We start from the raw sequence: 54192 nt of genomic DNA on the forward strand, positions 1-54192 counted from the left end.
TCGGTTTTCTCCTCGACGTCGCGAATCATTCCCTCGATTTCGGCGGCACGCTCCTGAGAGTCCTCCGCGAGGGACTTCACCTCGTTCGCGACGACGGCGAAGCCGTTGCCGTCGGCGTCCGCGTGGGCCGCTTCGATCGAGGCGTTGAGCGCGAGCAGGTTCGTCTGATCGGCGATGTCGTTGATTACCTCGACGATCTCGTCGATCTCCGCGACACTCTGTTGAATCGCGGTGACATCGTCGGTGACTTCCGTCGCCGTCTCCTGAATTTCTTCCATAGCGGTGCCGACCTCGGTCGCGGACTCCTGGCCGGACTCGGCGAGTTCCCGTGCCGTCTCACCTGCCGCTGCGACTTCCTCGGAGGAGGAGGCGATCTCCTCGACCGACGCCGAGAGACTCGAGGTTTCGTCGGCGACCTCCATGATCGCGTCGTACTGGTCGTTTGCCTCGTCGTGGATCTCGTCGATCCGATCGCTAATCTCGACCGTGCTGTCACCCAACTCGGCGAGTGAGTCCTGAATGTCCGTGATCTCGTCTCGGTCGTAGTCGTCCGTCGTCTCGAGGGCGTCGACATCGGCAGTCTCGATATCAGTGTCGACATCCGCGGACACCTGATTGGGTTGGTCTTCGCGGTCAGGGTCCCTATCGAAGGACACTGCAGATCACCTCCCCAACTGTCCCGCCCGGAACTATTCGGTTCTGTACGACAGAAAGTGGGCCGTCGACACGTCGTCGTTGTTCCATTCAGCCCCTAGTTATCGAGGATAGTATATAAAACGTGATTCCCAATTACGTTGGGGTGTCCGCGACCGGCGCGACAACAAGTGCCGTGTTAGTGTCCTAATACCGGCGAATACAACGAGATGTTACTACCATCTTTCGTATTAATTGGTGGTTGGCTCGTCGACCGCGATCGAAGCCACTCGATACTGCAGCCGGGCCTGCGTTGTCGCCTACTCGAGTTCGTCGGTGAGTAACCGACGCAAGACGAGATGGAGGACGCCGCCGTTCTCGACGTATTCGACCGCCATCGGCGTGTCGACCTGGGCGGTCACGTCGAACGTGGTCGTATTGCCCGCGTCGTCTTCGGCTGTGACGGTCAGCGCCGCGTTGGGTTCTAAGCCGTCCTCGAGTCCCTCGATCTGGAAGTACTCGTCGCCCTCGAGGCCGAGTTCTTCCCAGCCCTCGCCATCGGCGAACTGCAGGGGCAGGACGCCCATGCCGATGAGGTTGTCGCGGTAGATGCGCTCGTAGCTCTTGCCGATGGTCGCGCGGATGCCGAGCAGATCGGTCCCCTTCGCGGCCCAGTCGCGACTCGAGCCGGTGCCGAGTTCCTCGCCCGCCATGACGATCAGCGGCGTGTCCGCCTCGCGGTAGCGCTCGGAGGCCTCGAACACAGAGGTTTCATCACCAGTTGGGTGGTGGACCGTGTAGCCGCCTTCCTTCCCGTCGAGTAGCTCGTTCTCGATGCGGACGTTCGCGAAGGTACCCCGCATCATGACCTCGTGGTTCCCGCGCCGGGAGCCGTAGGTGTTGAACTCGTGTGGCGGGACGTCACGCTCGGTGAGCCACTGGCCGGCGGGCAGGTCCTCGCCGAACAGGCCCGCAGGGCTGATGTGGTCGGTCGTGACCGTGTCGCCGAGGGTCAGCAGCGCGCGAGCGTCGTCGACGTTATCCACGCCAGGAGCCTCGAGCGGGAACTCCTGGAAGAACGGCGGCTCGCGGATGTAGGTGGACTCGTCGTCCCAATCGTAGACGTCGCCCGCGGGCGCGTCGAGGGATTCCCAGCGCTCGTCGCCGTCGTAGACGCTTGCGTACTTCTCTGCGAACATCTCGGGGGAGACGCTCTCGTGAATCGTCTCGCGGATCTCCTCGGTGTCCGGCCAGACGTCCTCGAGGTAGACCGCCTCGCCGTCCTCGTTCGTGCCGATCGGTTCGTTCTCGAGGTCGATGTCCATTCGGCCCGCGAGGCCGTACGCCACTACGAGGGGCGGGGACGCGAGGTAGTTCGCCTGGATCTTCGGGTGGATGCGCGCCTCGAAGTTGCGGTTGCCCGAGAGGACGCTCGTCGTCCAGAGGTCGTGTTCGTCGATCGCCTTCTCGATCGGCTCTGGAAGCGGCCCCGAGTTGCCGATACAGGTCGTACAGCCGTAGCCGACGACGTGGTAGCCCAGTTCTTCGAGGTCCTCGAGCAGGCCCGATCGCTCGAGATACTCCGTGACGACGCGGCTGCCGGGTGCGAGGCTCGTCTTGACGTAGTCGGGCACCTCGAGTCCGGCTTCGGCGGCGTTACGGGCGAGCAAGCCGGCACCGACCATCACGGACGGGTTCGAGGTGTTCGTACAGGACGTGATCGCGCTGACGAGGACGTCCCCGTGGCCGATTTCGACCTCGCGGCCGTCCTCGAGTTCGATGGGGACTTTCTCGTCGAGTGCGAGGCCGGGACCGGCCTCGCCCGAGTCGGCTGCGACGCCGCCGCCGTCACCGATTGCGGGTTCGCCGCCCGGACCGAGGACCCCCTGTTCCTCGAGCAGACTCGGGAAGTGCTCGTCGAGATCGCCCATCGGGATGCGGGCGTGGGGTTTCTTGTGGCCGGCGAGGCTCGGTTCGACCTCGCCGAGGTCAAACTCGACGGTCTCGGTGAATTCGGGGTCTTGCTCGCCGAACAGGCCCTGTTCCTCGAGGTACGCGCGAACGAGGTCGATGTGGTCGGGATCGCGACCCGTCAGCTCGAGGTACTCGAGGGTCTTCTCGTCGACGGGGAACATGCTGATCGTCGAGCCCTGTTCGGGGGCCATGTTCGAGATGGTCGCCCGGTCCGCGACCGACAGCTGGGAGACGCCGGGCCCGTAGAACTCGACGAACTTGTCGACGACGCCGACCTCGCGCAGTTTCTCGGTGATGTGCAACACGAGGTCGGTCGCAGTCGCACCCTCGGGGAGCTCCCCTGAGAGACGGACGCCGACGACTTCCGGCAGGGACATGTTGATCGGCTGGCCGAGCAACGCTGCTTCGGCCTCGATGCCGCCGACACCCCAGCCGACGACGCCGATACCGCCGATCATCGGGGTGTGGCTGTCGGTGCCGACGAGCGTGTCGGGGACGAGCCACTGGTCGCCGTCGATCTCGCGCTCGTGGACGACGCGCCCGAGGTGTTCCAAGTTGACCTGGTGGACGATTCCCGTTCCCGGGGGCACGACCTCGAAGTCCTCGAAGGCCTGCTGTGCCCACTTGATCGCGCGATATCGCTCCTCGTTGCGCTCGTACTCGATCTCGACGTTCTTCTCGTAGGCGTCGTCGGAGCCGAAGTGGTCGACCTGGACGCTGTGGTCGATCACGAGGTCACAGGGGACTTCGGGTTCGACGACCGTCGGATCGACGCCTTTGCGGTCTGCAGCGGAGCGAAGCGCCGCGAGGTCGACGACCGCCGGAACGCCCGTGAGGTCCTGCAGGACGACCCGCGAGACCGTAAAGGGGACTTCTGCGTCCGGCACGTTGGGTTCCCAGGATGCCGCGGCGCGAATCGAATCGGCATCGATCTGTTCGCCGTCGGCGTTTCGAAGCACCGACTCGAGCAGGATCCGGATGCTTACCGGCAGTGTCTCGAGGTCACAGAGACCCTGCTCCTCGAGGACCGTCAGGTCGGCCATCGTGTACGTCTCGCCGTCGTGTTCGAACTCCCGGATGGCATCCGAGAACGCGTCGGTTGACATTGGACCGCCCTTGGCGATCCTTCCATTTGAAACTGCCGAGATCGAGGAGTAGAGTGTATATATGCCCCGCATTTGTCGGGGTCGGGATAAGCAAATACCACGATCGATGACGGGGTCTCGGCACCTCAACGGACGTACTCGACGAAGGCGAAGCCGTCGCGTGGCTTGCGCGCGACCTCCTCGAAGGCCGATCGATCCCACTCGGGAAACCGCGTGTCACCCTCTGGTTCCTCGTGAACTTCGGTGACGAGCAGCCGATCCAGCGCCGGCAAGAACTGTTCGTAGACGGTTCTCCCGCCCGCGACGAAGATCCGGCCTACGTCGTCGTGGCGCTGCCGGGCGGCCCGTTCGGCCACCTCGAGTGCAGCCTCGAGATCGTTCGCGACGACGGCTCCATCGGGCGTCTCGAGGTCCCGACTCGTCAACACGACCGTCGTCCGTCCGGGCAACGGCTCGCCGAGCGTCTCGAGGATTCCCTCGTAGGTCACCCGACCCATGACGACCGGATGGCCCATCGTCGCCTCCTTGAAGTGTTCGAGGTCCGCGGGGATGTGCCAGGGCATCTCGCCGTCCGCGCCGATGACACCGTTGTCCGCGACGGCGACGATACCGACCAATTCGCGGTCGGCCTCGAGGCACGGATCGGCCCTCGTAGACGCCTCGGCCGTGTCGTAGCCGGTCATTCTGCGACCGCGAACTCGATCCCGTCGTGGGATTCGTAGTCACGAAGCGTGATGTCGTCGTCGCTCAAGTCGTCGATCGACGTGTCGGCGACCTCGAGCGTCGAGCGCTCGAGTGGCTCCCGGGAGAGTTGCTCGAGCAGGCCGGGGACGTGATCGAGCCGTTCGTCGCCCTCGGCCTCGGGCGGCGCGTCGGTCTCGAGCCACTCGCGGATGTCGAGATAGTCCGCGCGGTTCTCGACGGCTCGCAGGCGAGACTGCAGGGCCTCGAGGTTGTCGGCGTACCACGCACCCCGAGCGCCGCGGCCGCAGTAGACGTGGGCGTCGACGACGGTGTGAGCGAAGGTGCCGGGTTCGAATCCGGTCTGCTGAGCAATGACTTTCGTCAGGAGCGCGTAGGCCGCGATGTTGAATGGCACGCCGAGTGCGATGTCACCCGAACGCTGGGTCAGATGGCAGTTCAGCCGGTCACCCTGGACGTTGAAGACGAACGAGTAGTGACAGGGCGGCAGCGTCGAGACCGCGGCGTTGGCCGGATGCCAGGCGTTGACGACCAGTCGACGGGAGTTTGGGGACTCGGAGAGCGTGTCGATCACGTACTGGAGTTGATCGAAGGTTCGGCGGCCGTCTGCTTCCTCGGTCACCCACCGATGGGAGTCGTCGGGCCAGGACTCGCCCTCGAGGTGGGCCTCGTGCGCTGGAACCGGATATCGACGCCAGAAGCGGCCGTAGGCGGTGTCCAGTCGCCCGTCGTCGTCGGCCCAGGCGTCCCAGATCTTCGTTTCCTCGCGGAGGTTTCGGATGTGCTCCTCGCCGGAGAGATACCAGCACACCTCGTGGAGCATCGAGTTCCAGCGATAGCCGTCCATCTCCTTGGTCGTCAACAGCGGATACCCCGCCTGCAGGTCGACCTCGTAGTGCTCGCTGAACGCGGAAATCGTGTCGACGCCGGTCCGATTGGGCTTGTACGTGCCCTCCGAGAGCGCGGCGTCGACCAGCTCGAGGTACTGTCGCATTGGCACCTCGTTTGGAGCGGGGCTACAAATCAGGTGCGGTCGGTCTCGGCGTGTCATAGGGATTCTCGTAAACGTTCATAGTTTCCCGCTGGAGAACCGAGACACAGCGTCGAACGCCCGGTTTCGAGACCGTCGGTAGGCTACGATAATCCCTATCAGTTCGGGTCGTACTCGCGGTCCCGGTCGGTGGCGTTCCGGCGTCCGTCTGCTGGCGTCTCAGTTTCCAGCAGTCTAGCCGCCTTCCGCTCGAACTCCGCGTCGGTCAGCTCGCCGCGAGCGTAGCGCTCTCGAAGCGTCTCGAGCGAGCTGTCGGCGCCACCACAGTGGTGCTCGGTGTCCGCGTAACGGGACGACTCGCTCGAACGAGGGGACGTCCTACTCGAGTGCCGCGGTGTCTCGCTCGAGGGAGCGCCGGCCGATCCCGATGTCTCCTGTCTCGTCGCGATCCAGTTCGCAGCGAGGAAGGTGACCGCGATCGACCCCACGAGCGCAAGGGTGGCCAGCGCACTCGTGAGGCCGGCGAACAGTCCGGCGAAGAGGATCATCGGTGCGCCGAGTAGCAGGGCAAACAGGGCGGCTGCGACGCCGTCGTCCATATCGTCACCCTCACCGTCGGGGCTGGTAGTTGTTTCGCCGACACGATATCGGGGCCTCGCAGTCGGTTCGTCGAGACGGCCTCGGGGTCCTGCAGTCGGTCCGATACCACGAGTCCGTCGCTGCCGAAAGTCCCAGGGGCGTGCCCTCCGTTCGAGATGTCACAGCCGATTTGACTGTCTCGAGACCGTGACGCGCACGGTATATCTGTTCCGACACCTCGAAACGAACGTGACATCCGAGGAGTCGAAACCGAAACTTGCAGCCGCCTGCGTTTCCTGCGGCTGGGTCTGTGCGGCAGCGAAGCGCTCGGACGGAACGGTCGTACCGATCGGGAGACCACAGGGCTGTGACTGCGGCTCGTCGTCGTTTATCTCCGTAGACGAGTAGCAGCGATTCCCGCTCACTTCTGTGCGAGATCCGCCGCCTTCTCGAGTTCGCTGCGCAGCCGCGTCGAGTCGAACTCGTGGTCGGGACGCATCCTGACGAAATCGAGAAATCGTCGCGCCGAGAGCAACGTTTCCGGCTCGTAGACCGCCGTGGCGGCGTCGACGGCTGCCCGCGGGCCGATCCGAGGCTCGAGGACGGCGAGTGCACACGCCAGATCGTAGGCCGTCGTCTCGTCGACCCGATCCTCGTGGACGCTGGTCGCGTCGATGAAGTAGAGGTCGTCGTCACACAGCAGGATGTTTTCGGCGCGCAGATCGCCGTGGGCGAGGCCGTGATCGTGCAAGGTCGCGAGCATCTCGAACAGCGCCGTGGCCTGCTTGGCGACGACCTCGTCGGATGCAGCCTCGAGGGACTGAAATTCGGGCAGATACTCGAGGACGAGCACGCCGAGGCCGTTGACCTCGAAAGCCTCGATCGGTCGCGGCGCGTTGAGACCGATCCCCCGCATCCGCTGGGTCGCCTCGTACTCGTGTTCGACCATCTCGAGGGGCGTATCGAATCGATCGAAAAAGCCGCCGGTGCCCGCAGAGACCGCACCGACGTTGCGCCCGGTCGTCAACAGCGCGTGGACCAACGAGTTCTGTCTGGAGACGATCTTGACGAAAAATTCGTCGTCGATGACACACGGCGTCGAGAGCCAGTTATCCGCCTCGAGGAATTCGACCCGAACCGTCTCACGGTCGTAGCGATCCGCCAGCGTCCGCACGACGCGCTCGATGCGCTCCCACTCGACGCTGCCGCGAGCGAGCTGGCGGATATCCATACACAGGGGGAGACGGGGGTCGGGGTTAAATGCGTCTCGAAATGTCGCGGCCACGACGTATCCTCGAGTCGGGTTTCCGAGTCAGAGAACAGAACAGTATTATTATCACTGTCGCATCACTACTGTTGCATACTATGGACGCTGTCGACGACCTCAGTGACGCGATCGACGTGACGCGGAACCTGTTGGTTCCAGTGGAGCCGTGGCTGTGGCTCAAACTCGCGATTGTCGTCTTCTTTCTCGGAAGTATGACGCTCGGCGGGGGCTTTCAGGGCGATCCCTCGATGATCGCACAGGATCCGACCATCGAAGATCAGCCAGCCCCCGAGGATCAGCAGGCCCTCGAAGAGGAGCTCGGCGAGATTCCTGACGAACTCATCCAGAACCTCATCCTCGCCGCGATAATCATCGGTGTCTCGCTGCTCGTCCTTTGGTTCGTGTTCCGGCTCATCGGCGGGATCATGGAGTTCGTCTTCATCGAATCGTTACGATCGAACGAGGTCCACGTGAGACGCTACTTCACGGCGAATATCGGCCGCGGGATTCGTCTGTTCGTCTTCCGGCTGCTCGTCTTCGTGCTGGCCGCAGCGATCGTCGCCGTCCCGCTGGTGTATGTTTTCCTTACCGCCTCGAGCTTCGAGGCGATGGCCGGCAGCATCCTGTTGCTCATGCTCGTCGGCGTCGGCGTCGCTCTCGTGCAAGCGACCGTGATGCGGTTTACCTCCGAGTTCGTCGCCCCGATTATGCTGCTCGAGGGTCGTGGCGTCCTCAGTGGGTGGAAACGACTCTGGCCGACGCTGACGGCCAACTGGTCGGAGTACGTCGTCTATCTCCTACTCGTCTGGATCCTGCAATTCGTGATCAATATCGCCGCCGGGATCATCATGCTGTTCGGCGTGATCCTCGTCGCGATTCCGTTCGTGATCGTCGGCGCGATACTCGTGGCGACACTCGGCGAGATCGGCATCTGGCTCGCGATCCTCGTCGCAGCGGTTGCCGTCCTCGCGATACTGCTGGTCGTTGCACTCGTCGAGATGCCGATTCGCACCTACTTCCAGTACTACGCGCTGTTGTTGCTCGGCGATACGAACGACGAACTCGACCTCATTCCCGACCAGCGCGAACTCGTCCGCGACGGTGGTCCTGCAGCCGACGAAGGCGGACCCGACGATCGCGGCGACCATCCGGACGGCCAGTGGAGCGGCGACGACACCGCGGCTGACCGCAACGACACGGACGACACGCCAGTCTGGGACGACGACGATACCGATCCGTGGGACGACAGAGACAACTGGGGAGAATCGAGTCGGGACGACTCGAGCGACGACCGGAACGTCGACGACCGAGACGGCGACGACGACCGCGAGGAGTCGGACGACGGCCGCGGCTGGTAACGGGCCGAGTTTCGTCGCGCAGCTCTCGCCGGTGCGTTTATTCGATCGCCCGGACAGTATTGCGTATGGAGTTCGACCTTCCCGACGAACACCGGATGATTCGGGAGACCGTCCGGGATTTCTGCGAGACGGAGATCGAACCGATCGCCCAGGAGATCGAGGACGACCATCGGTTCCCCGCCGAGGTGTTCGACGAACTGGCCGATCTGGATATGATGGGTGTCCCGATCGCCGAAGAGTACGGCGGTCTTGGGGGGGATACGCTGATGTACGCGCTGGTCGCCGAGGAACTCGGCCGGGTTTCGGGGGCGATCGGGCTCTCCTACGTCGCCCACACCTCCCTGGCCTCGAAACCGATCGAACTGTTCGGCACCGAGGCCCAGAAAGAACGCTGGCTGCGACCGCTCGCCGAGGGCGAGTACGTCGGCGGCTGGGCATTGACCGAACCCGAGAGCGGTTCGGACGCTTCTGATATGGATACAACTGCCGTCCGTGATGGCGATGAGTGGGTCGTAGACGGCACCAAACAGTTCATTACCAACGCTTCGGAAGCCGGCTCGATCATCGTCAAGGCCGTTACCGACCCCGACGCGGGTTACGACGGCATCTCGACGTTCATCGTCGACCCCCGCGAGGACGACGGCTTCGAGGTGACGACCATCTGGGACAAGATGGGTCTCAACGCCTCGCCGACCTGTGAGATCCACCTCGAGGACGTTCGCCTCCCGGAAGACCGACTGCTGGGCGAGGAAGGCGAGGGCTGGGACCAGACGAAAAAGACCTTAGACGGCGGTCGGATCTCGATCGCCGCCCTTTCGACGGGGCTGGCCCAGGGGGCCTACGACCACGCGAAGGCCTACAGCACGGAGCGCGAGCAGTTCGACCAGCCGATCTCGAAATTCGACGCTATCCGGGACACGATCGTCGATATGCACCGCAAGACCGAACGCGCACGGCTGCTCACCTACAGGGCGGCTCGCACGTACGATGCCGGCGAGCCCGTCACCCGCGAATCCGCCCTGGCGAAACTCGACGCGAGCGAGGCGGCGCGCGAGGTCGCCGAAGACGCCGTCCAGGTGCTTGGCGGCTACGGTTACACGACCGATTTCGCGCCACAGCGGTTCTACCGGGACGCAAAGCTCATGGAAATCGGCGAGGGAACCAGTGAAATTCAACACCTCGTGATCGGTCGAGAGCTCGGTCTGTAATTCAGTGTGTCGGCCCCTCGCGTCGGACGAACCCGATCGTCGCCGGCTCGAAGTAGTACGTCGACCCGCAGTTCTCACAGGCCGTCTCGAGCAAGGTGCTGTGTCGATGGAGTTTCCAGAGTTTGGTCTGGCTGCGTTCGATCTCGAGTTGCACGGGATGTGAACAGTCCGGGACGGTACAGGGAAACTGGACGTACCAGTTCGGCACGGACAACGCACCGAGCGGCGCCAAAATACTTCGCAGGCGACTGAGGATGTTGAAGATCGTTACGGCCGGATCCGTTCGATCGACGGAGACGCCCTCGACATCGGTGATGAACCCCGTCCGATGGCTCGCATCGTCGTACACTGGAACCACGGGAATTCCCTTTGCCTGCGCGTAGCCGATTTCCTGGTTGATCCACGGCGAGTCCATCGACCGCTCGGTCAACACCGGAACGGCGACGTCGCTGTTTGCCAATCGCCCCTCGAGTCGCTTTCGGGACTGCCGTGACTCGACCTCTTCGAGCGCGATGTGGACGTCGAACGGGAAGTTCTTGACCGTCGAGAAGAGCTTCTGAACGAGCGTCAGATCGGCAGTGGCGTGCGATACGTAGATACGTTCTCCTGACATTCCACCCCTCGGGAATGATACGCACGGCGGTGGTATGAATGTAACTACTCGAGATCGTTGATTTGTGACGATCGCTCGGCAAGCGCGGTCTCATCCGATTACTGTCGTCTTTCCCATCGGTTGCCAGGACGGGGCAGCGATCGCGGGAATCGTTACAGTAATCCGTCTCAGAGGGGAGCGACGAGATCCTCGAGCGCGGCCGTCGGATCGTCGGCTTTCGCGACGCCGCTTGCGAGCAAGACGCCCTCGGTACCCAGCTCGCCAGCCGCGACGACGTCGTCGCCGGTACTGATACCGGCGCCACAGAGGACGGACACGTCGTCGGCGACGGTTTCGGCTGCCGCGACGGCATCCTCGACGATGTCGGGGTCGGCCTGACTGACCGGCGTTCCGGTCCCGATCAATTCGGGCGGCTCGACGGCGACGGCGTCGGGCTCGAGCGCCGCAGCCGCGCCGATCTGGGCCGGGTTGTTGGCACAGACGACCGTCTCGAGGTCGGCTCGGTCGGCCGCTCGAATCGCGCCGTCGATGTCGGCGAGTTTCTCGCGGCGCTCGGAGTGATTGATGAGCGTGCCGACTGCACCCGCGTCGGCGACCGATTCCGCGAGCGTGTGGCCGGTGTTGCTCCCGTGCTCGATCGGATCGACGTGTTGGCCCCACGTCTCGGCACCCGTCTCGGCGACGCGTTCGAGGTGAGCGGCTTGCGGTGCAACGGCCAGACGCGCGTCGGTCCGTTCGTTGACATCGGAAACGGCCTCCGCGATGGCGACCGGATCACACGGATACGTCTTCAGGTTGACGAGGACGAACATAGCACCAACGCCCGTCGCGGACAAGAAATAGCTTGCGTGTCGCCATCGGCGTCCGAGATCGAGATCAGTTCAATCCTTGCGTTTGACCACGTCACCGAGCGTGTAACTGCCCGAGGAGTCGCCACCCGACCACTCCGAGTCCTCGCCTGTGGCCCCTTCGGCGTTCAGGTCGACCTCGAGGAACCGCTCGAGTTTCGACTGGACGCGGTCGCTGGGGAGGGTATCGCCGCGTTCGATCTTGCGAATGAGACTCGCCTTCTCGTTGAGTTCGTTCGCGAGGTCGGACTGGCTGAGGCTCTTCTCCTCGCGGGCCGATCGGACGCGCTCGTCGTAATCCGTCGCGAGTTCGTCCATGTCGTCGAACATGTCCGAGCGCGGCTGGCTCGAGCCGCCCGAGCTACTCGTCGAGGCGCTGCTCGAACTCGACGACTGCCCGCTGCTACTGCTGGAAGAAGACGACCCGCCGCTCGAGCCAGTCGAGTACTTCGTGGACGAACTCGAGCTCGAAGACTGTGTGACTGCGGTGCCGAAGTCGGTACAGTCCGAACACACGTCGAGTTTCGCACCTTCGACTTTGATGGTCTTCGGGGACGACGTCTCGGCGCCACACATCTCACACTGAACCATGCAGACACCTATAGCGTGGCACGTGATAAACCATGCGGCGTTTCTTACTCTATCTGCTCGTCGTCGGTTCGGTCCCCCGTTCGATCGGCATCGATCGCCGCCGGGAGCCCTTCCTCAATGACGCCGACGGCGTCGGTGTCGCCGTCGAGATCGATCGTCATCACGGCCATCGGTGCCGAGCGGACGACCCGTTCGGCGACGCTGCCGAGTAGGTATCGTTCGTATCCGGTTCGGCCGTTCGTCCCCATCACGATCAGGTCGACATCGTTTTCGACGGCGTAACTGACGATGACGTGAGCCGGCGGTCCTGTTCTGACCTCACGGACGACGTCGACACCGCTGTCAATGGCGTGTTTGGCGACCTGACGCGTTGCATCTTCCCCGTCCTCGCGAAGGCGCTCACGGACGACGTCACGAGCCTCCTCGGGGATCGAGGCGTACGCAGCGTCGTCGACTGCGTGGAGGGCGTGAACCGTCCCATTACAGAGTGCAGCGAGCGAGACGGCGTCCTCGATTACACGTGGCATTCGTCGGTTACCGTCGGTCGGAACGAGTACACTCTCGTACATAGTTACATGTTAGCATGGAACAATAGTAAACCCGTCGACCGAATTCGGTGTCATCGCTCGGCAACGACTATCGACGACTGCGAGATCTACGGGCTTCAGGGTGCTAACCGTACCTCTCGCGTTTCGACGGCACCACAGGATGGGCATGCGAACTGATACTGGACGCGACTCCCCGAGGTCGTCACGCGCCAGCCACCCTCGAGATCGAGGTAGCCACACGACCGACACTCGAGGTCAGCGTCGTCGAACTTCTGGCGAAGGCGTTCGAACGGAGATCGGTAGACGGACATACATATGGATAAACCATGTGGGATAATAACATTCGTGGTTTGTTAGCAGACACCAATGATTGGATACCATATGAGAATGGTGAGCAGATGTATTCAATAGGATATGTGCGATCCAGACAGTCATCGAAAATGGTCGGTAGACGGGACATAGGCCGAGAAACGGCGGATAACGGTGGCCGAGGTTTATGTGTCGGATCGTGGTAGCTCGGGATATGCTCGAGTTCGTACAGCCACTGCAGTTCGGCGGCGGTGAGTTCCTGACCTGGGCGATCGTCTTTTTCGTCCTGGCGATCCTGGCAGCAGCCGTCGGCGCCCGCGGGGTCGCCGGTATCTCCATGGAGATCGCACGGATCTTCGTGTTGATCTTCATCGTGCTCGCAATAGTGGCGTTGCTCCTGTAGCGGGCTCGACCGCTATTGGGGGGAACGGACGGGGACCGTTCATTCGCTCGGCACTACCCGTAACCACATTCGGTTTTCGGTAGTTGCCAACAACTAACACGGATCGTGTCTTATACTAGTGGGAGGAGTTACCATGACAACGATTGGTGGTTTTCAGGACCGCGTGGCTCGTATCGATCTCTCCGAGGGCGCGGTCGAGTACGAGTCGATCGACGACGAGGATGCACGAAAGTATATCGGCGCGCGGGGTCTCGGGGTCAAGTACGTCTTCGAGCAGGGGCCCGAGGTCGATCCACTCGGGCCCGAGAACCTGCTCGCGTTCATGAACGGCCCGCTGTCGGGCACCCAGACGACGATGAGTGGCCGGATCGCCGTCTGTACGAAATCCCCACTTACGGGCACCGTTACGGACAGCCACCACGGCGGCTGGTCCGGCGCGCGACTCAAGTGGGCCGGCTTCGACGGACTGCTGTTCGAGGGCGAGGCCGACGACCCTGTCTATGCTTACGTCGAAGACGGCGAGGTCGAACTCCGGGATGCCTCCCACCTCTGGGGCAGCGGCTTCCACGATACGCGCGATACGATCGAGGAGGAAATCGAGGGGGCCTACGGCAAGAACCTCTCGATCATGGGGATCGGTCCGGGCGGCGAGAACGAGGTCAAGTACGCCTGCATCATGAACGAGGACGACCGGGCCTCGGGCCGGGGCGGAACGGGCTGTGTCATGGGCTCGAAGAACCTCAAGGCGGTCGTCGTCAAGTCGACGACGAAGATGCCCCAGCCGGCCGATCCCGAGACCTTTCAGGAAGGCCACCAACAGGCGGTGCAGGCGATCACCGAGTCCGACGTCACCGCGCCAAACGAGGGCGGGCTCTCGATGTACGGGACGAACGTCCTGATGAACATCGGTGAGGAGATGGATGGGTTGCCGACGAAGAACGGCCGCTATACCTCGACCGAAGCCATGCGCGACGCTGAGGGCGCCGATCTGGACGCCGAACAAGTGTCGGGCGAGAACGTCCGCGAGAACATCCTCGTCGACGAACCCACCTGTCACTCCTGTCCCGTCGCCTGCAAGAAGGAAGTCGAGGTGACGGCGATGCACAAGGGCGAGGAGATGAACGTCCGCACCGAGTCCTACGAGTACGAATCCGCCTACGCGCTCGGCCCGAACTCGGGCCACACCGACCGCGACGCCGTCGCGCTCATGCTCGAGCGCTGTAACGATATGGGCGTCGACACCATCGACACCGGCAACATGATGGCGATGGCCATGGAGATGACCGAGGAGGGCAAACTCGAGGGCGTCGGTGAGTTAGAGTGGGGGGACTCCGAGACCATGATCGACATGATCGAGGCGATCGCCCACCGCGAGAGCGAGCTCGCCGACCTGCTGGCCGAGGGCCCGCGCCGCGTCGCCGAAGCGCGCGACGCTGCGGACAACTCACTCGCGGTCAAAGGCCAGACGATCGCGGCCTACGATCCCCGCTGCATGAAGGGGATGGGCATCGGCTACGCCACGTCGAATCGCGGCGCCTGTCACCTGCGGGGCTACACCCCGGCCGCCGAAATTCTCGGCATCCCCGAGAAGGTCGATCCCTACGAGTATGACGGAAAAGGCCAACTCACAGCCGAGTTTCAGGATCTCCACGCCATCAGCGACTCGTTCGACATCTGCAAGTTCAACGCCTTCGCCGAAGGCATCGAGGAGTACGTCCTCCAGTACAACGGGATGACTGGTCTCGAGGTGAGCGAAGAGAAGTTGCTCAAGGCCGGCGAACGGATCTACAACCTCGAACGCTACTACAACAACCTCGCCGGCTTCGACGGCGAGGACGACTCACTGCCCGCACGTTTCCTCGACGGTGAGGACGGCATCCCCGGACAGGGCGCAAGCGAGGGCGAGGTCTGCGAACTCGAGGCGATGAAAGACGAGTACTACGACCACCGCGGTTGGATCGACGGCGTCGTCCCCGACGAGAAACTCGAGACGCTCGAGATCGAAATCGGACCCGGTACTGGCGTCTCGAGCGGCGCTGGCGCCGTCTCGGGCGACGACTGATCGATAGATTCTGTCCGGGCGTCGTGTTCGTCTGTCCGGCCGTCGTGTTCGTCTGTCCGGGCGCATACTCGTCTCATCCCAGTCACTGTTTTACTCCGAAACTGTATTATAATCCTCCTTTGAGGCTGTTGTATGAGCCTCTCGAAACAATGGAAAGGAGTCGCTGGCTACATGATTCGCAAGCCGGACGTCTTCTTCAGTGAGTATGGGGAACGCCATGGAATCGGCTATCCGTTACAGTTCTTGCTCGTCACGGTCGCGGTTTCGATCGTCCCACTGCTTGGTGTCGCCGTCGTCCTGAACAGCACGTCGCCACTGAGCGCGGTGTTTGCCGCCGCCTTCGTCGTCGGTATCGGATTCGGTCTGTGGGTCGGGATCGTCCTCGAAGGACTGCTCGCTCACGCGATCGCATCGCTGTTCGGCGCTAGTGGTGCGACCCAGACGCTCGAGGCCTACGCCTTCCCGTCGCTCGTTCGATACGGTCTGTGGTGGTTTCCGATCGTCAATATCGTTCTCGGCTGCTATGGGCTCTACCTTCAGATCAAGGGCCTCTCGGCGTTTCACGACATTTCGATGGGGAACGCTGCGATCGCGGCGGTGGTTGCGATGGTGCTGGTCTTCGGTGTTCTCGCACTCGTTATGCCGCTAGTAGCCGCCGTCCTCGCCGCCTTCGTCCTGGATATGGGTGCACAAACCTAATCGTTGGTTACCGTCTCATCGGTCACCGACGATCGTCAACTCGCCTCGAGAGGACTCCGACGAAGCTATATCGCCGTCGGCCGTCACCTCGAGACGACGATGATGGCGACGACACACGTCTTCGTCGGCCTGCTGCTGGCAGGAGGCGTGGCGATGCTCGCACCCGATTATGCAGGTGTCGCCGCCGCCGGCGCGATTCTGGGCGGACTGGTGCCCGATTTCGACGTGGTCGGTGCCCACCGCAAGACGCTGCATTTTCCCGTCTACTACTGGCTCCCCGCGATTGGGGCGACAGTCCTCGCGTTCATGGTGCCAACGCCCACGACGGTGTTTCTCGCGGTGTGTCTGCTGGCGGCTGCCGTCCACTGTCTCACCGACGTCATCGGCGGGAGCCACGAACTACGACCGTGGGAAGGGAACCGTGACCGGGCCGTCTACAGCCACTACCACGGCCGCTGGCTCGAGCCGCGGCGATGGATCGCCTACGATGGATCGCCCGGCGATCTCGCGTTCGCAGCTGTGCTGGCCGTTCCGCTGTTGTTCGTCTTCGAGACGGCGGTCCAGTTCGTGGTCATCGGGATGCTCCTCGTCTCGATTAGCTACGCACTCCTCCGGAAACCGCTGGCGTCGGGTGCTGGCTGGCTACTCGATCGAAATTGAGGGCGTTCGACAGGTGGCAAAACAGCGTCATACGAGCCGTCCGTCTGCCGATCGACGAGCGTGCCGTCCGCTACGACGCCCTCGAGTCCAGCAATATAGTAGCCACTGTACGTCGATGCATACTCGATCGCACGACGGATGTACGATCGGTGTGTCCATCGTTGCAGTCGTTATATAGCGTCGCGTCCGGACTGTCGTCCGTCATACGGTTTACTGGAAGTCAGTTCCAGCCCAGCCGCAACCCGGGCGCGGCTGGGCCGGTAGATCGGTACAGTAATCCGTATCAGTGGTGGCATGGCGGGCGCTCTGTGGCCGGGCCGGTGCGTCGATACGATAGACCGTATTAGTCGTCCGCGACGGCGTAGGATGAGTCGGCATCGGTTTCGGCTCTCGTCGTCAGTTCGATGTCGATGTGACCTTCGTCGGCGACCGACACGACCACATCGTCGAAACATTTGTGATATTCAGTCGCATGCTTCCCGGAGGTGTTGATCCGAACCTGCTCCTCGACGAGTTCGGCTTCGGCGAGTTTTTCGACCTTCCGGTAGGCCGTCGACGTCGGAATCTCACACTGCTCGGACAGTTCCGTCGCAGTCAGCGACTCGTCGGTCGTCGCCTCGAGGATGTGTCGGCACGCGTCGTCTTCCAGTGCTGTAAGCACGGTCTGGACGTCGGGCTCGTCGTTTTCCGTCGGCCATCCTCGCGTCGAATCTGCGTTCGTAGCGGACATCGTTCACTCATACGTAGTAACCGACCCTCCTCCAAATGACTCCCACTAAATACAGGGCTGTTTATATGGGGTCGACTATCTGTGGGCGTGGACACAGCGTTTAGGTAGCCAGAGACCCCAACCGGAAACGATGCCTTCGGGAATTCGTGCGGAGGTCGCTATCGACGACCCACCCGACTGCGTCGTTTCGAATGCCGGCGCAGCCGCCGACGGTGAGGTCCACTCGGTCTCGAAGAGTGTCAACCCCGAGACGCCCGATCGCGTCGCCGAGGAGTTTCTGCTCGAGGCCGACGATCTCCCCGCGAGCTTCGAAATGGACGCCGATCCAACCCCAATTTTCGCGTACGGCTCGAGTTCGATCTACCGGTTCGAGCGCGATCTCGGCTGTGGCTGTCCGTGCGAGATTATCGAGCGCCACGACAACCCCGTTAGCGACGTTCGAACCCGTGGCTCGTCGTTGTTCCTCACGTTTCATGTCCCCGATATGGAGAGGTTACAGGCGGTCATCGGCGATCTGACGAGCCGGTACACCGTCGACGTCAAACGACTGTTGCAGTCCCAACAAGACCACTCCGAACAGAACCTCGTCTTCGTCGATCGCTCTCGGCTCACCGACCGCCAACTCGAGGTCCTCGAGACGGCCCACCGGATGGGGTACTTCGAACATCCCAAACGAGCAAACGCTGGCGATGTCGCCACGGAACTCGGTATCACCGGAGCGACGTTTGCCGAACACCTCGCAGCAGCACAGACGAAGTTACTCGATGCAATTCTCGAGTTCGAGCGTGGATGACCATTCAAGAATGCTTCGGGAACTGTGGGTCGGCGGTAGCGAACCACAACCCTATATATACGTGACGTGCAGTTAATCTCGTAGTTAGGTACGCCCGACGCGAGGACTCTCCGACATGAGTAGATACGCATTCACGTGCCCGGATTGCGGGCAAGAGATCGAAGTCAACGAATCGATGCGCGAGGCGACACTCGCCCACGGCTGTCCGGTGTGTGGCTCCGACGTGACAGCGGATGCCTTCGTCGCCGAACAGACGAACTGACGCTCAGCCCTCGCGATCGACGCTGGTACGACGACCGTCGAGCGACTCGGGCGTCAGACAGTAGAGTTCGATGTCGAGTTCGTCTTTCCCCTGTGCCCAGATTTCGAACAGCGGCCGCTTTGCCTGCCCGTACTGGGCGATCTGGTCGGGTGTCAGATCGTCCGGCTGAATACTTTCGAGAGTCCCCGTGGCGATGATGCTCCGGTAAACGTCTCCATCTTCCTCGTAGACCACCAGGCGAGCCGCGGGCGTCGACTCGAGAAACGCCCGTTTTTCGCTCTCCGGTGTCGAGACCAGTCGTATGTAGAATTGCTGATTCGCCTCGTCGTAGCCGTACGATATCGGGATCGCATACGGATCGTCCGTCCGCGCAAGCGATAGCACCCCCGTCTCCTGTCGACCGAGGAAATCGTCGATTTCCGCGTCGGTCATATCGACCTCCTGTTTGATAGACATCGTCTCAGTGCATGCCAAAAGGACAAACACTACCTTTATAGTTGCCATCCTTCCACGCAGCGCCCGATCGATGTTACGGACTGCTGTCATGCAGCTCCGACGTGTTCTAACCGATCTGCGGTGACACCGGAACACAGGTACGCCAGTCCGTCCCGACGTTCACACGTGGGCTCGGCGCTCGGGACGGGATTACCCGCCGGCCCGCATCGCCTTCTGGGCGAATCGATCGACGAGCGCTCCAAGCGTCGCCGACTCTCCTTCGAAGACGACCGTTACCTCGGTCAGCGTGAGACTGGGACCGATTTCGACCGTCGACGACGAGACCGTCGCCTCCCAGTCGTCGCCTCCAACGGTCGACTCGTCGATTCGTTCGCCACCCAGATTCTCCAGGTACCGAAACGCGAGCCGCTCGGAGATGCCCCGAAACGACCGCTCGAGACGCTGTCCCATAGCACCGCTTTGACGGGCGAACGGATAAACGCTCATACGGATTACTGTCCGTCAGTTCCGGCCCAGCCGCGATCCGGGCGGCGGCTGGGCCGGGACATCGGTACAGGAATCCGTATTAGAGCACCGCGCGCAACGCCACGATACCGCCGACGCCGGCACACAGCGCCAGCAGGATGCTTTCGGTACGCCACATCACGAGGAGGACCAGTCCCGCGGCGCCCCACTCGGCCGGTCCGCCGGCGGCGAGTTCCGGCCCGAGAACGGCGATCACGATCGCACCCGGTAACACCGAGAAGCCGGCCTCGAGTCGATCGCTCAACTCGACGTGGCGTACGAGCCAGATACCACCGACTTTCGTCAGGACCGTGATCGCGGCCATCGCGAGGATGACGGCGACCACGAACGAATCGAGTGCGAAGGCGTCGGCCGGCAGTTCGAAGACGGTCAGGACCGTCGACGGTGGGTTCGGTTCAGCCATCGTACCGGATCACCTCGACGGACGCTGCAGCTAAACCACCGAGCAGGATGTACCAACGGCCGGGAACGAGGGTCGCGGCGACGACCGAGACGGCCAGCGCGACGAGCCACGGGACGAGCGACGAGCGCCCCTCCCAGAGCTCCGCCGCGAGGGCGACGAAGACGGCTGCGAGGATAAAGTCGAAGCCATACTGGGTTGGATCACCGACCGTCTCCCCCGCGAGCGCGCCGACGATCGTCGAACCCACCCAGAAGAGCCACATCGCGATACCGCTGCCGAGCAGGAACGCGCCGCGGCCGCTGCCGGACGTCAGCTCTCGCATCGTCAGCGCCCAGTTCTCGTCGGCCATGAAGAACAGGCTGCCGTAGACCCGACTCGAGCGGAGATGGCGAAACCACGGCTGTAACGCGGCGCCCATCAGCGAGTACCGAAGGTTGATCGCAAAGACGGTGACGAGAATCGCCGCGACGGGCAGTGGGTCCGCCCAAAGCTCGACGGCGACGATCTGCGAGGCGCCGGCTAACACGGTTGCGCTCATCAACGCCGCCTCCGCAACGGACAGCCCGACCTGGTTTGCCAGTACGCCGAAGGCGATCCCGTAGCCACCGACGCCGAGTGCGACCGGTAGACAGGTGAGAAAACCGGCTCGAACGCCGTCCCACTCGAAGGTAACTGACTCCGCCGATGGCGCGTCGCTTCCCGACTCGGACGCCTGCGGGCCTTCGTCGCCGCGTTCGGAGACGTCGCTCAGGACACTCTCAGGGCCGTCACTTGCGTCGGTATCTATCGCCATCGAGTCGCTCTATCTGTCCCTCGGACGGCCGATGCCTAAATCGCTCTCGAAATGGCGCTCCCACGGGCGATTCCCACCGCTCACACGGACCGCTGTACGTCACTGCCGGTCACCCGCAGATCGGTTCGCGGTTGCACCGGTACGTCGTTACAGTAAGCCGTCTCAACCGCCGGCAACCGGTGGAAAGACCGAGACTACGTCGCCGTCCTCGAGGTCGGTATCGGGGCCGTCGGCGTGGACGACGTCGCGGCCGTTTTTCAACACGCTCAGCTGTGGTCGAATCGCACCGTCCTCGAGCAGTTGTCCCTCGAGATCCTCGTACTCTCCCTCGAGCGTGGCGAGCACGTCACCGACGGTCGCGCCAGCGGGTGCGTCGTGTGATCGGGACTTCTGGCCGACGGCTTCGCGGAACGTCGCGAAGAATCGAAGCTCGAGTTCCATAGTCGATCGTTGTGCTATACGAGTATATATCTCCGGACGGTCGGTACCGGCGTTGTGTTCGGTCCGGTCAGGCTGCAGATGCCGTCGGTGGGGAGCTGTAGGATACCGTTTCGACATCAGCAGTTGCGAGTGTGTCGTCGATCACGCTTGCACCGATGTCGGCCGCTGTGGCCTCGTCTTCGGCCTCGACGCTGATCGTTATGGTGAACGTAACGGTGATCGTGTAGGGGTCGAAGGGGGCCGTCGGATGTTCGTAGATATCGGTGTCGTCTACCGACCAATCGAGCACTGGACCATCGGCCTCGAGTGAGGCGAGGGTGTCCGCGAGTTCGTCGCCTGCGTCGTCGCAGGCGGTCGCATCTGCGCCTCCGTGGAGGGTAACGAGCGTGGTTCCGGCGCGTGAGACGGTAAATTCCATACCAACCGTATCGACTGCGGGTAGTTGAACCCTTGGGATCGTCTGACAGTGTGCGACCGGATCGATCTGGTCTCGAGCGGGCTCAGCCACCGTGCGCATGTCGGCTCACTGCTTATTCGGTTCGCGGGCCGAGCGCAGTCATGAAACGTGATCACCGTTCGACGCGTCGACGATTGCTCGCATCGGCTGGAACGGTGACCGCAGTGTTCGTCGCTGGCTGTGGCGGCCCAGGTGAACCCGAAGACGACGGGGAGACGGCGGGTGAAGAAGAGCCCAACGGCGACGGGCCCGACGCCGAAGACGGAACGGGTAACGGCCAGGACATCGAGGACGAGGAGAACGGTGGTGCCGACGAGACGGGAACGGACGACGAAGAGAACGCCGGAGACGCCTAGTACCCTCCCAACCGTCGACTGCTGGGTCGAACCGACACCCGCCAACTGGTTCGACCCAGCAGTGCAGGCTTGGGAAGCCACTAGACTCCCTGTAAACGACGCGGGACCTCGACCGTTTTCGAATACATGTAGGCATCGGTTTCGATCGGTATGGCTACCTTTTGGTTGTTGTGACGAAATAAACCGGTCTACAATCACGGTAACTGACTAGCCTGCTTTTCGTACCGACGGCCGCCAATTCGAACGTCGCATGATGATATCACGACGATCGACAATCAAGACACTCGGTGTCGTCGGTGCGGGCTCGACACTCACCGGAACGGCGCTGGCTGTCAACGAACACGAAGACGACGAACGCGATCCCGAGGACGCTCCGGACGACGACGTTGACGTCGGCGCAATTCGGGTGGCACACTTTGGGCCCGACGCGCCGGCGGTCGACGTCTACGTCGACGAGGATCAGGTCCTCGCGGACGTCGCCTACAGCGAACTCTCTCCCTACCTCGAGATCGAACCCGGAACGTATACGATAATGATTACGGCGGCTGGCGATCCGGAGACGGTCGTCTACGAGGAGAACGTTCCAGTCGACGCGAACTACTACACGGCCGCTGCGATCGGCGAACTTGGCGGCGACGCTGCTGGATACGAAGCGGAAGATGCCTACGACGAAGACGAGGGTGACTACGACGACTACGACGAGCACGAGGACGACTACGACGACGATTACGACGAGCATGAGGACGATTACGACGACGACGAGATGCTCGACGTGGGGACGTTCGACGTCCTGTTCCTCGTCGACAACGAGCCTGAAAACGTCCAGGAGGATACCGCCGAAATACGCGTCGTCCACGCCTCGCCCGACGCGCCGGCAGTCGACATCGCTGATGGCGAAACGGGAGCGACAGTTTTCGAGGACCTCGAGTTCAGCATTCCATCGGGTTACACGCCGGTCGATCCCGGCGAGCGGACGCTCGAGTTGTTCCCGGCTGACAACGATGCCGACGGTGACGACGATGCCGAACCGGACGAAGACGACCTGATCGCACCGCCGGATCCCGTCGCCGCCGTCGATGTCGATCTCGAAGAGGGTGTCCCATACACGGCCTACGCAATCGGCTATCTGGACACAGAAGACCTCGCAGACGATCCCGACGACCGATCGTTCGAGATCGTCCTCACGACGGACGGGACGATGGACGCCGACGACGATCTCGAGGCCGAAGAAGACGAACTGGAACCCGAGGACGGCTCCGAGGCCGAGGACGACACATACGCCGATGACGCAGACGAACCCGAGCGTGACGACGGAGACGAGGCGTACGATGACGGCGGAGACGAAGACGCGGACGGTGACGGGTACGATCCAGTCGAAGCCTGATAGGGACTGCTGGTAGTCATTGCCGACGCGACCGGAACCCATCCCGCGGTCGCGTCAATACGTCGTCCAGCAGACCGCCTGAAACGAGTTACACGCTCATCACACAGCAGTCGTGTAACGAGCCGTGTCGTCGCTTTCAGGGGCTACCATAGACATCGACGTACTGGTCGACCCATTCTTGACGACGCTGGAGTACTCGTCGTCCCTTCGGAGTCAGGGCGTAATAGTTCGTCCGCCGATCGAGTTGGCCTTTTTCGACGAGCTCCTCCTCGACGAGCGTGTCGAGATTCGGATACAACCGGCCGTGTGTAACCGGCTGGTCGATGTAGCGATTGATATCGTCGAGAATCTCCTGCCCGGACGGACGGTCTTTACCGGCGATGACGTACAACAGGTCACGTTGGAATCCTGTGAGGTGGTCCATAGATCATCCTCTGAATACCGACCTTCACCCATCTGTGGCTTTGTTATAGACGTGATACGTCAGTCAGAATAGCCGGAACGGACCCCGTATGGCGATTTGGGACGGGATATCGACCGGATCCGGTCCACCCGAGCGCGCGTATGACGGTGTGCTTTTCTCACGGTCGTCCCTACCCGTCCGTATGTCGACCGATCCACTCGCCTGGGAGACACTCGAGCGACAGGTAGCCTACACCTGTCCAGGCTTCGATGTCGTTAACGAATCCGTTCGCCTCCCCGACGGCACCGAGACCGACTTCGACTACTGTTCGGAGCCAGCAAGCGTCTGCATTCTCCCCTTCCGTCCCGACGACGAGGTCGTCTGCATCGAGGAGTGGCGACAGGCCGTCTCCCGCGTCAGCCGCGGGCTCCCCGTCGGCGGAATCGAACCCGAAGACGACGACCTCGAGGCAGGGGCCCGTCGTGAACTCGCCGAGGAAACCGGCCACGAGGCCGACCGACTCGAGCCGCTGGTGACCGTCGAGCCGGCGAACGGCATCGCCGACGCAGTACTGCATTTTTTCGTCGCACACGGCTGTCGACCGACCGCCGAACAGCGACTCGACCACAACGAGAGCATCCGCGTCGCGCCGGTCGAACTCGAGGCACTCGTCGACGCCGTCGGTACAGGGGAGATTCGAGACGGGCGGACGGTGCTCGCATTATCCTACTACAAGCTATTCGGTGCGGGCGATCACCCGAACGAATGAATCCGATCCGAGGGCCGTCTGCAACGATTAGGTCAGGCTGGTGATCGATGACTGGTCGTCGCCATCACCGTCGGTGGCGTCGTCATCTTGGTCGGCAGAATCGTCCGTTTCGTCGGCGTCGTTGACGACGTCGTCCTCGAGGTCCTGAAGGTCCTGCATGTCGCCAACCGTTATCGTCTCAGCGTCGAGATCGGTTGGCGACATTGCGACTGCCGACACCTGCGAAACAGTTTCGGTCTCCGTGTCGTCGGTCTCCTCGTCTTCGTCTGCTCCAGCGTCGTCGGCTTCAGTATCGTCTTCGTCGTCGGCCTCCTCGAGTGACTGGATGGTCATCGCGTCGACCGAGAACTCCTCGACATCGAACTGTTCGATCGTGAGCGAATCGAACGATTCCGTCCCTGTCTCGTCCTCGTCGTCGGTGTCGTCTTCGACGATATCGGTATCATCTTCTTCGTCGTCGACGCCGTTGTCTTGTGCAGTGGTCTGGTCGTCGTTGTCTTGTGCGTCGTTTTCGTCATCGTCGTCACCAAACAGTCCCTCGAACCAGTCGCCGATCTGGTCGATGATACCGTCGTCTTCGACCGCCAGGTCGTCGACCGTCATGCGATCGACATCCATCGTCTCGATCGTGAGGTCTTCGATGGTGAGTTCGTCAGCGTCCTCGTCGATCAGATCGATTGTACCGTCGTCTTGGTCATCGACACCGTCGTCTTCGTCGAGCTCGAGCTCCTCGAACGAGATGTCTTGGAGGTCGAGTTGCTCGATCTCAATGTCGGATATCGTTACGTCCTGTGCGGTCGTGGTCTCGGTTGGCTCGTCGTTCTCCTGGGTGTCGTCCTGATTCTCCTGAGCGTTGTTCTCTTGGGCCTCGCCATCGTCCTCCTCGTCGAATTCCTCTCCGTTGGCGACCTCGAGTTCGTCGACGTTCAGCTCCTCGATCGTCGCATCGTCGATGGTGACGTCATCGAGATCGAGCGTCCCCACTTGTACGTTTTCGAGCGTTGCATTCACGTCGTCGGTGTCGGCCGCCGGGGCCGTTGCACCGGCGAGGGCCGGGCCGCCCGAGAGGGCAACCACGAGCGCTACGAAGACGACTCCGAGTGTCTGCGATCGTGAAGTCATGCCTGCAGTGCTACCACAGCTGAGCAGCTAAAATGAGCCGACTGTTGCAGCGTCGTCGCCGAGAAAGGCCCGATTGAGACGATCGCTCGCGTCGCTAATCAGCTGTTCCTCTCGCTGACCGTCGTCCGAACGGAGGCCGTGGCTCGCTACCGCGGAGTGTGGAGCGAGCAAAATCACCGACGAACGTGTACGTCCTGTCACATCTGACCGGAAAAAGACGACAAACCGCTCGATCAGCGCCGTGCTGATCGGTCGTGTGACTGGTTAGTTCAGGAGACCGACCGAGAGGATCCCGTCGTCATCCTCTTCGTCCTCATCGTCGTCGAACAGCCCATCGTCCTCCTCGTCATCCGGCTCTTCTTCGTCATCGTCGATTTCCTCCTCATCGTCGTCGACCTCGACCGCATCGTCGTCGGCTTCGTCATCCTCGACGTCCTCGAGGCCGTCAGCTTCGCCGATCGTCATCGAGTCGGCGGTCGCGTCACCGATGTCGATCGTGGTTGCAGACAGGTGGGAGATCGTTTCTTCTTCGGCGTCATCGTCGTCATCGACGCCGTTGTCCTCGTCGTCCATCGCGTCATCTTCATCGTCGACGCCGTTATCTGCCTCGTCGACCGATTCGACGGTCATCGAGTCGACGGTGAGTTCGTCAACGTCGAACTGCTCGATGGTGAGTTCCTCGATGTGTTCTTCCTCACCGTTTTCGTCGTCGACGCCGTTGTCTTCGTCATCGACGCCGTTTTCGTCGTCCATGGCGTCGTCATCCTCATCGTCATCTTCGTCGTCCATCATGTCGTCATCCTCATCATCGGCGAGGTCGTCGTCTTCGTCGTCAGCCATCTCGTCGTCATCCTCGACGGTGAGCTCGTCGATGGTCAGCTGTTCAACGTCCATCGACTCGATCGTGAGGTCTTCGATGGTGAGTTCGTCAGCGTCCTCGTCGATTAGGTCGAACTCGTCGTTCTCCTCATCCATATCGTTTTCCTCGTCGTCAACGCCGTTCTCGTCGTCGTCATCCATCATGTCGTCGTCGGCGTCGTCATCCATGGCGTCATCGTCGTCGACGCCGTTGTCCTCGTCGTCAACATCGTTTTCGTCGTCAGCATCTTCCTCGAGGTCGTCGATCGAGACGTCCTCGAGTTCGAGATGCTCGATTTCGATGTCGGAGAAGGTCACTTCGTCTGCGTCATCGACGCCGTTTTCGTCGTCAACGCCGTTATCTTCATCGTCGACGCCATTGTCTTCATCGTCGACATCGTTCTCATCTTCGTCATCATCCATGGCGTCATCGTCGTCGACGCCGTTGTCCTCCACGAGTTCTTGGAGGTGCTCCTCATCGGCGTCGAGTTCTTCGACGGTGAGCTCTTCGATCGTCGCGTCCTCGACCGTGACGTTGTCGAGCTCGAGTGTGTCGATCTGTGCATCTTGGAGTGTGACGTTTACGTCACCGTCGTCTGCGGGCGCTGTCGCCCCGGCAAGGGCTGGGCCGCCCGAGAGGGCAACCATGAGCGCTACGAAGACGATTCCGAGTGTCTGCGATCGTGAAACCATGCACTCGAGTTACAACGGCGTAACGGGCTAAAACGAGTCGACTGTTACAGAATTAGATCGGTGAAATTGAGGGTTTGAGACCTGCAACGGTCGATAATCCCGCTTTCACTAGCTTCGTCATCGCTCGAGTGAGTGTCGCGTCCTGAAACCAATCACTCGAGCGGGCACTCCGTTGTGCTTGCAGTCGCCGCCGCGGTATGAGCCTGTCGGTGAACGGGCCCCTTACGTGACCGAAGACCGTCGTTCGAGCGAGGCGATACTACAAAACAAGTCAAGGGAATGTCAATATGGCGGCCCGATCGCTCGCGACGAATCTGCACTGACTTACGTTGGCCACTGCAATCTCTCTTCGATGCGCGAGCACTTCGAACTACGGGCCACCGATGCCGGTGGACGGCTCGGGGAACTTACCGTTCCACGTGCGGGCGTCACCGTCGAGACGCCGGCGCTGCTGCCCGTGATTAATCCGAATTTGGACACGCTCAGCCCGCGTCGTCTCGCCGAGGAGTTCGGTGCCGAGATCCTCATTACCAACTCCTACATCATCCACGGCACCGACGATGTCCGCGAGCGCGCCCTCGAGGACGGACTCCACGAACTGCTGGATTTCCCGGGCGCGATCATGACCGACTCGGGCTCGTTCCAGCTTTCGGAGTACGGCGAAATCGACGTGACAACCGAGGAAATTCTGGAATTCCAACGCGCGATCGGCTCGGATATCGCCACGCCGGTCGACATTCCGACGCCGCCGGACATCTCCCGCGAACGGGCCGCCGACGAACTCGAGACGACCCAGGAACGGCTCGAAATCGCCGACCGCGCCGACACCGGAGAGATGCTCGTCAGTGCCCCCGTCCAGGGGTCGACCTACCCGGATCTGCGCGAAACAGCTGGCCGCCACGCCGACGCTACGTCGCTGGACGTCTTCCCGGTCGGCGCCGTCGTGCCGCTGTTGAACGAGTATCGCTACGGCGACATGGTCGACGTCGTCGCCGCCGCCAAGCGCGGACTCGGCGCCGACGCGCCGGTCCACCTCTTCGGCGCGGGCCACCCGATGATGTTCGCCCTCGGCGTCGCGATGGGCTGTGATCTGTTCGATTCGGCTGCCTACGCCTTGTACGCTCGCGACGATCGGTATCTCACCGTTCGCGGTACGCACCACCTCGAGAATCTCGACTATCTTCCCTGTTCCTGCTCGATCTGTGCCGAGTATTCGCCCGACGAGCTTCGAGAGCTCCCCGAGGACGAGCGCGAATCCGAACTCGCCGCCCACAATCTTCACGTCACCTTCGCCGAAATTCGACGGATCAAGCAGGCCATCCGCGCCGGCAACCTGCTGGAACTCGTCGAGGAGCGCGCTCGAGCGCACCCAACGATGCTCGATGGCTACCGGACGCTACTCGACCACGCCGCCCAGCTCGAGCGATCCGATCCCGTCTCGAAGGGCACCTTCTTCTACACGTCTCAGGAGAGTGCTCGTCGCCCGGAAGTGTTGCGCCACCACGAGCGCATCGCGCGACTCTCGACGCCCGATTCGCTGTTGCTGACTGAGGCAGACTCCCCGCGAAGCGACGAATACGACGATATCTGGCGCGTCGAACCCCCGTTCGGCCCCTTCCCGCGCGATCTCTCGAAGAGCTATCCCCTCACCGCCGAAGTGCCGGATCGGACCGACCGCGCGGCGCTCGAGGCCGCAGTCCGGGGCGTTTCCCGGCTCGTCGAAGCCAATCCCGAAACGGACGTCACGCTGGCCCATCGTGGCTGGCCCGCGGATGTCGTCGCCAGGCTACCCGAGCGCGTCTCGGTACTCGACGTGGCCGGCGATTCCTGACGCCGCTGTCGGGCGACTCGAGCGCCACGCTTGGAACGGGCACCGCCGACCAGAACACCGAAGAGGGCTGCAGACCCAGTAGGCGTATGCTCGGCGCCGCATCGCTCGCCCTCGGTCTCATCGTAATGGTCCTGTTTACGTCGTGGCTGGTCAGACGGTTTCGTGGCCCCTCGAGCGAACAGCACGAGTCCTTCGAGCGACACAGAGAGGCCCAACAGCGCGAGCCGCCGGTCGAACTGGGCGAGACAGTTACCGTCGCCATCGAGGAGTTTACCGTACATCACACCGGCGACAAACAGGCCGTCTGCAAGGTCGAAGGGTTCGTCGTCTTCGTCGAGGATCTTCCGAGCGGGCTCGAGGTCGGCGACGTAATCGAAGCCGAAATCCTGTCGTTTAACCGGGGTTACACCTCGGCGACGGCCCGATTCCTCGGGCGGTCCTGATCGCGTCGCGGTCGGGAAACGCTTTTTCACCGGGCGAGCGTGTGTCCAGTATGGATCCGCTCGAGGGGGAAGCGTCGGTATCGGTCGCCTACGAGCCCGTCAGCGTCAAGGACGTGCTCGTGGAAATGAAAGATACGGCGGAGCTGTTGATCGATCTCTCGTATTCGGCGGTGTTGCACCGAAACGAGGACCTCGCGCGCGAGGTTCTTCGGCTGGAGGAGCGAATGGATGTCCTCGAGCTGCGTGCGCGAATGAGCCTGATGATGGCCGTCCGCAATCCCGACGACGCGGAGCGACTCGCGCCCGTGCTCAGCATCGTCTCGGCGGCCGACGACATCAGCGACGCGGCTGGCGACATCGCCAAGATCGTCTTAGAGGAAATGGGGCTTCCCGAGGCGATGCGAGCCGCACTGCCCGAGGCGACCGAGGCGCTCGTTCGTGGCGTCGTCGACGACGACTCGGTCTACGCCGATCGAACGCTCGCGGATATCGACCTCGAGTCCGAGACTGGCGTCCGCGTAATCGCCCTTCGGCGCGGCGAGGAGTGGTTGCTCAATCCCGGCCCCGAGACGACGATCGCGGCCGAGGATGTCGCCTTGCTCCGTGGCCCGGTGGCGTCGATCGAGGCGGTCTTCAAGCGACTGACCGACACGGCGTACGAAACGCCTGCGGTCGACGAAGTTGGGGTCGACGACCTCGAGCGAGCCGTCGACACGATTATCCACATGAAAAATCTCTCGGAGCTCGCGGTCGATCTGGCCTACAGCAGCGTGCTCTTCGATAGCGAGGGGCTGGCCGAGGAGGTCCGCAACCTCGAGGTCGAAGTCGACGCGATGGAGTCGCGGTTCGAGGCCTGGACGCTGCGGGCGGCGGCCGACGCCGACGATCCCGTGGCGCTGCGCGGGCTCATTCGGCTGGGAAGCACCACGGAAGTCATCAGCGACGCGGCGGTCGACATCAGCGAGGGCGTCCTGCGCGACCTCGAGGTTCACCCCGTGGTCGAACTGGCCGTCCAGGAGAGCGACGAAATCATCTCGCGAGTCGAAGTCGCGGCGGGGAGTGACCTCGACGGCACGGCAGTGATCGCCGGCGTCCCGGATCTCGAGTCGACGATGTCGATAATCGCGATTCGCCGTCCCTCGGAGGGGTGGATCTTGATCGGGGACTCCGACGGCGAGATCGAGGCCGGCGACGTGCTCATCTCGAAGGGGACCCGGACGGCAGCGGCGGCTTTGGAGGGGCTTTCGACGGTCTAGTACCCTCCCGAACGTCGACTGCTGGGCCGGAACTGACGGACAGTAAACCGTATCGGGCCATCGGATGGGTCGGCTACTCGCGAGCGGCCCCCGCCGACACCGAAGAACCGTCGCAGTCGACCATCGTATCACCGGTGCGGTCCGGCTTCGGCTGGGAGGCATCCGCTGGCGTCACCGAGACATCGCCCGTGTGGGTGACGGTTACGGTGTACTCCTGGTACTCGAAGGAAACGATCCCCTCGAAGGACGTTCGTTCGTGTGACTCGGGCTGAATCAGCCGCTCGAGGGCGTCGATGTCGATGACATCGTACAGCGGCGGCTCGAGAGCGACCGGATCGGCCCCATCCTGGGCGGCAATCTGCGTGGCGATCGTTACACCGAGTGGTTCGTCCATGCATCCGACGCCCACATCCCGATACTTGAATGTCAGTCAGACATGTGTTCGGAATGTGTAACGTCTCCTCCTCTCAGAGCGGTAGTACGAGCGCAGAGACGCCGATAAAGATGACCATGCCGAAGACATCGACGACGTTGGTGACGATCGGAATCGTCGTATCGTCGGGATCGATGCCGAGTCGGTAGGAGCCATAGGTAGCGGCGAAACTGAAGACGACCGCGATGACTGCGACGGACATGCCGCTGATCAGCGAGATAGTCAGCAGGGAGACGAACGGGAGCGGCGAACCGATGAGGATGCCGAGGTAGTACGCGCCGATCGCAAGTCCCGTAAAGATCGTTGCCGCGAGCGCGAAGATTGCCCCGACGTTGGCCCACAGGATGCGATCCCGCGGATCGAGTTCGGTCGTCCCGAGGTGAAACCGCGTCGAGAGTCGCGAACTCAAGATCGCACCGAGGTTGCCGCCCATGTCGACCATCGTGGGAACCATCACTGCGAGGATCGCGTACTGCTCGAGCATCTCCTCGGCGTTCTCGAGGGTGATACCGGCCCAAAGGACGATAATCGAGAGCACGACGAGCAGCGGAAACATGGTGCCGACGATGCGTCGCCAGTTCCAGGTGCCGAGCGAGCCGGCGGATGCGCCCGGCACGACCATCAGACGAGCACCCCGACGAGAGTCACCGCCAGCAGCATGAACACCATCCCGAAGATATCACCGAGGGTCGTGACGATCGGCCCGACGAGGTTGTCCGGGTCGAACCCCCATTTGTAGAAGACAAACAGTAACAAGAGCAGCCCGAAGATCAACACGACCGAGGTCAACACGCCGGCGATCAGCATAATTCCGACGAGCGCGTACATCGGTGCCGGCCACCAGCCCGGGAGAATCACGAGTGCGAACCACGTGATCACGCCGATAACGATCGAGATACCGATACCGTTGACGAACGAGGCGATCACTGCGTTGACGAGCCGATCGTTCCACTCGAATTGCGGTTCGATCAACCCCTGGTGGAGTCCACTGGCGATGCGCCCACCGAGTGCGCCGTAGACGTTCCCGCGAGTGGCTAAAAACACCGGAACCATGACCAACAGTCCCGGGAACTGCTGGACGCGTTCGACCATCCCCTCCAGAACCAGTCCGGCGAAGAGCCCGCCGCCCAGTGCGATCACCAGGACCGGCAATGCTTCGCGGTAGATCGACCAGAAATCGCGCCGAACACCCATACCGGAATCACAATGACGCGGCTGTTAAGTGTGCCGGGAATCGACTGGTCCGAAAGCGGACCAATTACAGCGTCGAACACTCCGGACCGAACAGCCGATCCGCACGTCCCGTGGATCGAATGCAATCGAAACCGGTCCGTATCCACCCTGTGAACCCGTCCTGTGGCATATACTCCCAGTGTTAGTCACAAAGGACAATTATATTTAGACGGATCTAACGATTGCCTACCGCATGCTGGATACCAACCACAGCAGTCGACACGGCATCGATACGACCATCATGGAGAGTGGGTACGAGCGCGGACCATCCCTCGAGGAACTGATTCTCGATCTGCTCGAGGGCGAGTTCGCCGGCGTCATCAAATCCCACAGTCGAGGTGAGGTGTATGGGGGCTGCTGAATGCGACCTCGAGTTTCACGCGGATCGCGTCGCCGAGGTAACCGACGGTGAGTACGTCGCGGTCACCCAGGACACGTTCGTCGATATGGCGATCGACGCGTTCCGTCGGTTCGAGCCCCGGGACGACGAGACGACCGTTTACTATCTCTACGTTACCGACAACTCCGATCGACTCGTCGGCGTCATGTCTCTTCGGGAACTGCTCAACGCCCCCGAAGACGACGTCGTCGAGGATCACATGGTCACCGATCTGGTGACCATCAACGCCGACGCCGACCCCGAAGCGGCGGCCGACGAGATGGCCGCTCGAGATTTCCCGGCACTGCCCGTCGTCGACGACGAGGGCGTCCTCGTCGGGGTGCTCCGCACCGACGACATGCTCGAGGTCCTCGAGGGGGAAGCGACCGAGGACATTCTCAAGAGCGCCGGTTTCTCCTTTACCGATGTCAAACGGTCCCGCAGTTCGGCCATCTTGGAGTCGTCGATCGCCCGCATTCTCCGGCTCCGACTGCCGTGGCTCGTCGTCGCGCTCGCCGGCGGGCTGCTCGCCGGCGGCGTCATCGAACAGTTCGAGGACACGCTCGAGGCCGTCGTCGCGCTGGCTTTCTTCGTCCCCGTCATCATGGACATGGGCGGCAACGTCGGGACGCAGGCGTCGACGATTTTCGTCCGCGGACTGGCGCTCGGCCACATCGACGACCGGAACGCGATGCGCCACTTCGGGCGTGAGAGGGTCATCGGCCTCCTGATCGGGCTCATCATCGGTGGCATCGGTGCGCTGGCGGCCTACGGCTGGCGGCTGTCGGCCGGCGATCCGCAGGCTGGAACGATTGCGGTAGTCGTCTTCATCGCACTCGTCTCGGTCTGTGTGGTCGCATCGGTCGTCGGCTACGTCATCCCGTGGCTCATGAACAAACTCGGTTTCGACCCGGCGGCCGCGTCGGACCCACTGATCACGACTGTCAAGGACGTGACGGCGCTGCTGATCTACTTCGGCCTCGCTGCGTTCTTGCTCCAGGAACTGCTCTAGTGCACTGGAGTTGACAGTTCTCGATTTCCGCGAGTCCACGTTTTATTCCGGTCGTCACCGCAGTAGGCGGTAATGGGACTCACTCACTCACGACGGAACATGGAGACGCTCGGATCGTTCGTCGCCGAACTCGGCATCGACGACGTCCCCGAGGACGCGACGAGGCTGGCCGAACGGGCTATTCTCGATACCGTCGGCGTCACGCTGGCAGGCGCCGACACCGAGGCAGCCGAGAGCACCCGGGCGGCAGTGGTCGACGAGGGCAAAACGTCGGTGCTCGGCTGTGACGATGCGTACGGACTCACGGACGCCGTCTTCGTCAACGCCACCGCGGGTCACGCACTCGATTTCGACGACGTCGCACTCGCGGCGATGGACGGTCACCCGAGCGTCCCGATGGTCCCAGCGCTGCTCGCCGTTGGCGCGCGCGAGGGAGCGTCCGGCCGGGACATCCTCACCGCCTTCGCTGCTGGCTTCGAGAGCCAGTGTTACCTCTCCCGACCGATCAGCCCGGGCCACTACGAGGGTGGCTGGCACGCCACGTCGACGATCGGCTGTTTCGGTGCCGCCGCAGCGATCGCGAACCTCCTCGGTCTGTCGACCACGAAGACGATCAACGCCCTCGGGATCGCCGCATCGATGCCCGCGGGTCTCAAGCGCAACTTCGGTTCGATGACGAAACCGATCCACGCCGGCCAGGCTGCCCGCTCGGGAACGACCGCCGCCCTGCTCGCCGCGAACGGTGCGACGGCCGACGCGACGGTCCTCGAGGGCGAGCGCGGTTTCTTCGATTGCTATCGCGGCGACGGCGAGCCGGACCTCGAGCGTCTGTCCGATCTGGGCGAGCGCTGGTCGCTGCTCGAGGACGGCATCGACATCAAAAAGTATCCCTGCTGTTACTACACCCACGCGGCGATCTACGCGGCGATCCAACTCGCCGAGCGACGGGAGCTATCGGCCGACGATGTCGACGCGGTCACCGTCACGGCATCCCAGGGGGCAGCCGATGCGTTACACCACGACGATCCGGATACGGGCCTCGAGGGCAAGTTCTCGATGCCGTATTTGATCGGCCGGGCAATCGCCGACCGCGACGTCGACCTCGCCGCGTTCGAAGACGACGCGATCGACGACGAGGCGGTCCAGGCAGTTCGCGAGCGGGTCGAACTGATCGTCGACGACGACCTGCCGTACGGTTCTAACGCCGCTCGCGTTGCGGTGACGACGCGGGCGGGCGAACACTACGAACGACGTCAGGAACAGCCACCGGGAACCCACGACGATCCGCTCTCGGCCGACGAACTCCACGAGAAGTTCCGGATGTGTGCCACTCACGCGCCGGCGGCGATCGACGCCGACGACGCGCTCGCGGCCCTCGAGGATCTGCGCTCGATCTCGGACATCGCGTCGGTCCTCGAGAGGCTGTGAGAACGAGTCTTCGAGACGTTTACCACTGCGCCGTTCACAGTACCGACAATGACGCTGTACTCGCGGGTTCGACCGCTCGCGTTCACGCTCCCGCCCGAAACGGCCCACGATCTCGGGAAACGGGCGCTTCGCGTCGCCCAGTCGACCTGGCCGACACGGGCGGCGCTGTCGTCTGCTTACCAGTACGATCATCCGGCACTCGAGGTCGACCTGTTCGGCACCCGATTTCCGAACCCGGTCGGCGTCGCCGCCGGCTTCGACAAGAACGCCGAGGTAACCCACGCGCTCGCGGCGCTTGGTTTCGGCTTCGTCGAGATCGGGACGGTCACGCCCTACTCTCAGCAGGGCAACGACCGGCCCCGGCTCTTCCGCCTTCGCCAAGACGACGCCATGATCAACCGTATGGGCTTCAACGGCCACGGGATGGAACGTGTCAGAGAGCGACTCGAGCGCGACGGGGCGCCGACCGTCCCGCTTGGCGCCAACGTCGGCAAGATGAACTCCTCGAGCGAGACCGAAGCCATCGAGGACTACCGGCGCGTCTTCGATCGTCTCGGACCGTTTGCGGACTACGTCGTCGTCAACGTCTCCTGTCCGAACACGCCCGACGAGTTCGACGAGAGTTCCCCCGAACACCTGACCTCGATCTTCGAGACGCTCGCGGCCGAAAACGACGACGATGTCCCGATCCTCGTCAAAGTCAGCCCGGACTCGCCGCGCGAGTCGTTGTTCGACCTCGTCGACATCGCGACCGCGTTCGACATCGACGGTATCGTCGCGACCAACACCTCGACGAGTCGAGACGGCCTTACCGATCCGAACCGCGAAGAGTGGGGCGGGCTCAGCGGCGCGCCGCTCGAGGATCGCTCGACCGAAGTCGTCCGGGCGCTGGCCGAGTACACCGACGGCGAGCTTCCGATTATCGGCGTCGGCGGCGTCGACTCGGCCGCAAGCGCCTACGCGAAGATCCGGGCCGGCGCCTCACTGGTGCAACTCTACACCGGCTTCGTCTACAACGGTCCCTCGACGGCCAAGCGGATCAACCGCGGACTCGTGAGTCTGCTCGAGCGCGACGGCTTCGAATCGGTCGCAGACGCCGTCGGTGCCGACCTCGAGTGATGGCAACGCGGACGGTCGGCGGCGAGCGACGGTTGCGTTTCATACCGTATACTGTACCGATCTACCGGCGTGACCGTGACCCGTCACGCGGTCAGGCTAGGAATGATGTCCAACAGACCGTCTCACTCGAAGTGAAACGCTTCGACGGACCGAATCGCGTACCGCGCCGAGAGGACGGCAAGCGGGGCGGCCACGAGAGCAGTAAGAACGACCGTCGAAGCGGTAACGACGACCTGTGACGTACCGATCAGCGACGCGAGTTCCTGGCCGACGAACGTGTGAACGAGCATCGTCGGCAACGCGAGGAGGGCGATCGTCACGGAGTAGATTGCAAACGCCAGTAGACTCGGGACGATCGCTTTGGTGCTCCGAGAGACGCTCACAGCCTGGAATCGAGGAACCACCGCGCCGATACCCGTCGCGATCGGCCCCGCACAGCCCGCGAGGACGATCCCGCTCGCTGCAAGCGTCGCGACGACCGCGATCGAGTGCGGTGCGAGGAGTCCGAACAGGACGGTCGCGACGACAGTCGCGGGAACGCCGACGAGCGCGCCAGCGACGACGTGACCGACGACCAGTGATCGACCGGCACCGGGACTGAGAACCGTCGCCGGGAGTACAGCACCCTCGTTGCCGACGACGTTGAGCGTGAACAAAACGCCGGTGATCCAGGTCCCACAGAGGACGATCAACAACGGGAACGTCCCGGTAACGGTACCGGTCTGGATCAGCGTTATCGTCGGTCCGGCCAAGAGAACGAGCGGATAGAGGACGAACGAGAGTGCGATCGGCTCGCGGCGAGCGCGTTTCCAATCCGCCAGGACGACGCCGACGACCGGCTGGGAAAAGACCCTCGAGAGACGGGACTGGCGATCGGTCGGCGCTGCTGTCGCAGCCTCGCGCTCGATCGAGATGCCGTCGGCGTACCAGAGCCAGGCGGCGAGTCGCGAGAGCGCGACCGAACTCGCGGCCAGAAAGAGGGCGCTCGCGAGGAGGACGCCGCCGCCGCGAGCGGGCGACGCTGCTGTGGCCGTCCCGAGGAGCGCGAGATCGGCGTACCAGCTGATCGGCGTCGGCTCGAGTAGCCAGTAGAGCGGATCCAACACGGCACCGACGTTTTGGGTGAAGATGACGCCGACGTAGGCGATCCCCAGACAGAGAACGACGACGGTTCGAAGCCGCGCCACCAGGGCCGATCGGACGCCGGTGTTCATGACGCCGAGGGCGAGACCCAACCCGGTTGCAAACGCCGTCCCAAACGCCGTCCAGATAGTGAGCAAAACGAACGGGACGGCGACCATCGATCCCGACCCCGCGGCGAACGCGAACGCGGCGCCGACGCTGATCAGCCCCAGGGGAATTCCCCACAGGAGGAGTTCGGCGAGCACGAGCCCGCCAAATAGATCCCGGTGGGACACTGTCGTCAGCAGTCCGTCGAGTCGGTCCGGACGCAGCGCGGTCGCGTACGCTCGATAGCCGCCGAAGCCGGCGACGAACAGCCAGCCGTAGACGGCCCCCATCCGCACCAACTCGAGGGGCGTCTCCAGGCCCCCGGAGCCGACTTCCATGCCGAATACGAGGACGCCCAGAAGACCGATCAGTGAAAACGGGACGAACATGAGAACGACGAGCGTGATAGCGATCAACTGGGCCGCGTCCTCCTGTAGCGCCCGAAAGCGGCGTCGGAGTTCGACGCGGGCGATCGTCCTACTGTGGGTCGTGCTCATCGGTGCTCCAGCGGTGTCGGTTCCTGGTCGGTCGTCACCGCGAGGAAGACGTCCTCGAGCGAGGAGTCGGCCTCCTGCTCGAGGCGAGCCGTTAGCGCCGCCGGCGCGCCCTCCGTGACGATGTGGCCGTCGGCGAGAACACCGACGGTGTCGGCCAGTTCTTCGACGACGGGAAGGATGTGCGTCGACAGAAAGATCGTCTGTCCCTCCGTGGCCATTTTGGCGATGGCGTCGATCACGGTGCGAGCGGCCCGCGGATCGAGCCCGCTGGTCGGTTCGTCGAGGAAGACGACCTCGGGTTCGTGTAACAGCGCCTGGACGAGTCCGACCTTCTGGCGCATCCCTTTCGAGTAGTCGTCGATTCGCTTGCCGGCGTCGCCGGCGAGGTCGAAGCGCTCGAGCCAGCCGTCGATCCGGCGACCGGCCTCCTCGGGCGGAATATCACGCAGGCGCGCCGCGTACTCGAGTTGCTCGAGGCCGGTGAGTTCGTCGAAGACCGGCGGTTCTTCGGGGAGGTAGCCGATCGAGTCCCGAACGCCGTCGCGGTCGGTCACGGGGGTGCCGACGATCCGTGCGGTGCCCGAGGTCGGTCGGGTGAGCGTCGTTAGCATCCGCATCGTCGTCGTCTTGCCGGCGCCGTTGGGTCCGAGAAAGCCGTAGACGGTTCCCCGTTCGATCGTGAGGTCGACGCCGTCGACGGCGGTCGTCGATCCGAATCGCTTCGTCAGGCCGTCCGCGTCTATTGCTGGTGGTGTGGAGGGCATCGTCGGTGTTCGTTCCTACCGGCCGTCTTGAACGTGTTGTGTTGTTTAACTTTCGGAGCGGTCACTCCGCGCTGGAGTCGTCGACGTCGACGCGGGTGCCGTACCCCGACTCGCCCACGACGTCGCCGTCCTCGAAGACGACCTCGCCGCGGACGACGGTCGCGACCGGCTTGCCGACGAAGGATTCGCCCACGAACGGCGAGACGCTGTTTTTCGAGTGTAGTTCGTCGCTCGAGGCGAGCGTCCACTCCCGGTCGGGATCGACGATGGTGAAGTCGGCGTCGGTACCGACCTGGAGCGACCCTTTCTTGGGATACATCCCCCAGACCTGGGCTGGTCGGGTCGCGTGGCGGTAGACCCACTCCTCGAGCGTGAGTCGACCCTCGTCGACGAACGTGAGCATGACGGGAACTTCGGTCTCGAGGCCGACGAAGCCCGAGATGGCGTCCCAGGTGTTGCCGAAGGGATTGTCGACCATCTTCTCCTCAGGGGTGTGGGGCGCGTGATCGGTCGCGATGCAGTCGATCGCACCCTCGTCCATGCCGACATCCCAGAGCCGTTGGCGCTCCTCGGCGTCGCGAATGGGGGGCTGGATCCGTGCGGGGTTGCCTTTCTCGCGGAGGACATCCTCGGTGAACCAGAGGTAGTGGGGCGTCGTCTCGGCGGTGACATCGACGCCGCGACCTTTGCCGCGGGCGACAGCCTCGGCGGCCGATCCCGAGGAGACGTGGAACATGTGGATCTTCGTGCCGGTCTCGGCGGCGAACGTGATCATTCGCTCGACGGCCTCTCGTTCGGCGATAACGGGCCGGGAGTGGGCGTGGTCGATCGGATCCGTCTTGCCCTCGGCCTGGAATCGCTCGGTGTAGTGGTCGATGATCTCGCCGTTTTCCTCGTGAAATCCCAGGCGCTTGCCTGTCTCCGCGATCGCCGCCATCGCCTCGAGAATCTCGCCGTCGTTCGGCGGTGGGACATCGCCGACGGTCGATCCCAGGAAGATCTTGAACCCGAGCGCACCAGCCTCGTCGAGATCCGGGATCAGACCCAGATTCTCCGAGGTAACGACGACGTAGCTCTGGAAGTCGACGTGTGCGCCGGCCTCGCCGCGCTCGAACTTCAACGCGAGGTGGTCGGGGCGATCGATCACGGGATCGGTGTTTGGCATCCCGACGACGGTCGTGACGCCGCCGGCTGCGGCCGCCCGCGTCGCCGACTCCCAGTCTTCCTTGTACTCGAGGCCGGGTTCGCGATTGTGAATGTGACAGTCGACGATACCCGGAACCAAGACGGCGCCGTCGGCGTCGAACGCTCGATCGGCGTCCGGAAGTTGTTCGGGCCGACCAACGGCAGCGATGGTACCGTCCTCGACTGCGACACCCGCATCCGGCGTTCGACCGGCGGGTGTAACCACGGTGCAGTTCTCGACGACGAGATCGACGGTCATTACGCCTGCCTTGCCGTGGGCCGCGCATATAGCTTCTGTTGGCCGATCCACGAAATCGATCCGGCATCGACTCCACGACGGTTTCGAGCAGTAACGTTTTCCGAGACACACCCGTGTTTCCGGACGATGATCGCTCCCACGCAGGTGCACCCGCAATGACCGGAGATGGCGAGTTACCGACGACGGCGGCGTGGACCGAGCTTCGCGAGGACGCGATGGCGATCGCCGAGCGATATCGCGACGACGGCTGGGACACCGTCGTCGTCGATCCGGTCGCGATCTCCCCGTCCGACGCCGACGAACGATTCGGCTTCGAGGTCGTCGTCTCCGCCGAGGCGTACGACGCTATCGCGTCGCTCGTCACAGACACCGACACGACAGTCGAGGACGCCGACATCTATTACCGGCCCGCCGACGGCGCTGATCAGCGATACGCGCTCGCAGTCGAACACGATACCGCGAGCGACACCGCTATTGCCGTGCCGCTGACGTACTCGATCTCAACAGCGAAATCCGTCCTCGAGCAGGCGCTGCTGGATGAAGAGTTGCTCGTTCACGTCCGACCGGCCGACGACGAATCGCCGAACCGGTGGGTCACGTTCTCTCACGACGATCCGTCACTGTTTCTCGAGGAAGCGGATGTCCGCGACTGGGAGCTCCCGTAACCGCCACTAGCTCGTCTGCAGGTAGCCGTCGGCTGCCGCGGCGATGTGAAGCAGCGGCGACGCGAGAAACAGCACGATTCCGATGAGGACCAGCGAGAGGACGAACGCAAGGGCGTAATAAGCCAGAAATCCACCGATCCAGTACAGCCCTCGCTTTTCGTGTCCGGCGATGTAGTGTCCGACACCGGGGATGATGAACGAAACGATCGCAGCGACGATTGGACTCGTCCCCGACTCTGCGGCCGTTGATTGTTCTGCTGTTGCCATGTTCGGATTACTGAAGTGAGGTCACTTAATGCTACTGAATACCGAGTAGGTTGAACTCACATTTCCCGCCTTACTATCGATCGTACCGATACGAAGCGTGATGTCAGCGCGACGGTTTTATCGGTGCGGTGTGCAAGAGTACGCCAAACGATATGCGTGATACATTACTGTGGTACCCATTCCGCGGCCCGTGGCTCGAGCGGACGGCCGTCGGTAGCGTGCTCGTCCTCGGCTCCGTTCTCGTCGTTCCGGCCGTCCTCCTCGTCGGCTACTGCCTCCGAGTCCTCGAGGGTGCGCTCGAGGGCGACGACGAGCCGCCGGCGTTCGGCGAGTGGCAGACACTCGCCAGCCTCGGAGGGTGGGGAACGGCGATTACAGCCGTCTATCTGTTCGGACCGCTACTCGCCGGGGCGTTCGTCGCCGGGATCCTCGCTGCGATTGGGTATCTCGCCCTCGCGACAGTGGCACCTTTCGTCGGCGGCCAAGAGGCAGTCGTCTTGACCCTCAGTATCGTCGCCGCACTCGCTGCGGCGCTGGTCGCCCTCGCGATCGCCAGCGTCACGCTCGCGATCTATTTCACCCTGCCTGCAGCACTGACTCGGTACGCGGCGACGAAACGCGTTCGAGCGGCGTTCGATCGCGACACAGTCACCTCGATCGTGCTGACCCGCGAGTATGTCATCGCGATGGCAACACTCCAGTTGGTCCCGCTGGTCGTCCCACTCGTTGTACTCGTTTGTCTGGTGACCGTCGTCGGCATTCCCGCACTGCCTGCAGTGCCGTTTCTCGCGGTGCTGTGGTCCGCATACGGGTTGGGCGTCGCCCTTCGTCGCGGACACGTGAGGGTGGGCCCCGACGAATCGACGACGGTCGAGTCGAGTCTCCCCGCGTGACGCTCCAGACAGGTTGGCTACGACCTTTCGAGTCGGCCACGAGGGACGCGAGTCCGACCGATCGGTACCGTTTTCCACATCTACCTGCTACCGACGAGCGTGAGCCGAGAGACGGCCGAATTCGGCTTCGAACTGCGAACCTGCCGCTGGGCCGAACGCGAGTGGCCACCCGACCGAACGGACAGCGACGACGCCGTCCTCGTCGCTAGACAGCTCGGCACCGGCCGCCGCCGCTGGGATACGATCGTCCTCGAGTGCGATCGGGAGGCCCTCGGCCGCCGAGCGAATTTCGGCCCGACGCGACTCGATAGCGACCTCCTGCACGTCGTCGCCAACGCACCCAGCGAGTGGCGCTACTACCGCGACGCACTACCCCACCCCGGCTATCCCTGGCGATACGTTCGCGAGGCCATCCACCAGGCCGCCGACCGGGGGATTCTCCGGCGTCGGAAGCGCGGCAATCGCATCGAAATTCGACGGCGGTGGCCCTACCCGGACTGGGTAACACGCATCGTCGCCATCGAAAACAAACCTGACCTCGACGCCAGTGCCGCCCGCGCGCTCGCTGGCCAACTCGAGTACGACGTCGCGATGGCCTTGGCCGACGAGGTCTGGGTCGCGACGAAACAGACGGACGAGGCCGTCGAACCCGTGTTGCTCGAGGATCTACCGATTGAGGCGGGCGTTCTCACGCTCGACACCGATCGCCTGACCGGCGACGTCGAGTGGTTCCCGCGAACGCTCGCGGTCGAAGACCCAGGGACGCGCATTCTCGAGCGCCCCACCGGCACTGACGGGCGCGATGCCTCAGCCGCACGATTCGAGTACGCCGACCCCGAGGGGAAAGCACAGAAACGCCTCGAAATCGCCGAGCGAGCCTACGAACGCGGCTGGCGATCCTTCGTCGACACCATGCGCCCCGACTGCAGACACTTCGAGGGCCACGCTCGAGATGGAACCCACATTCGACCGTACTGTCGTGCACACGGACGCTGCCAGACGGCCGCGGAATGTGGCGGCTCCTGTCCGGAGTTCGAGCCCGAACCACCCATCTGGCGAACGAACGGCTGGCCGCTCGAGGGAGGGCCCGGTGGATCCGTCCGGCGGCTTCTCGAGCGGCGACGACGGCGGCGCCGGCCCGACCTCTAAGCGCGGCCCGACGACAAAACGGCGTTACCCAGCGATTTCGACCTCGAGGTCGTCGCGGTCGACGGCGAGTCGAAACGTCGGAACGGTTCGGTACTCGACCTCGACGACGTCCTTGCGGCGAAGACTCTGCAGGCCGGACCGGACGGCTTCGGCCTCGGGATCGATGTCGAACTCGTCTCGAAGATTGTGTAACACCGAAACGACGCTCTCTGACCGCTCGTCGGGACCGGCAAGCACCGCGACGATCTGGGTCTGCAGCTCCGGGACGCGGATGCGAGAAGGTGCCCCGTCGGCGTCCGGATCGCTCTCGATCCCAGGCTCGACATCGACGAGGTCGGCTGCCTCCGCCGTCGCCCGAATCAGGCTGTTGTCGTCTCGAAAGTAGTAGTCGCCGAGTTCGTTCTCGAGATACTGGTGTACCTCGCTACCGCTTTCCATCCCCCACCGATCCTGTAGTTCGGCATTTTTCGTCGGCTGTAGCTCCACGACGTCAGCCAGCCGGTCTCTGGCCTCCTCCGAAATCGTCATCATCGATACGTATGGGGATCCCCTACTTTTGCGTTGTGTCCTCGCAGCCGAACACGAAATTCCCGATCGTCACGTCATCGGTTCCTTCTATCCACCGCTTCCCCCACGAAGGTTCGGTTGAAACGCGACCACGCTCGAGTGGCCGTCAATCGCTCCCGACGACCGGAATCGGCGCCGTCGTCTCGAGCGTTTCTTCGATCTGCGTATAGACCAGGATCGAACCCAGCACCGCGAGTCCGGTGCCGAAGATGAAGGGGACTTCGAAGCCGTAGCCGACTAGTGCGCCCGAAGCGAGCGGACCAAGCGCGATGCCGAAGCCGAAGGCCATCGTCAGCACCGAGAGTTTCGAGCCGGACTCGCCTTCGCCGGCGATGTCGCCGGCCAGCGCGAGCGAGGGTGCAAACACCATCGCGCCGGCGATCCCCTGGATCAGTCTGGCCAGAAACATCGTCTCCGAGCCCGTAATGAAGCCCTGGATTAACGTCGAGGGGATCAGGAGGATCATGCCAGCGACGATGAACGGTCGTCGGCCGTATCGATCACAGGCGCGCCCGATCGGCGTCTGTAGGAGGATTTGGGCGAGGATAAACGCCGCGAACTGCAGCCCGAACCAGGTCGGCCCTTGCTCTAGGCGGGCGTTGACCTGGGGTTGGATCGTCGCAAACAGCGCGATCGCAGCGGCCATAAACAGCGAGGCAACGCCGAGGGTGAAGATCGGGTCGAACAGGTTTCGACCGGAGGGATCTCGAATCGGAATCGAGATATCGGCGCCGGCGTTCGCCTTCGTTCCCTCGGGGTCGGTGATGAGAACGGTCACGAGGACCGTACTGAGTGCGGCGGTGACCGCTGCGACGTAGAAGGCCGCATCGAAGCCGCTGACGCTGAGCGTGGCGATCGAGTAGGGGCCGAGGTTGACGACCGCGCCGGCGGCCAGCGGCCCGGCACCGAAGCCGAGCAGCCGAAAGGTGTTGTAGACACCCATATTACCGCCGCGGTCGTCGGTCGTCGCGAGTTCGTTCACCAATGCGATCGACGCCGGGACGATAAAGGAGACGCTGACGCCCTGGAGGCCACGGATGACCAGCAAGGTGAGGTACGATTCTGCGAAGACGTACGCGACGTTGGTCAGGGTGAGCCCGGCCAGCCCGATCAAAATGAAAGGCTTGCGACGACCGAATCGGTCGGAGAGTCGCCCCGTAAACGGCTGAAAACTGCTGTTGAGAAAGCCAAATAGCGAGAGGATGATCCCGATGATCATCGCCTCCCCGAGGCCGAGCGTCGCGCCGCCGACGATATCGCTGGCGACGTACAGCGGGATGACGATGATGAGAAACGAGTTGCCGACGCCGTCGGCCATCCGGGCAAACGCTAGGGCAAGTACCCGCCGATCGACGGCGAACTGCGCGAGGATTCGACTGGCGAGCGATCCCATTGTCGGTACGACAACCTCACCGCCGATTATAGTTTCGAATCGAAATATACTCGGCCGGGACCGTCAGGCCCTCGAGTAGCCGTTTGTGCCTGCAGATGTAGCGACGGTGGTGGGCGACGTGGCGCTGCTATTTGCCGACGGCCTCGAGTCGGATCGACACAATCTGCTCTCGTGAGCGGCTTCGGAGGTGAAGCGACGACGTTGTGTTCGCGCCAAACGCGTGGCTTAAGTCACTCGGTCGACGTAACCTGGACACGATGGAATTCTGTGACGAATGCGGTTCGATGATGAAAGCCGACGACGGTCTCTGGGAGTGTGGGAGCTGTGGCTTTACGAAGCCGAAAGGCGACGCCGACCAGTATATCGTTACCGACGACCAGGAGGCCAGCGAAATCATCGAATCCTCAGAGGAGACCTCGCTACCGGAAACTGACGCGCACTGTCCGGAGTGTGGCCACGATCGAGCGTATTGGTATATGCAACAGATTCGGGCTGCCGACGAGTCCGAAACGCGGTTTTTCATCTGCAGTGAGTGCGAGTACAAGTGGCGCGAAGACGATAACTAACACGTTCAACGCTCGACAACGGGCCGATACTGAAACGGAGCCCTCAAGGCGGTCGCTGGCGGACGGCTTTCCATGGCTGCAGACGACCCCGCGATGGATTTCGACGAGCAGGACGACACCGAAGCGATCGTCCAGTACGTCATCGAAGAACACCACGAATTTCTCTCCTGGATCGGCACGACCGTCGACGAGGTCGGCGACGGGGCGGTTACGCTTTCGATCCCGTACGACGAGAAGTTGAGCAATACGCGACCGAACGATCCGAGCGACCAGCGAGCGGATATCCACGGTGGCGTCGCGGCGACGCTCATCGACACCGCCGGCGGATTCTGTCTGCGGACGGCGATCGAGAACCCGTTCGAGGCTCGAATCGCCACGATCAATCTGAACGTCAACTACCTCCGACCGGCGACGGGCGATCTCACCGCGACGGCGGACATCATCCGAGCCGGACGAAGCGTCGGCGTCAGCGAAGTGACCGTCGAGAGTACGACCCCGGACGGACAGACCCGCGAGGTCGCGACCGGACAGGGCGCATTCCGCATTTTCCGACCGGAGTGATCGTCGATCAGTTCGGGTTCGCGCCGTCGTCGTAATCGGGGCTTCGACGGGACGCAAGCCAGAGCCGGACGTGGAAATAACAGCCGACCCCAGCGACGAGTACGAAGTAGAGATAGATCGCCGCCTCGAGGTGAACGGACACCGGATCGATCATACTCGTCGATCAGACTCGAGGCGCTTACGCGGTCGGCTGGACGCGTTCACGGTATAAATCAAGGCTGGTACATCGGTACAGCAATCCGTATCAGTGCTTTCCGGTTGCGATCATCCAGTATCGCACTCCGAGATACACCACGATGACGCCGAACGTGACCGCAAACAGCGTCTCGCCGGCGTTTACCGACACCGACAGCGCGATCAGGTTGAACGCAATGCCGACGACGTACAGCAACCGCATCCGATAGTTACTCACCGGTGGCCACCTCGAGTGGGAATCGCCTTCGGCCGGTTACCCCCTGTATGGGTCGCCACGCGCACCCTCGAGCGTGATACTGCAGACGGCAGGTGTAAACATTCGCGACTCCCGTCTGGCGAGCTCGCTTCAGAGACGTGTGTCCGACAGTACGAGTCGCGCCGAACCGCCTCAGGGGATCTCGGTCGACCACCGTCGACTCGAGGACGAGTCTGCGACCACTCTCAGTCCGCCAACGCCCAATCATATCGATTCCTTCGACAGCACCCTCAAAAATCCTCCTACCGCGAAGGCGAACGCGAGAGTTTTGATGGTCGCGATCAGGCGAACGCGAGGTCGTCGCTGGTCGCAACCTCACCGAACAGCCACTCGGCGTGCTCGAGGGCGTACGTCTTGTGATCGTCCTCGATCGAGCCGATGCAGTCTTCGACCATGATCGGTCGGAAGTCCCGCAGCCCCGCGCTACCGCCCGTGTGGAGGACACAGACGTTCGCGAGCGTGCCACAGATGACGAGATCGTCGATGCCGCGGGCGTTTAGCCACCCCTCGAGTTCCGTCCGATGGAACGCGTCGTAGGTGTGTTTCTCGACGACGTGATCGGCGTCCTCGACGGGGAGTTTGTCGACGACTGCGGCCTCCCAGGAGCCCTCGAGGACGTGTTCGCCCCACTGGTCGAACTCGTCGTAGTAGTGGGCGTCGTCGAACTGTTCCGGCGGGTGGACGTCGCGCGTGTAGACGATCGACGCGCCGGCCTCGGTGGCTCGCTCGACGAGGCCGGCGATCGGCTCGATGGCCGTTTCGCTACCCGGTGCGTACAGCGACCCGTCGGGGTGACAGAAGCCGTTTTGCATGTCGACGACCACGACGGCCGTTCGTGCTGGCTCGAGGTTCATATGCGATCGTTCGAGTGGGATCGTAAAAACGTTCGCGACGACTTGGAGGACGTTCGCGACGGGGTAGGGAAGCGGCGCGGATCGCCCGACGGTTGCGACCGGCGGTCTTTTTGCAGTCGATCGCTTACCGAGGCGTATTCGCATGAACCCGACGCGATTGCAGGTCCTCGCCGCTGTCCTCGCAGCGGCGGTGATCGTGCTTCTCGGCGTCGGGGCCGTCACCGGGGTGTTGGTGTCGCCACTGCCCGCCGACGGGCCGGTCGCCGAGAGCGACGACGAGCCCGCAACGACGGGCGAGCGACCCGACGAGCCGTCGACCACCGAAACCGTCGGGTACGTCGAAGGCTACTGGTACGACGACGAACTCGCGGTCGACGACCGTGATGACGCCGCTCTGGACGACGAGGAACTCGAGGCGGTCGTCTACCGCTCGATGGCTCGCGTCGAACAGCTTCGGAATCTCACGTTCGACGAGGAGGTACCGGTCGATGTCGTCTCCCGCGAGCAGTTCGAGGCCGAGGACGACGGCGTCGTCGGAAACGCGAGCGCGACCGAACGGCTCTCCCGGAGCGTGACCTACGAGACGCTGTTCATGGTCGATCGCGAGACCCCACTCGAGGCCGAACTCGAGGAACTCTACGGCGGGACCGTCGAAGGCTACTACGATCCCTCGACCGACGAGGTCGTCGTCGTCTCTGATAACCCCGAATCGCCCGAACTCGACGAAGTCGTGCTGGGACACGAGCTATTACACGCATTACAGGACCAGCACTTCGATCTCGCGAGTTACCAGCGGGAAACGATCGACCAGGACGCCGCGAAGAACGGGCTCATCGAAGGCGACGCCGTCTGGATCGACACCGAGTACGAAAAACGGTGTCTCGAGGCATGGGACTGTGTCCAACCCGAGGGCGAGACCGTCGCACCGCCCACGATCAATTACGGACTCTACCTGATCGTCTTCCAGCCCTACAGCGACGGGCCGGGCTACGTCGAGTACCACCTCGAGGACGGCGACTGGGAAGCCGTCGACGACCTGTACGACGATCCGCCGGTCAGTAGCGCCGAGGTGATCCGTCCCGGCGACGACCGCGAGCCGGCGGACCTGTCGGTGGCGGATCGCTCGAGCGACGAGTGGGAACGGTTCGGCTCGGACGATGGCGGCGAAACCGTCGGCGAGGTCGGCATGGTCTCGATGTTCGCGGCGGGGACGATGGATCACTCCCGCCCCGCAGTGATCGACAGCGAGGCGTTTTTCACCGACGACGTCGGCTACGACTACGATCAACCGCCGACCGACGGCTGGGCCGGCGACGAACTCGTCGTCTACGCTCACGCAGACCTCGACCCCGACGGCGACCTCGCGGCGGGTGATGTCTCGGACGCTCGCGATCAGACGGCGTACGTCTGGGCCTCGACCTGGGAGACCGACGCCGACGCGAGGCAGTTTCTCGAGGCCTACGAGCAACTACTCGAGGGGTACGACGCCGATCCGGTCGACGACTGGCAAGCCACCTACGTGATCGACGACGAGTTCCCCGGTGCCTACGCCATCGATCGGGACGGCGAGACGGTGACGATCGTTCGCGCGCCGTCGGTCGACGATCTGGCCGCGGTCGACGGTGGCGTCTTCGCCGATAGTGATACCGACTCCGCTCTCGAGGGCCCAGCGACGACTGCCAACGAGGACGCTGGCCGTGAGGCCGCCGCCGATTCGATCGATGGGTTCGGATTCGGATCGGCGTCCGTCGCAATCGTCACTGGCGTCGGTACGGCAATCGTCGTCGTTCGCACTCGCAACCGACGCCAGGGCCGGGGTCCATAGCATCCCACGCCCAACTACCGCACCACGGAACCGTCGCTGCAGGCGCCACAGACGGGCAGCTTTTTTGCCTTCCACGGAAAATCGGCGATATGTCACAGCCGTTTACCACCGTTCCCCCGGACGCGATTCTCGAGGGAACGGCGACCGACGCCTACTTCGATCGCACCCGGACGACCCTCGAGCACGCAGGGAAAGACCCTCACGTGGTCGCGGAGGTAACCGCCGACCAGTTTCCGACCGGCGAGTTCGAAGTCTGTACGGGGATCGAAGATGTCGCGACGCTGTTCGAGGGGCGCCCGGTCGACATCGACGCGCTCCCCGATGGGCAACTGTTCGACGGTGGACCCGTCCTCCGCATCGAGGGCGCCTATCGTGCGTTCGCCGAACTCGAGACCGCGTTGCTCGGGCTGCTCTCCCAGCCGAGTGGCTTCGCGACGGCCGCGCTCGAGGCGCGACTGGCGGCGCCCGACGCGCAGGTACTTTCCTTTGGCGCACGCCACGTCCATCCTTCGATCGCAACGATTGTCGAACGCGCCGCGCTGTTAGCCGGTTTCGATGGGTTCTCCCACGTCGCGGCGGGCGAGCAACTCGAGCGGACGGCCGGCGGGACGATGCCCCACGCACTCATGTTCTGTTTCGGCGAGGGGAATCAGGCCGCAGCCTGGGAGGCCTTCGACGAGGCCGTCCCGGCGGAGACGCCCCGAATCGCGCTGGTCGATACCTTCTGGGACGAAAAAAGCGAGAGTCTCCTGGCCGCCGAGACGCTCGGTGACGAGTTAGATGGCGTGCGCATCGATACGACGGGCTCTCGCCGGGGCGACTTTCGACACATCATCCGCGAGGTTCGCTGGGAACTCGACGCGCGAGGCTACGAAGAGGTCGACATCTTCTGTAGCGGCGGTCTCGACCCGGAAGTGTTGCGGAACCTGCGCGACGTCGCGGACGGGTTCGGCGTCGGCAGCCACATCACGAACCGTGATCCCGTCGATTTCAGCCTCGATATCGTCGAGCTGGCGAACGAACCGATTTCGAAGCGGGGCAAACTCTCCGGCGTCAAGGATGTCTACCGCACGCCAGCGGGCGGCCACCACGTGACGCTCGCCGATCGTCAGGGCCCCGAGGACGGCGACTCGCTGCTCGAGCCGCTGATTCGGGACGGCGAAATCATCCGCGAGTTCGACCTCGAACGAGCGAGCGAGCGGTGTCTGGCCGACGCGGAGAGAGTTGGGTTTGGATCGGCAGGAGAAACGTCGCGGCCGTAGACAGACCAGTACGACTACCAGAATTACAGGACACTCCAGGCTGGCGGTGGCGATCGCACCTGGTAGGGGAACTCGAGGGGCCTCGAGTCGAGTGGACCAGTCTTAGAGTTCTTCGATCGAGCCGTCGGCGTCGCGTTCGCGGAAGACCTGTCCCTCGAAGAGGGTCACGACGACGTCGTCGTCTTGCCACGCGCCGGGGGCAAGTTTGGCCTTGCGGCACGTTCGATCGAGGTACTCGTGTTTGCTCCAGCCGTTTTCGACGGGAACGGTCGGGTAGAGCCAGCCGCCCTCGCCGCCGTCGATGGCGACGCCGTGGGTCCCGAGTTCGAGGTCGGCAACCGGATCGTCGGTGAGGACGACGTTTTTGACCGCACAGACCGAGACGGTGAGATTCGGTAGCTCCGAGGGGCTCACCTCGGAGCCACAGGAGTCCTCGCTCGCGGCCTCGATCGCCGCGTCGACGATCACGTGGCCGAGCTGTTCACCGGAGCGATAGCCACCAGCACAGCCGCGCAGACTGCCACGACCGCGCGTGGACTCGAGGCGAACGAACGCACCGGTGCGTTCGTAGAAGGCCTCGCGCATGCTGCCTGGTTGTTCTCGTTGTCCATGTTCGACGTAGGATTCGACGGATTCACGCGCCAGTTCGACGGCACGCGCACCGTCCTCGTAGGAGAGGTCGACGCCCTGTCGCTGGGACATACAACTGTACATGGGAATGGGCCTCCTAAAACGCTTCCATTCGATTCGACCGTTGTACCACTCGATCGGACCGGCTCGATTCGCGATCGATTCCGGGTGCGAGTCTATCGTGATGGTGGTGGATATACTAGTACCCTCCCAAGCGTCGACTGCTGGGTCGAACCGACACCCGCCAACTGGTTCGACCCAGCAGTGCAGGCTTGGGAAGCCACTAGTGGCGAGATTGCTGGTCGGCGTCGGTGCGGCTCCAGACATCGACGAGCACGTCGAATCGTCCGCCAAGGAGCAACAACACGCCGAGGACGCCAAAACCGACGACGGCAACCAGCCGCGTGGGGCTATCGAGTTGAATCACGACCGACGATGCCGCGCCGACCCACGCGAGCCAGCCAAGCGCCTCCCAGGGCCGCCCGCCGTACAACCGCCAGACCGAAAGCGAGAGCAAGAAGCCGCCGAACGCGGCCGCGACGACGACCCCCGCGAGCCCGACCGGCCACGCCAGCGCGACCAGCCCCGCACAGCCGACGATCGTGACGGCGTCGATTCGATCCATCGCCTCGAGTGTCGTCCCTGCGGGAAAAACGTGTACCGGTTTGGCGAAACGGCCGGCCGCCGGCGATCGGTTCGTGGATGGGACCGGCGGCATCCACGAGAGAGCCCGAGCAACGAAGGCGCTTTAGGCGCTGACCCGCTTGGTGAGCCTAATGAGTAAACCCACGCCCGAGGTCTACGAGCAGGGCAAGGGCATGGACGCCCACAACAAAGTGATGCGCGACATTCGCTCGCGCAAGGAGGCCAGCTACGATCCCCACGAGCCCACCCGCGTCTGGCTCGACGAGGACAACACGCCTGACGGCGTCAAGCGGAGTCTGACGATCATCCTCAATACGGGCGGCTGTCGCTGGGCCCGCGCCGGCGGCTGTACGATGTGTGGTTACGTCGCCGAGAGCGTCGACGGCGGCTCCGTGAGCCACGACGCTCTGATGGACCAAATCGAGGTCTGTCTCGCGCACGAAGCGGACACCGCCGACGAGCCGGCCGACCTCATCAAAATCTACACCTCCGGCTCGTTCCTTGACGAGCGCGAGGTCGGTGCCAAGAGCCGACGGGCGATCGCGGAAACGTTCGCCGACCGCGAGCGCATGGTCGTCGAATCGCTCCCCGATTTCGTCGACCGCGAGAAGATCCGCGATTTTACCCAGTACGGCGTCGACACCGATGTCGCGATCGGACTCGAGACGGCGACCGATCGCGTTCGACACGACTGCGTAAACAAGTACTTCGACTTCGCGGACTTCGAGGACGCCTGCGCCGAGGCGGCGGCCGCCGACGAAGCGGCGGGAGACGCGGCGGACGCCGGCATCAAGGCCTATCTCCTGATGAAACCCCCATTTCTCACCGAATCCGACGCGATCGAGGACATGATCTCTTCGATCGAGCGCTGTGCGGACGTCTCGGGCTGTCACACGGTCTCGATGAACCCCTGTAACGTCCAGCGCTACACCATGGTCGACGACCTCTACTTCCAGGACGGCTACCGACCACCGTGGCTCTGGTCGGTCGCCCACATCCTTGAGGAAACCGCCGCGGTCGACGCCATCGTCGTCTCCGACCCCGTTGGCCACGGCTCCGATCGCGGCCCGCACAACTGCGGGGAGTGCGACGACCTCGTCCAGAAGGCGATCAAGGATTTCGACCTCCGCCAGGATCCCTCCGTCTTCGAGCAAGTCTCCTGCGAGTGCGAACTGACGTGGGAGACCGTCCGCGAGCGCGAACGAAGTTTCAACCAGCCGCTGACGCGGTAACGGCTCGGGGGTGGTACCCTCTCGAGGCACCGAGACGTGCCGTCGTCGCCTGTCGTGGACCGTCGTGTGGACGTACTGCTTCAAAAGTAACCACTCACTAATTGCTCCAGCGTTACGCCCTCACCGAGGGGCCCAACGACCGGTCCGGTCGCCACGGCCATCCTGCGCCGACTGGTCGGCCCCATCAGCCGGGGTCTCGGTTCGCCGAGCGTGGTAGCGTAATCCCGCTTCTTTCATCAACCTGCGACAGCTCGGAATCGAGTACGTGGCGTCGTAGGCCTCCTCGAGATGCGTCTGTACGAGCGCCGGAGACCAGGCCGACTCGTCGTAACCGGCCGCGGTCGGTGGCTCCTGGAGGGTCCGTTCGAACGCCTGGCGTTCGTCGTCCTCGAGCTTTCGCGGCCGACCCGGCCGCTCGGCGTCCGTGACCGCGTCTTCGAGCGATTCGTCCTCGAGACGCGTGAGCCAGCTGTAGATCGTTCGTCGTTCGACGCCGTACCAGTCGGCGAGTTCGGTCTGTGTGATGCCATTTTTGTACGCGATCGCGGCCAGTAGTCGTTTCGTCGGCGTCTTTCCCTCGACGTTCTCGAGTGCGGTCCGGAGTTCTTCGACGGTGATGTTCTCGAGGTGGTCCATCGGATGATGGTTGTTTTCCGAGTAAATATTTCTAACGATGCTGGCGGTGTCCGAACGCACCGACGTATCGACTATCTGACTGCTCGAGGAAACTACTACTGGGTTGCCCTCGAGTACTGCAGTGTGACAGACGAGGAATCCCCGCCGGATCACGGGTGGCTGGACTCGAGTGGCGGTCCGGCCGCCCAGGAGTCGATGGCGACGCTTCGCCGGTTCGTCGCGGACCTGCCGCCGGGTCGGGCCCTCGACGTTGCGACGGGTGGTGGCCACAATGCAATCTTTCTCGCCAAACACGGGTGGGCCGTCGACGCCGTCGATATCTCCCGAGTGCAACTCGAGCAGGCACGCGAACGCGCCGCGTCGCGTGACTGCTCCATCGAGTGGGTTCTGGGCGACGTCGATCGCTACGGGTTTCCGACGGCGACCTACGACGTAATCTCGATCGGCTACTTCGATGCTCGCGATCGGTTCCAGGCGATTACGGACGCGCTTGCCCCTGGCGGCGTGCTGGTCTACGAACACTACCTCGCG

Annotated in this window: 62 protein-coding genes and 1 pseudogene (2 of these 63 only partly in view); 27 read left to right on the top strand and 36 right to left on the bottom strand. The window is 63.2% G+C overall.

The genetic code is table 11. The features are described 5' to 3' along the window. The 6 genes from D8Y22_RS03825 to D8Y22_RS03855 all read right to left on the bottom strand — a co-directional run. Positions 1-656, bottom strand: partial view of a methyl-accepting chemotaxis protein gene (locus D8Y22_RS03825; protein WP_141463401.1) — the 5' portion only. It extends 340 nt beyond the left edge of the window; 656 of the gene's 996 nt are visible here — the first part of the coding sequence; it begins with the start codon at positions 654-656; its stop codon lies off the left edge, out of view. Between the two features lie 297 nt (positions 657-953). Continuing rightward, positions 954-3713, bottom strand: a complete 2760-nt coding sequence (gene acnA / locus D8Y22_RS03830; protein ID WP_141463402.1) for an aconitate hydratase AcnA — start codon at positions 3711-3713, stop codon at positions 954-956. A gap of 125 nt (positions 3714-3838) precedes the next feature. Next, a complete protein-coding gene (locus tag D8Y22_RS03835; protein ID WP_141463403.1) occupies positions 3839-4396 on the bottom strand; it encodes a dihydrofolate reductase in 558 nt (185 codons plus the stop codon). Further along, positions 4393-5409, bottom strand: coding sequence for a thymidylate synthase (gene thyA, locus D8Y22_RS03840; protein ID WP_141463404.1), 1017 nt, complete (start codon positions 5407-5409; stop codon positions 4393-4395). Before thyA ends, D8Y22_RS03835 begins: the two co-directional genes overlap by 4 nt. Positions 5410-5564: 155 nt before the next feature. Then, positions 5565-6005 (bottom strand): SHOCT domain-containing protein, encoded by a 441-nt coding sequence (locus tag D8Y22_RS03845; RefSeq protein ID WP_141463405.1) that lies wholly within the window; start codon positions 6003-6005, stop codon positions 5565-5567. A gap of 401 nt (positions 6006-6406) precedes the next feature. Further along, entirely contained in the window at positions 6407-7216 is an 810-nt protein-coding gene (locus D8Y22_RS03855; RefSeq protein ID WP_141463406.1) for an RIO1 family regulatory kinase/ATPase domain-containing protein, read from the bottom strand. A 134-nt stretch (positions 7217-7350) separates the two neighbouring features. Here D8Y22_RS03855 and D8Y22_RS03860 point away from each other — a divergent pair, with 134 nt between their 5' ends. After that, positions 7351-8610, top strand: a complete 1260-nt coding sequence (locus tag D8Y22_RS03860) for a DUF7544 domain-containing protein (protein WP_141463407.1) — start codon at positions 7351-7353, stop codon at positions 8608-8610. 65 nt (positions 8611-8675) lie between these two features. Then, positions 8676-9818, top strand: coding sequence for an acyl-CoA dehydrogenase family protein (locus D8Y22_RS03865; protein ID WP_141463408.1), 1143 nt, complete (start codon positions 8676-8678; stop codon positions 9816-9818). 1 nt (position 9819) lies between these two features. Here D8Y22_RS03865 and D8Y22_RS03870 read toward each other — a convergent pair whose 3' ends face one another. From D8Y22_RS03870 to D8Y22_RS03890, 5 genes are all read right to left on the bottom strand, one after another. Continuing rightward, positions 9820-10431, bottom strand: coding sequence for a toll/interleukin-1 receptor domain-containing protein (locus D8Y22_RS03870; RefSeq protein ID WP_141463409.1), 612 nt, complete (start codon positions 10429-10431; stop codon positions 9820-9822). Between the two features lie 167 nt (positions 10432-10598). Continuing rightward, a complete protein-coding gene (gene tpiA / locus D8Y22_RS03875; RefSeq protein ID WP_141463410.1) occupies positions 10599-11243 on the bottom strand; it encodes a triose-phosphate isomerase in 645 nt (214 codons plus the stop codon). A 69-nt stretch (positions 11244-11312) separates the two neighbouring features. After that, positions 11313-11870 carry a multiprotein bridging factor aMBF1 gene (locus tag D8Y22_RS03880; protein WP_141463411.1) on the bottom strand — a complete coding sequence of 186 codons (558 nt, stop codon included), beginning with the start codon at positions 11868-11870 and terminating at the stop codon, positions 11313-11315. A 44-nt stretch (positions 11871-11914) separates the two neighbouring features. Next, positions 11915-12439, bottom strand: a complete 525-nt coding sequence (locus D8Y22_RS03885) for a universal stress protein (RefSeq protein ID WP_141463412.1) — start codon at positions 12437-12439, stop codon at positions 11915-11917. Positions 12440-12534: 95 nt separating this feature from the next. Continuing rightward, the gene (locus tag D8Y22_RS03890) at positions 12535-12729 is read right to left on the bottom strand and encodes an HVO_0649 family zinc finger protein (protein WP_141463413.1); all 195 of its coding nucleotides are present in this window, start codon (positions 12727-12729) and stop codon (positions 12535-12537) included. Positions 12730-12941: 212 nt separating this feature from the next. Between D8Y22_RS03890 and D8Y22_RS03895 the strand changes: the two genes are divergently transcribed. The 4 genes from D8Y22_RS03895 (at position 12942) to D8Y22_RS03910 (ending at position 16551) form a co-directional block, all read left to right on the top strand. Then, positions 12942-13130 carry a DUF1328 family protein gene (locus D8Y22_RS03895; protein ID WP_141463414.1) on the top strand — a complete coding sequence of 63 codons (189 nt, stop codon included), beginning with the start codon at positions 12942-12944 and terminating at the stop codon, positions 13128-13130. A gap of 133 nt (positions 13131-13263) precedes the next feature. Further along, complete coding sequence (locus tag D8Y22_RS03900; protein WP_141463415.1) at positions 13264-15192, top strand: aldehyde ferredoxin oxidoreductase family protein; 1929 nt, start codon at positions 13264-13266, stop codon at positions 15190-15192. A 132-nt stretch (positions 15193-15324) separates the two neighbouring features. Beyond that, positions 15325-15891, top strand: a complete 567-nt coding sequence (locus D8Y22_RS03905) for a YIP1 family protein (RefSeq protein ID WP_246084348.1) — start codon at positions 15325-15327, stop codon at positions 15889-15891. Between the two features lie 3 nt (positions 15892-15894). Beyond that, positions 15895-16551, top strand: coding sequence for a metal-dependent hydrolase (locus D8Y22_RS03910; protein ID WP_246084349.1), 657 nt, complete (start codon positions 15895-15897; stop codon positions 16549-16551). Between the two features lie 343 nt (positions 16552-16894). Here D8Y22_RS03910 and D8Y22_RS03915 read toward each other — a convergent pair whose 3' ends face one another. After that, positions 16895-17281, bottom strand: coding sequence for a winged helix-turn-helix domain-containing protein (locus D8Y22_RS03915; RefSeq protein WP_141463416.1), 387 nt, complete (start codon positions 17279-17281; stop codon positions 16895-16897). 130 nt (positions 17282-17411) lie between these two features. On the opposite strand from D8Y22_RS03915, the gene D8Y22_RS03920 reads away from it, so the two are divergent. Both D8Y22_RS03920 and D8Y22_RS03925 read left to right on the top strand, forming a co-directional pair. Continuing rightward, a complete protein-coding gene (locus tag D8Y22_RS03920; protein ID WP_141463417.1) occupies positions 17412-18074 on the top strand; it encodes a helix-turn-helix domain-containing protein in 663 nt (220 codons plus the stop codon). Positions 18075-18189: 115 nt separating this feature from the next. After that, positions 18190-18336, top strand: a complete 147-nt coding sequence (locus D8Y22_RS03925; protein WP_141463418.1) for a DUF7560 family zinc ribbon protein — start codon at positions 18190-18192, stop codon at positions 18334-18336. Between the two features lie 3 nt (positions 18337-18339). Here D8Y22_RS03925 and D8Y22_RS03930 read toward each other — a convergent pair whose 3' ends face one another. The 6 genes from D8Y22_RS03930 to D8Y22_RS03955 all read right to left on the bottom strand — a co-directional run bounded on the left by D8Y22_RS03930 (position 18340) and on the right by D8Y22_RS03955 (position 21372). Further along, a complete protein-coding gene (locus tag D8Y22_RS03930; RefSeq protein WP_141463419.1) occupies positions 18340-18792 on the bottom strand; it encodes a pyridoxamine 5'-phosphate oxidase family protein in 453 nt (150 codons plus the stop codon). 189 nt (positions 18793-18981) lie between these two features. Beyond that, the gene (locus D8Y22_RS03935) at positions 18982-19242 is read right to left on the bottom strand and encodes a hypothetical protein (protein ID WP_141463420.1); all 261 of its coding nucleotides are present in this window, start codon (positions 19240-19242) and stop codon (positions 18982-18984) included. Positions 19243-19357: 115 nt separating this feature from the next. Continuing rightward, the gene (locus D8Y22_RS03940) at positions 19358-19720 is read right to left on the bottom strand and encodes an AzlD family protein (protein WP_394348186.1); all 363 of its coding nucleotides are present in this window, start codon (positions 19718-19720) and stop codon (positions 19358-19360) included. Then, positions 19713-20513 carry an AzlC family ABC transporter permease gene (locus tag D8Y22_RS03945; protein ID WP_141463421.1) on the bottom strand — a complete coding sequence of 267 codons (801 nt, stop codon included), beginning with the start codon at positions 20511-20513 and terminating at the stop codon, positions 19713-19715. The genes D8Y22_RS03940 and D8Y22_RS03945 overlap by 8 nt, the downstream gene beginning before the upstream one ends. 162 nt (positions 20514-20675) lie before the next feature. Beyond that, entirely contained in the window at positions 20676-20954 is a 279-nt protein-coding gene (locus D8Y22_RS03950; RefSeq protein WP_141463422.1) for a ubiquitin-like small modifier protein 1, read from the bottom strand. A 67-nt stretch (positions 20955-21021) separates the two neighbouring features. Then, positions 21022-21372, bottom strand: coding sequence for a hypothetical protein (locus D8Y22_RS03955; RefSeq protein WP_141463423.1), 351 nt, complete (start codon positions 21370-21372; stop codon positions 21022-21024). Between the two features lie 140 nt (positions 21373-21512). Here D8Y22_RS03955 and D8Y22_RS03960 point away from each other — a divergent pair, with 140 nt between their 5' ends. Together D8Y22_RS03960 and D8Y22_RS03965 are read left to right on the top strand one after the other, a co-directional pair. Then, the gene (locus D8Y22_RS03960; protein ID WP_141463424.1) at positions 21513-21767 is read left to right on the top strand and encodes a hypothetical protein; all 255 of its coding nucleotides are present in this window, start codon (positions 21513-21515) and stop codon (positions 21765-21767) included. A gap of 250 nt (positions 21768-22017) precedes the next feature. Then, positions 22018-23151 (top strand): DUF4397 domain-containing protein, encoded by a 1134-nt coding sequence (locus tag D8Y22_RS03965; protein WP_141463425.1) that lies wholly within the window; start codon positions 22018-22020, stop codon positions 23149-23151. A 136-nt stretch (positions 23152-23287) separates the two neighbouring features. Here the strand turns inward: D8Y22_RS03965 and D8Y22_RS03970 are convergent, their stop codons facing one another. After that, the gene (locus tag D8Y22_RS03970; protein ID WP_141463426.1) at positions 23288-23575 is read right to left on the bottom strand and encodes a PadR family transcriptional regulator; all 288 of its coding nucleotides are present in this window, start codon (positions 23573-23575) and stop codon (positions 23288-23290) included. 181 nt (positions 23576-23756) lie between these two features. On the opposite strand from D8Y22_RS03970, the gene D8Y22_RS03975 reads away from it, so the two are divergent. After that, positions 23757-24323: an NUDIX hydrolase gene (locus D8Y22_RS03975; protein WP_141463427.1), complete on the top strand. Its 567-nt coding sequence runs from the start codon at positions 23757-23759 to the stop codon at positions 24321-24323. A gap of 27 nt (positions 24324-24350) precedes the next feature. On the opposite strand, the gene D8Y22_RS03980 is transcribed toward D8Y22_RS03975, so the two are convergent. Continuing rightward, positions 24351-25445, bottom strand: coding sequence for a hypothetical protein (locus D8Y22_RS03980; RefSeq protein WP_141463428.1), 1095 nt, complete (start codon positions 25443-25445; stop codon positions 24351-24353). Positions 25446-25709: 264 nt separating this feature from the next. After that, the gene (locus tag D8Y22_RS03985) at positions 25710-26996 is read right to left on the bottom strand and encodes a hypothetical protein (RefSeq protein WP_141463429.1); all 1287 of its coding nucleotides are present in this window, start codon (positions 26994-26996) and stop codon (positions 25710-25712) included. 352 nt (positions 26997-27348) lie between these two features. On the opposite strand from D8Y22_RS03985, the gene tgtA reads away from it, so the two are divergent. The 3 genes from tgtA to D8Y22_RS04000 all read left to right on the top strand — a co-directional run bounded on the left by tgtA (position 27349) and on the right by D8Y22_RS04000 (position 30526). Next, on the top strand, positions 27349-28827 hold the full coding sequence (gene tgtA, locus D8Y22_RS03990) for a tRNA guanosine(15) transglycosylase TgtA (protein ID WP_141463430.1): 1479 nt from the start codon (positions 27349-27351) through the stop codon (positions 28825-28827). A gap of 86 nt (positions 28828-28913) precedes the next feature. Then, a complete protein-coding gene (locus D8Y22_RS03995; protein ID WP_141463431.1) occupies positions 28914-29270 on the top strand; it encodes a TRAM domain-containing protein in 357 nt (118 codons plus the stop codon). Between the two features lie 50 nt (positions 29271-29320). Beyond that, positions 29321-30526, top strand: coding sequence for a potassium channel family protein (locus D8Y22_RS04000; RefSeq protein ID WP_141463432.1), 1206 nt, complete (start codon positions 29321-29323; stop codon positions 30524-30526). Positions 30527-30599: 73 nt separating this feature from the next. On the opposite strand, the gene D8Y22_RS04005 is transcribed toward D8Y22_RS04000, so the two are convergent. The 3 genes from D8Y22_RS04005 to D8Y22_RS04015 all read right to left on the bottom strand — a co-directional run bounded on the left by D8Y22_RS04005 (position 30600) and on the right by D8Y22_RS04015 (position 32153). After that, positions 30600-30920: a HalOD1 output domain-containing protein gene (locus tag D8Y22_RS04005; protein ID WP_174811744.1), complete on the bottom strand. Its 321-nt coding sequence runs from the start codon at positions 30918-30920 to the stop codon at positions 30600-30602. A gap of 73 nt (positions 30921-30993) precedes the next feature. Continuing rightward, a complete protein-coding gene (locus tag D8Y22_RS04010; protein WP_141463433.1) occupies positions 30994-31581 on the bottom strand; it encodes a magnesium transporter in 588 nt (195 codons plus the stop codon). Continuing rightward, positions 31581-32153 (bottom strand): magnesium transporter, encoded by a 573-nt coding sequence (locus D8Y22_RS04015; protein WP_141463434.1) that lies wholly within the window; start codon positions 32151-32153, stop codon positions 31581-31583. The genes D8Y22_RS04010 and D8Y22_RS04015 overlap by 1 nt, the downstream gene beginning before the upstream one ends. Before the next feature lie 232 nt (positions 32154-32385). Between D8Y22_RS04015 and D8Y22_RS22205 the strand changes: the two genes are divergently transcribed. The 4 genes from D8Y22_RS22205 (at position 32386) to D8Y22_RS04030 (ending at position 36130) form a co-directional block, all read left to right on the top strand. Next, positions 32386-32553: a hypothetical protein gene (locus tag D8Y22_RS22205; RefSeq protein ID WP_174811745.1), complete on the top strand. Its 168-nt coding sequence runs from the start codon at positions 32386-32388 to the stop codon at positions 32551-32553. After that, on the top strand, positions 32540-33583 hold the full coding sequence (gene mgtE / locus D8Y22_RS04020; RefSeq protein WP_141463435.1) for a magnesium transporter: 1044 nt from the start codon (positions 32540-32542) through the stop codon (positions 33581-33583). Before D8Y22_RS22205 ends, mgtE begins: the two co-directional genes overlap by 14 nt. A 72-nt stretch (positions 33584-33655) precedes the next feature. After that, positions 33656-35011, top strand: coding sequence for an MmgE/PrpD family protein (locus D8Y22_RS04025; protein WP_141463436.1), 1356 nt, complete (start codon positions 33656-33658; stop codon positions 35009-35011). 48 nt (positions 35012-35059) lie between these two features. Next, a complete protein-coding gene (locus tag D8Y22_RS04030) occupies positions 35060-36130 on the top strand; it encodes a quinone-dependent dihydroorotate dehydrogenase (RefSeq protein WP_141463437.1) in 1071 nt (356 codons plus the stop codon). Positions 36131-36252: 122 nt separating this feature from the next. Here D8Y22_RS04030 and D8Y22_RS04035 read toward each other — a convergent pair whose 3' ends face one another. From D8Y22_RS04035 to D8Y22_RS04045, 3 genes are all read right to left on the bottom strand, one after another. Next, positions 36253-37857, bottom strand: coding sequence for a hypothetical protein (locus D8Y22_RS04035; RefSeq protein WP_141463438.1), 1605 nt, complete (start codon positions 37855-37857; stop codon positions 36253-36255). After that, entirely contained in the window at positions 37854-38621 is a 768-nt protein-coding gene (locus tag D8Y22_RS04040; RefSeq protein WP_141463439.1) for an ABC transporter ATP-binding protein, read from the bottom strand. The genes D8Y22_RS04035 and D8Y22_RS04040 overlap by 4 nt, the downstream gene beginning before the upstream one ends. A 61-nt stretch (positions 38622-38682) precedes the next feature. Further along, a complete protein-coding gene (locus D8Y22_RS04045; RefSeq protein ID WP_141463440.1) occupies positions 38683-40065 on the bottom strand; it encodes a dihydroorotase in 1383 nt (460 codons plus the stop codon). Between the two features lie 155 nt (positions 40066-40220). On the opposite strand from D8Y22_RS04045, the gene D8Y22_RS04050 reads away from it, so the two are divergent. Then, positions 40221-40730 (top strand): DUF7529 family protein, encoded by a 510-nt coding sequence (locus D8Y22_RS04050; protein ID WP_141463441.1) that lies wholly within the window; start codon positions 40221-40223, stop codon positions 40728-40730. A gap of 6 nt (positions 40731-40736) precedes the next feature. Here D8Y22_RS04050 and D8Y22_RS04055 read toward each other — a convergent pair whose 3' ends face one another. Next, entirely contained in the window at positions 40737-40997 is a 261-nt protein-coding gene (locus D8Y22_RS04055) for a hypothetical protein (RefSeq protein ID WP_141463442.1), read from the bottom strand. Positions 40998-41149: 152 nt separating this feature from the next. Between D8Y22_RS04055 and D8Y22_RS04060 the strand changes: the two genes are divergently transcribed. After that, entirely contained in the window at positions 41150-41890 is a 741-nt protein-coding gene (locus D8Y22_RS04060; RefSeq protein ID WP_141463443.1) for a DUF4013 domain-containing protein, read from the top strand. Between the two features lie 99 nt (positions 41891-41989). Further along, positions 41990-43039: a DUF5787 family protein gene (locus tag D8Y22_RS04065; RefSeq protein ID WP_141463444.1), complete on the top strand. Its 1050-nt coding sequence runs from the start codon at positions 41990-41992 to the stop codon at positions 43037-43039. 24 nt (positions 43040-43063) lie between these two features. Here the strand turns inward: D8Y22_RS04065 and D8Y22_RS04070 are convergent, their stop codons facing one another. Both D8Y22_RS04070 and D8Y22_RS04075 read right to left on the bottom strand, forming a co-directional pair. Then, entirely contained in the window at positions 43064-43567 is a 504-nt protein-coding gene (locus tag D8Y22_RS04070; RefSeq protein WP_141463445.1) for a DUF5797 family protein, read from the bottom strand. Between the two features lie 145 nt (positions 43568-43712). After that, positions 43713-44999, bottom strand: a complete 1287-nt coding sequence (locus tag D8Y22_RS04075; RefSeq protein ID WP_141463446.1) for an MFS transporter — start codon at positions 44997-44999, stop codon at positions 43713-43715. A gap of 257 nt (positions 45000-45256) precedes the next feature. Between D8Y22_RS04075 and D8Y22_RS04080 the strand changes: the two genes are divergently transcribed. Next, positions 45257-45565: a transcription factor S gene (locus tag D8Y22_RS04080; protein WP_141463447.1), complete on the top strand. Its 309-nt coding sequence runs from the start codon at positions 45257-45259 to the stop codon at positions 45563-45565. A gap of 72 nt (positions 45566-45637) precedes the next feature. Next, complete coding sequence (locus tag D8Y22_RS04085) at positions 45638-46126, top strand: PaaI family thioesterase (RefSeq protein ID WP_141463448.1); 489 nt, start codon at positions 45638-45640, stop codon at positions 46124-46126. Between the two features lie 7 nt (positions 46127-46133). On the opposite strand, the gene D8Y22_RS22210 is transcribed toward D8Y22_RS04085, so the two are convergent. The 3 genes from D8Y22_RS22210 to D8Y22_RS04090 form a co-directional block, all read right to left on the bottom strand. Then, complete coding sequence (locus D8Y22_RS22210) at positions 46134-46280, bottom strand: hypothetical protein (RefSeq protein ID WP_174811742.1); 147 nt, start codon at positions 46278-46280, stop codon at positions 46134-46136. Positions 46281-46370: 90 nt separating this feature from the next. Then, positions 46371-46538, bottom strand: a complete 168-nt coding sequence (locus tag D8Y22_RS22215) for a hypothetical protein (RefSeq protein ID WP_174811746.1) — start codon at positions 46536-46538, stop codon at positions 46371-46373. Between the two features lie 320 nt (positions 46539-46858). Next, positions 46859-47431 carry a cysteine hydrolase family protein gene (locus D8Y22_RS04090; protein ID WP_141463449.1) on the bottom strand — a complete coding sequence of 191 codons (573 nt, stop codon included), beginning with the start codon at positions 47429-47431 and terminating at the stop codon, positions 46859-46861. Between the two features lie 142 nt (positions 47432-47573). Between D8Y22_RS04090 and D8Y22_RS04095 the strand changes: the two genes are divergently transcribed. Further along, entirely contained in the window at positions 47574-49256 is a 1683-nt protein-coding gene (locus D8Y22_RS04095; protein ID WP_174811747.1) for an Hvo_1808 family surface protein, read from the top strand. A gap of 89 nt (positions 49257-49345) precedes the next feature. Further along, positions 49346-50518: a nicotinate phosphoribosyltransferase gene (locus D8Y22_RS04100; protein ID WP_141463450.1), complete on the top strand. Its 1173-nt coding sequence runs from the start codon at positions 49346-49348 to the stop codon at positions 50516-50518. Between the two features lie 102 nt (positions 50519-50620). Here the strand turns inward: D8Y22_RS04100 and D8Y22_RS04105 are convergent, their stop codons facing one another. Together D8Y22_RS04105 and D8Y22_RS04110 are read right to left on the bottom strand one after the other, a co-directional pair. After that, on the bottom strand, positions 50621-51220 hold the full coding sequence (locus tag D8Y22_RS04105) for a TIGR00296 family protein (RefSeq protein ID WP_141463451.1): 600 nt from the start codon (positions 51218-51220) through the stop codon (positions 50621-50623). A gap of 211 nt (positions 51221-51431) precedes the next feature. Continuing rightward, a complete protein-coding gene (locus D8Y22_RS04110; RefSeq protein ID WP_141463452.1) occupies positions 51432-51773 on the bottom strand; it encodes a hypothetical protein in 342 nt (113 codons plus the stop codon). A gap of 151 nt (positions 51774-51924) precedes the next feature. Here D8Y22_RS04110 and D8Y22_RS04115 point away from each other — a divergent pair, with 151 nt between their 5' ends. Further along, entirely contained in the window at positions 51925-53025 is a 1101-nt protein-coding gene (locus D8Y22_RS04115) for an archaeosine biosynthesis radical SAM protein RaSEA (RefSeq protein ID WP_141463453.1), read from the top strand. A 171-nt stretch (positions 53026-53196) separates the two neighbouring features. Here the strand turns inward: D8Y22_RS04115 and D8Y22_RS04120 are convergent. Further along, positions 53197-53661, bottom strand: a pseudogene (locus D8Y22_RS04120) (helix-turn-helix domain-containing protein); the annotation flags it as partial. Between the two features lie 123 nt (positions 53662-53784). Between D8Y22_RS04120 and D8Y22_RS04125 the strand changes: the two are divergent. Beyond that, a protein-coding gene (locus D8Y22_RS04125) for a class I SAM-dependent methyltransferase (RefSeq protein ID WP_174811748.1) crosses the window boundary here: on the top strand, positions 53785-54192 show its 5' portion. 201 nt of this gene lie beyond the right edge of the window; 408 of the gene's 609 nt are visible here — the first part of the coding sequence; it begins with the start codon at positions 53785-53787; its stop codon lies beyond the right edge, outside the window.

Origin of the sequence: Salinadaptatus halalkaliphilus, from assembly GCF_006543045.1 — an archaeon.
GTDB lineage: Archaea > Halobacteriota > Halobacteria > Halobacteriales > Natrialbaceae > Salinadaptatus > Salinadaptatus halalkaliphilus.

What these genes read in the sequence shown, in the direction of transcription:
- acnA (WP_141463402.1), bottom strand. Translation starts at nt 3,713, where the DNA reads ATGTCAACCGACGCGTTCTCGGATGCCATCCGGGAGTTCGAACACGAC.
- D8Y22_RS03835 (WP_141463403.1), bottom strand. Translation starts at nt 4,396, where the DNA reads ATGACCGGCTACGACACGGCCGAGGCGTCTACGAGGGCCGATCCGTGC.
- thyA (WP_141463404.1), bottom strand. Translation starts at nt 5,409, where the DNA reads ATGCGACAGTACCTCGAGCTGGTCGACGCCGCGCTCTCGGAGGGCACG.
- D8Y22_RS03845 (WP_141463405.1), bottom strand. Translation starts at nt 6,005, where the DNA reads ATGGACGACGGCGTCGCAGCCGCCCTGTTTGCCCTGCTACTCGGCGCA.
- D8Y22_RS03855 (WP_141463406.1), bottom strand. Translation starts at nt 7,216, where the DNA reads ATGGATATCCGCCAGCTCGCTCGCGGCAGCGTCGAGTGGGAGCGCATC.
- D8Y22_RS03860 (WP_141463407.1), top strand. Translation starts at nt 7,351, where the DNA reads ATGGACGCTGTCGACGACCTCAGTGACGCGATCGACGTGACGCGGAAC.
- D8Y22_RS03865 (WP_141463408.1), top strand. Translation starts at nt 8,676, where the DNA reads ATGGAGTTCGACCTTCCCGACGAACACCGGATGATTCGGGAGACCGTC.
- D8Y22_RS03870 (WP_141463409.1), bottom strand. Translation starts at nt 10,431, where the DNA reads ATGTCAGGAGAACGTATCTACGTATCGCACGCCACTGCCGATCTGACG.
- tpiA (WP_141463410.1), bottom strand. Translation starts at nt 11,243, where the DNA reads ATGTTCGTCCTCGTCAACCTGAAGACGTATCCGTGTGATCCGGTCGCC.
- D8Y22_RS03880 (WP_141463411.1), bottom strand. Translation starts at nt 11,870, where the DNA reads ATGGTTCAGTGTGAGATGTGTGGCGCCGAGACGTCGTCCCCGAAGACC.
- D8Y22_RS03885 (WP_141463412.1), bottom strand. Translation starts at nt 12,439, where the DNA reads ATGTACGAGAGTGTACTCGTTCCGACCGACGGTAACCGACGAATGCCA.
- D8Y22_RS03890 (WP_141463413.1), bottom strand. Translation starts at nt 12,729, where the DNA reads ATGTCCGTCTACCGATCTCCGTTCGAACGCCTTCGCCAGAAGTTCGAC.
- D8Y22_RS03895 (WP_141463414.1), top strand. Translation starts at nt 12,942, where the DNA reads ATGCTCGAGTTCGTACAGCCACTGCAGTTCGGCGGCGGTGAGTTCCTG.
- D8Y22_RS03900 (WP_141463415.1), top strand. Translation starts at nt 13,264, where the DNA reads ATGACAACGATTGGTGGTTTTCAGGACCGCGTGGCTCGTATCGATCTC.
- D8Y22_RS03905 (WP_246084348.1), top strand. Translation starts at nt 15,325, where the DNA reads ATGAGCCTCTCGAAACAATGGAAAGGAGTCGCTGGCTACATGATTCGC.
- D8Y22_RS03915 (WP_141463416.1), bottom strand. Translation starts at nt 17,281, where the DNA reads ATGTCCGCTACGAACGCAGATTCGACGCGAGGATGGCCGACGGAAAAC.
- D8Y22_RS03920 (WP_141463417.1), top strand. Translation starts at nt 17,412, where the DNA reads ATGCCTTCGGGAATTCGTGCGGAGGTCGCTATCGACGACCCACCCGAC.
- D8Y22_RS03925 (WP_141463418.1), top strand. Translation starts at nt 18,190, where the DNA reads ATGAGTAGATACGCATTCACGTGCCCGGATTGCGGGCAAGAGATCGAA.
- D8Y22_RS03930 (WP_141463419.1), bottom strand. Translation starts at nt 18,792, where the DNA reads ATGTCTATCAAACAGGAGGTCGATATGACCGACGCGGAAATCGACGAT.
- D8Y22_RS03935 (WP_141463420.1), bottom strand. Translation starts at nt 19,242, where the DNA reads ATGGGACAGCGTCTCGAGCGGTCGTTTCGGGGCATCTCCGAGCGGCTC.
- D8Y22_RS03940 (WP_394348186.1), bottom strand. Translation starts at nt 19,720, where the DNA reads ATGGCTGAACCGAACCCACCGTCGACGGTCCTGACCGTCTTCGAACTG.
- D8Y22_RS03945 (WP_141463421.1), bottom strand. Translation starts at nt 20,513, where the DNA reads ATGGCGATAGATACCGACGCAAGTGACGGCCCTGAGAGTGTCCTGAGC.
- D8Y22_RS03950 (WP_141463422.1), bottom strand. Translation starts at nt 20,954, where the DNA reads ATGGAACTCGAGCTTCGATTCTTCGCGACGTTCCGCGAAGCCGTCGGC.
- D8Y22_RS03955 (WP_141463423.1), bottom strand. Translation starts at nt 21,372, where the DNA reads ATGGAATTTACCGTCTCACGCGCCGGAACCACGCTCGTTACCCTCCAC.
- D8Y22_RS03960 (WP_141463424.1), top strand. Translation starts at nt 21,513, where the DNA reads ATGAAACGTGATCACCGTTCGACGCGTCGACGATTGCTCGCATCGGCT.
- D8Y22_RS03965 (WP_141463425.1), top strand. Translation starts at nt 22,018, where the DNA reads ATGATGATATCACGACGATCGACAATCAAGACACTCGGTGTCGTCGGT.
- D8Y22_RS03970 (WP_141463426.1), bottom strand. Translation starts at nt 23,575, where the DNA reads ATGGACCACCTCACAGGATTCCAACGTGACCTGTTGTACGTCATCGCC.
- D8Y22_RS03975 (WP_141463427.1), top strand. Translation starts at nt 23,757, where the DNA reads ATGTCGACCGATCCACTCGCCTGGGAGACACTCGAGCGACAGGTAGCC.
- D8Y22_RS03980 (WP_141463428.1), bottom strand. Translation starts at nt 25,445, where the DNA reads ATGACTTCACGATCGCAGACACTCGGAGTCGTCTTCGTAGCGCTCGTG.
- D8Y22_RS03985 (WP_141463429.1), bottom strand. Translation starts at nt 26,996, where the DNA reads ATGGTTTCACGATCGCAGACACTCGGAATCGTCTTCGTAGCGCTCATG.
- tgtA (WP_141463430.1), top strand. Translation starts at nt 27,349, where the DNA reads ATGCGCGAGCACTTCGAACTACGGGCCACCGATGCCGGTGGACGGCTC.
- D8Y22_RS03995 (WP_141463431.1), top strand. Translation starts at nt 28,914, where the DNA reads ATGCTCGGCGCCGCATCGCTCGCCCTCGGTCTCATCGTAATGGTCCTG.
- D8Y22_RS04000 (WP_141463432.1), top strand. Translation starts at nt 29,321, where the DNA reads ATGGATCCGCTCGAGGGGGAAGCGTCGGTATCGGTCGCCTACGAGCCC.
- D8Y22_RS04005 (WP_174811744.1), bottom strand. Translation starts at nt 30,920, where the DNA reads ATGGACGAACCACTCGGTGTAACGATCGCCACGCAGATTGCCGCCCAG.
- D8Y22_RS04010 (WP_141463433.1), bottom strand. Translation starts at nt 31,581, where the DNA reads ATGGTCGTGCCGGGCGCATCCGCCGGCTCGCTCGGCACCTGGAACTGG.
- D8Y22_RS04015 (WP_141463434.1), bottom strand. Translation starts at nt 32,153, where the DNA reads ATGGGTGTTCGGCGCGATTTCTGGTCGATCTACCGCGAAGCATTGCCG.
- D8Y22_RS22205 (WP_174811745.1), top strand. Translation starts at nt 32,386, where the DNA reads ATGCTGGATACCAACCACAGCAGTCGACACGGCATCGATACGACCATC.
- mgtE (WP_141463435.1), top strand. Translation starts at nt 32,540, where the DNA reads ATGGGGGCTGCTGAATGCGACCTCGAGTTTCACGCGGATCGCGTCGCC.
- D8Y22_RS04025 (WP_141463436.1), top strand. Translation starts at nt 33,656, where the DNA reads ATGGGACTCACTCACTCACGACGGAACATGGAGACGCTCGGATCGTTC.
- D8Y22_RS04030 (WP_141463437.1), top strand. Translation starts at nt 35,060, where the DNA reads ATGACGCTGTACTCGCGGGTTCGACCGCTCGCGTTCACGCTCCCGCCC.
- D8Y22_RS04035 (WP_141463438.1), bottom strand. Translation starts at nt 37,857, where the DNA reads ATGAGCACGACCCACAGTAGGACGATCGCCCGCGTCGAACTCCGACGC.
- D8Y22_RS04040 (WP_141463439.1), bottom strand. Translation starts at nt 38,621, where the DNA reads ATGCCCTCCACACCACCAGCAATAGACGCGGACGGCCTGACGAAGCGA.
- D8Y22_RS04045 (WP_141463440.1), bottom strand. Translation starts at nt 40,065, where the DNA reads ATGACCGTCGATCTCGTCGTCGAGAACTGCACCGTGGTTACACCCGCC.
- D8Y22_RS04050 (WP_141463441.1), top strand. Translation starts at nt 40,221, where the DNA reads ATGACCGGAGATGGCGAGTTACCGACGACGGCGGCGTGGACCGAGCTT.
- D8Y22_RS04055 (WP_141463442.1), bottom strand. Translation starts at nt 40,997, where the DNA reads ATGGCAACAGCAGAACAATCAACGGCCGCAGAGTCGGGGACGAGTCCA.
- D8Y22_RS04060 (WP_141463443.1), top strand. Translation starts at nt 41,150, where the DNA reads ATGCGTGATACATTACTGTGGTACCCATTCCGCGGCCCGTGGCTCGAG.
- D8Y22_RS04070 (WP_141463445.1), bottom strand. Translation starts at nt 43,567, where the DNA reads ATGACGATTTCGGAGGAGGCCAGAGACCGGCTGGCTGACGTCGTGGAG.
- D8Y22_RS04075 (WP_141463446.1), bottom strand. Translation starts at nt 44,999, where the DNA reads ATGGGATCGCTCGCCAGTCGAATCCTCGCGCAGTTCGCCGTCGATCGG.
- D8Y22_RS04080 (WP_141463447.1), top strand. Translation starts at nt 45,257, where the DNA reads ATGGAATTCTGTGACGAATGCGGTTCGATGATGAAAGCCGACGACGGT.
- D8Y22_RS04085 (WP_141463448.1), top strand. Translation starts at nt 45,638, where the DNA reads ATGGCTGCAGACGACCCCGCGATGGATTTCGACGAGCAGGACGACACC.
- D8Y22_RS22210 (WP_174811742.1), bottom strand. Translation starts at nt 46,280, where the DNA reads ATGATCGATCCGGTGTCCGTTCACCTCGAGGCGGCGATCTATCTCTAC.
- D8Y22_RS04090 (WP_141463449.1), bottom strand. Translation starts at nt 47,431, where the DNA reads ATGAACCTCGAGCCAGCACGAACGGCCGTCGTGGTCGTCGACATGCAA.
- D8Y22_RS04095 (WP_174811747.1), top strand. Translation starts at nt 47,574, where the DNA reads ATGAACCCGACGCGATTGCAGGTCCTCGCCGCTGTCCTCGCAGCGGCG.
- D8Y22_RS04100 (WP_141463450.1), top strand. Translation starts at nt 49,346, where the DNA reads ATGTCACAGCCGTTTACCACCGTTCCCCCGGACGCGATTCTCGAGGGA.
- D8Y22_RS04105 (WP_141463451.1), bottom strand. Translation starts at nt 51,220, where the DNA reads ATGTCCCAGCGACAGGGCGTCGACCTCTCCTACGAGGACGGTGCGCGT.
- D8Y22_RS04110 (WP_141463452.1), bottom strand. Translation starts at nt 51,773, where the DNA reads ATGGATCGAATCGACGCCGTCACGATCGTCGGCTGTGCGGGGCTGGTC.
- D8Y22_RS04115 (WP_141463453.1), top strand. Translation starts at nt 51,925, where the DNA reads ATGAGTAAACCCACGCCCGAGGTCTACGAGCAGGGCAAGGGCATGGAC.